The sequence below is a fragment of the Variovorax beijingensis genome, from assembly GCF_003951285.1.
In the GTDB taxonomy this organism is placed as follows: domain Bacteria; phylum Pseudomonadota; class Gammaproteobacteria; order Burkholderiales; family Burkholderiaceae_C; genus Variovorax; species Variovorax beijingensis.
The window spans coordinates 395,640-449,918 of the sequence record NZ_RXFQ01000002.1; the positions used below are offsets into that span (position 1 = coordinate 395,640).

The window sequence follows — 54,279 nt, forward strand, 5'->3', positions numbered from 1 at the left end:
GGGTAGTCTAGTGGGTCTCATGGCTCGCCCCCGGGTGCGCACGCATCGCCTTTCCCCCACCGGGGACAACAACACCCATCAAATGCCCGAGACACCCCCCGCCACCGGTCTCCTGCTCACCGGCGGCGGCGCCCGGGCCGCCTACCAGGTCGGCGTGCTCGAGGCCATTGCCGGGATCCGGCGCGCAGCGGGCCTTGCGGGCCGGCGCAATCCCTTCGAAGTGATCACCGGCACCTCGGCCGGCGCCATCAACGCTGCGGCGCTGGCCTGCGGCGCCGACAACTTCGAAGAAGCCGTCGAGCGCATCGCGCAGGTCTGGCGCGACTTCCACGCCGGGCAGGTCTACCGCGCCGATTTGCTCTCGGTGCTCGGCAGCGGCACGCGCTGGCGCATGCTGCTCGGGCTCGGGCGCTTTGCCGCCAACTGGATGCGCATCAAGCCGCGCTCGCTGCTGGACAACGCGCCGCTGGCCGAGCTGCTGGCGCGCATGGTGCCGCTCGAGCGCCTGCCGCAGCTCATGCAGCAGGGCCACCTGCAGGCGCTGGCCGTGACCGCGTCGAGCTACAGCTCGGGCGAGCACGTCACCTTCTTCGAAGCCGCGGTGCCGATGGAGCCCTGGGTGCGTTCGCAGCGGCTGTCGGTGCGCGACCGCATCAGCCATGCGCACCTGCTGGCCTCGTCGGCCATTCCCTTCGTGTTCCCGGCCACCGCGCTGCCGATGCAGGGGCACACCGAATATTTCGGCGACGGCTCGATGCGCCAGTCGGCACCCATCGCGGCGGCCATCCACCTCGGTGCCCGGCGCATCCTGGTGATCGGCGCGGGCCGCATGCACGAGCCGCGCGACGCCGACGCGCCCAACACCTACAGCGGCTATCCCACCATGGCGCAGATTGCGGGCCATGCGCTGTCGAGCATCTTTCTCGATGCGCTGGCGGTGGACATCGAGCGGCTGCGGCGCATCAACCACACGCTCGGCCTCATTCCCGAGGAAGCACGCGCGTCGAGCACGCTGCGCCCGCTCGACCTGCTGGTGATCGCGCCGTCGGAGCGCCTGGACGTGATTGCGGCACGCCATGTCGATGCGCTGCCCGGCGCGGTGCGCCACCTGCTGGGCGGCTCCAGGGTGGCGGCCGATGTGAAGGGCGGCGCGCTCGCGAGCTACCTGCTGTTCGAGGCGGACTACACGCGCGAGCTGATGGCGCTCGGGCGGGCCGACACGATGCGCCAGCAGGCCGAAGTGCTGCGGTTCTTCGGGTGGGATGCGGCCGCCTGAAGCCGATCAGCGCTCGCCGCCGCGGTCTGCGGACAGCCCCGCCAGCAGCAGATCCAGGCTCGCCCGGAATTCGCCGTCCGCCGTGCTGCCCGCGGCCGCATTGGCAATGTCGATCAGGTGCGCAAAGCGCTCGGCCGGCAAGGCCCGGAACCGCGCGATCGTGAGCTCCGCCGACTCCTCGGCCTGCAGCGCCAGCGGCCCCGCCAGCTCCGATTGCGCAAGCCCCGTGATCAGCCCGGAGACGGCGCGGAACGCAACGAGCAGGGCCGGTCCCGAGCGCCCGCTGCGGGCCAGCGCGCGCAGCAGGGCTTCGGTCACCTCGAACACGGCCGGCGAGCGGCTGCGGCGCGTGAGGATCAACGGGATGGCATGCGGATGCGCCCGTACCGCCTGCCACAGCGCCGTGGCGATGGCCCGGACTTCGTCCTGCCATTGCGCGTAGCCGGCAAGCGGCCAGCGCGCTTCGCCGATCACCGCCTCCACCACCAGCAGGTCGATGTCCTCGCGCTGCGAGACGTAGTTGTAGAGCGTCATGGCGCCGGTGCCGAGCTCGCCGGCCAGTGCGCGCATGGAAAGGCCTGCCAGCCCTTCCCTGTCGACCAGCGCCAATGCGGCGGCCTGGAGCTGCGAATGCGTGAATTTGGCGGGTCGTCCCATGAGGCAGATATTGACGCAGTTTCGAAGCTGCGAGTATAGTTAATTACGTACACTGTACGTTAAAGGAACGGATTCATGAAACTCTCACCCGGGGACACGGCTCCCTCCATTGCCGCAAGCACCATCCACGGCAAGCCCGTCCATGTTCCGGACCCGGTGCCGCGCTATGTGCACCTTCAGTTCCGGCGTTTCGCGGGGTGCCCCGTGTGCAACTTCCACCTGCTCACCATGGGCAGGCGCCAGGCGGAAATTGCCGCGGCGGGCATCCGCCAGGTGGTCTTCTTTCATTCTTCGCGCGAAGAAATGCTCAAGTACCAGGCGCAGCTGCCGTTCGATTGCGTCGCCGACGCGGACAAGAAGCACTTCAAGGCGTTCGGGGTCGAGACCTCCGCATGGGCACTCCTGCACCCCCGCGTCTTCTGGAGCGGGCTGCGGTGGATCCTGGCCGCCAGGCGCTTCTACACCCGGGCGGAGAACGGCATCCTGGGCCTGCCTGCCGACTTTCTGGTCGACACGCACGGGCGCGTCGTGGCCTGCAAGTACGGCGCGCATGCCGACGATCACTGGGAGGTGGACGAATTGCTGCAGCTGGCCAGCAAGGCGCAGCCCGCGCCGGAGAATCCGGGCGACGCGCCGGTCGTGCCGGCCTGACCGGGCGAGTTCAGCCGTTCAGCGCCTGCCGGATCGCCTCTTCCACCGGGCAGCGCACAGGCGACTCGAGACTGAAGGGCTGCGCCGGCAGCAGCGGCGGCTGCGCCATGAAGCGCGGATGCCTGCCGCGGTGCGGCTGCGCCGAATGCACGAGGAACGGGTGGCACAGGTACACGGTGCCCGCGGCGCCCGTCGCCAGCACCTCGGGGCGCCCGGCGGATTCGGCAAAGCCATTGCGCGCCAGCTCTCCCAGCGACAGGCCCTCCTCGCCCGCCGCCGCCAGCACGCGGGCGATGTCGGCATGCGAGCCGGCGCGGATGCGCGTGGGTGCATCGTCCTCGCCCACATCCGAGAAAAGAAAGAGCATCAGCAAGGCACGTCCCTTCGAGCGGACGTTCGCCCGCCACGTCATGAAGTCGGGGTTCTCCAGCCCGAAGCTCGCGTCGATGTGCCAGCCGGCGTCGCCCGGATCCTCGGCCGAGGGAAAGCGCACGGGGAAGGTGCCCATGCTGCGGCACGGCTGCCACCGCCCCGGGCCGACGAGCAGGTCGAAGGCACTGTGCAGAAGCGGCGTGTTCGCGGGCTGGACGAAGGGCTGCTGCGCATACATGCCGAGCCGGACGACTGGCTTTGTCCATGTCGACGGATCGTCCGGATCGCATCCGGTGTCGCGCCAGAGGATCGCGCGGGCCTCGGCCGCGAGTCCGCGCGCAAAGGCGTTGTCGATGCGCAGGAAGCCGTCGCGGATGAAGGCCTGGGCGCGCGCATCGTTCGCCGAAAGATCCGAATGCTCAAGCATGTGCTGCTGTCACCCGCTATCCCGCGTCGGAAATCCCAAGCTCCGAGCACACCCGCCCCACCAGCGCCTTCAGCGATGCAAGCTCGGCCTCGAGCCGCGCCACATTGGCCTTGAGCGCGGCCACCTCGCCGAGCGATGCATCGTGCGATGCATGCGCCCCGTCGGCCGATGCGCCGCCAGGCCCCGCAACTTCTTCCGCCGGCGCGCCGCTCAACAAGTGCGCCCAGCGGCTTTCGCGCGCCCCCGGCAGGCGCGCGAGCTTCACAACCAGCGCGCCGGCCGGGCGCTCGGCGAGCTCGTCGAGAAAGCCTTCGACCGACGAGATGTCGGCGAAGTTGTGCATGCGGTCGCAGGCAATGCGCAGTTCGCCCGCCGTTTGCGGGCCGCGCAGCATCAGCACCGTGAGCAGGATCACCGACTGCGACGGAATGCGCAGCACGCGGTCGATGTTGTGTTCGTAGCGAAACGCCCGGCCGCCGCTGGTTTCGGCCACCAGGCTGTAGCCCTTGAGGCTGTCGATGGCGGCCTGCACCTGGGCCTCGCTCAGTTCGAGCACCGGGTTGCGGCTGGTCTTCTGGTTGCAGCCCGACACCAGCGAATTGAGCGTCAGCGGATAGCTGTCGGGCACGGTGCGCTGCTTCTCGGCCAGCACGCCGAGCACGCGGGTTTCGACGAGCGAAAGAATGGGAAGGGCCTGGGTCATTGCTCAAAGGATCCTGAATGAAAACGATGGCGGCAAGGGCCGGCTGTTCACGGCACCGCCACGCCGAGTATCGGTCCCAGCTCCCTGGTGAAGTCGCTGCGCCGCAAGGCAAGCGAATGCAATGCCGACACGGTGCCGTCGAGGTAGAGCGCGTCGCGGCAATGCAGCACGTCGCGAAAGTAGAGCGCGAACTCGTAGAAGTTCACCGGCTGCTCGCTGATCACGAAGATCGCCGTGTGACCCGACACGCCCACGCCATTGCGGATCTTGCGCGAATCGGAATCCGGAATGAAGGCGGGATGCACCACGCCGCGACGCAGCAGCAGCGGGCCCGACTGGGTCGCCAGCCGAACGCCCTCTTTCGGCAGCGCCGCATATTCGGACGACTCGACCACGCGCGCCCCCGCCTCCGACACCAGGAACACGCCGTTCGGCTTGAGGAAGAAGTTGCCCGTGCCGGCCGCCAGGTTGAGCGGCGAAAGCTCGCGCCCCTCCTGCACCAGCAGGCCGACCGGGGAAAAGTCCGCGTGGTACATGCCGGCGTTCATTGCGAACACGAGCTGCCGGTTGCGCGCGGCGAGCCAGGCTTCCAGGCGGTCGAGGCGTTTGAACGGGGCGCCGCTGTCGTCGCGCAGGAACAGCTCGAGGCGTTCGCTGCGCAGGTCGATCTTCACGACGGTGTAGCGCGGCTCGGCGTTGGCCGCGGCGGCCAGCCCGGCTGCGCCGGCCAGGCACAAGGCCAGCAGGAGCAGCAGCTTTCTCATGAAGCCACGGAAAGCCGCCTCTCGCTTCAGCCGTTCTGGATGCGGGCGACCAGGGCCTTCGTGAACGCCGCCGTGCCGGCGCTGCCGCCCAGGTCGCCGGTGCGCACCTTGTCGATGTTGAGCGTGTCGTCGATGGCCTTGCGCAGGCGCGTCGCCAGCTCGGGCAGCCTGACGTGTTCGAGCATCAGCGCAGCGGCCAGCAGCAGTGCCGTGGGGTTGGCGATGCCCTTGCCGGCGATGTCGGGCGCCGAGCCGTGCACGGCCTCGAAGATCGCCGCATCGGCGCCGATGTTGGCACCGGGCGCCATGCCCAGGCCGCCCACCAGGCCCGCCACCAGGTCGGACAGGATGTCGCCGAACAGGTTGGTCGTCACCAGCATGTCGAACTGCCACGGATTGAGCACCAGCTTCATCGCGCAGGCGTCGACGATGATGGTGTCGAGCTCGAACTTGCCCTTGTACTTTTCTTCGTAGAGCCGCAGGCCGGTCTCCAGGAACAGGCCGGTCAGCACCTTCATGATGTTGGCCTTGTGCACCAGCGTGACCTTCTTGCGGCCGGTGGCCACGGCGGTCTCGAAGGCGTATTCGAGCAGGCGCAGGCACCCCTGGCGCGTGTTGATGCCGGTGGCCATGCCCACGGCGTGCGGGTCGCCGTCGATGCGCACATAGTGCTCGTGGCCGATGTACAGGCCCTCGAGGTTCTCGCGCACGACCATCAGGTCGATCTTGTCGAAGCGGCCACCCGGAATGATGGTGCGCGCGGGGCGCAGGTTGGCGTACAGCTGGAATTCTTCGCGCAGCCGCACGTTCGACGAGCGGTAGCCGCCGCCCGAGGGCGTCTCGAGCGGACCCTTGAGCGCCAGGCGGGTGCGGCGGATGCTGTCGAGCGTGGCCTGCGGCAGCGGATCGCCCGAGGCCTGGACGCCGCCAAGGCCGGCAATCTGGCGGTCCCACTCGAAGGGCGCCTTCAGCGCATCGAGCGCGGCCAGCGTGGCATCGACGATCTCTGGGCCGATGCCATCGCCGGGAATCAGGGTTGCGGGAATGGGGGTGGTCATCGGAAACTCGCTTTCTGTATATCCATCTTGTATATCTCTTCGCCCTATCAGCAGAGAGGACGTTCGCGAAACGCGCGGCATGGAGCATACGTCGCGCCGGAGACACCCCGGCGCCTTGCGGGTCACCGGGTGCGCAAAACCGCCGATGCAGCCGCCCGGATCGACGGCATTCGGCATGCCGCGGTGCTGCCACCTAAAATGCCCGGTTCCCGCAAGTTCGCCACTCCCCGAAAGCGCCCTCCCCGATGTCCGCCCCGCGCAAGCTCTTCGTCACCACTGCCCTGCCGTATGCCAACGGCAAGTTCCATATCGGCCACATGATGGAATACATCCAGGCCGACATCTGGGTGCGGAACCAGCGAATGAATGGCGCCGAGGTCAACTTCGTCTGCGCCGACGATGCGCACGGCGCGGCCATCACCATCGCGGCCGACAAGGCCGGCGTGACGCCGCAGGCCTTCGTGGCCGAGATCGCGGCCGGCCGCAAACCGTATCTCGACGGCTACTACATCTCGTTCGACAACTGGCACTCGACCGACGCGCCCGAGAACCACCAGCTCGCGCAGGACATCTACCGCGACCTGCGCGCCAACGGCCTGATCGAAACCAAGAGCGTCGAGCAGTTCTACGACCCCGAAAAGGGCATGTTCCTGGCCGACCGCTTCATCAAGGGCGAGTGCCCCAACTGCCATTCGAAGGACCAGTACGGCGACAACTGCGAGGTGTGCGGCGCCGTCTATGCGCCCACCGAGCTGATCAACCCCTACTCGGCGCTGTCGGGCGCCAAGCCCGAGCTGCGCAGTTCCGACCACTTCTTCTTCAAGCTCTCGGACCCGCGCTGCGAGGCCTACCTGAAGGAATGGACCGCCGCGCCCGGCCATGTGCAGTCCGAAGTGCAGAACAAGATCCGCGAGTGGCTCTACAAGGACGACGAAGGCAAGGGCGGCCTCGGCGACTGGGACATCAGCCGCGATGCGCCCTACTTCGGCATCGAGATTCCCGATGCGCCGGGCAAGTACTTCTACGTGTGGCTCGACGCGCCCGTGGGCTACCTGGCGTCGCTCAAGAACCTGCTCGACAAACGCTGCATCGAGCTTGGCGGCGATGGCATCTCGTACACCGAGTACATGGCCGATCCCGACCTGGAGCAGGTGCACTTCATCGGCAAGGACATCATCACCTTCCATACCCTCTTCTGGCCCGCGATGCTGCACTTCAGCGGCCGCAAGGCGCCCGATGCGGTGTACGTGCACGGCCACCTCACGGTCAGCGGCGAGAAGATGAGCAAGAGCCGCGGCACCGGCATCGACCCGCTCCGGTACCTGTCGATCGGCCTGGACCCCGAATGGCTGCGCTACTACATCGCGGCCAAGCTCAACGGCCGGAACGAAGACATCGACTTCAACCCCGAGGACTTTGTCGCCCGCGTCAATAGCGACCTCGTGGGCAAGTACATCAACATCGCGAGCCGCGCGGCGGGCTTCATCGGCAAGCGCTTCGGCGGCAAGCTGGGCGAGGTGTCGGCCGACGGCGACGCACTGCTGTTCGCGCTGCGCGATGCGGCGCCCCAACTGCATTCGCTCTACGACGGCCGCGACTACGCCCGCGCGCTGCGCGAGGTGATGGCGCTGGCCGACAAGGTGAACGAGTACGTCGACCAGAACAAGCCCTGGGAACTGGCCAAGAAGGAAGGCCAGGAAGCGCGGCTGCACGACGTGTGCACCGTGTGCATCGAGGCCTTCCGCCTGCTCACGCTGTACCTGAAGCCGGTGCTGCCGGCGCTGGCGGTGAACGTCGAGGCCTTCCTCAGGATCGAGCCGCTCGCCTGGGCCGACGCCGCGCAGAGCCTGCCGGCCGGCCATGCCATCGGCGAATACAAGCACCTGATGCAGCGCGCCGACGCCAAGATGGTCGACAAGCTGTTCGAACCCGCCGAGCCGGCGCCTGCGGCCGCCGTGGAAACGGCGACCGATGCACTGCCGGGCGGCGAAGCCATTGCGCCCACCATCACCATCGACGACTTCGCGAAGATCGACCTGCGCATCGCGAAGATCGTGGCTTGCGAGAAGGTCGAGGGCTCGACCAAGCTGCTGCGCCTGACGCTCGATGCCGGCGAGGACAAGACCCGCAACGTGTTCAGCGGCATCGCCTCGGCCTACCAGCCGGAGCAGCTCGTGGGCAAGCTCACGGTGCTGGTCGCCAACCTGGCGCCGCGCAAGATGAAGTTCGGCACCAGCGAAGGCATGGTGCTGGCCGCGAGCCATGGCGACGAAAAGGCCAACCCCGGCATCCACGTGCTCGAGCCCTGGCCGGGCGCGACGCCGGGCATGCGCGTTCGCTGAAAGAAGGCTGCGGCTGGGTCGCTAGCCGAGCTTGTTGACCAGCACCAGGTCGGCAAACACCTTGCCGCCCACCGAGATGTGGTCGCGCATCGCCTCCGCGGCGTTGTCCGCGTGGCCCTTGAGGATCCACTCCACCACCCGCTCGTGCTCGCGCTGCGAGGCGGCCAGGCGCCCGGGCTTCTCGAACATCCGCCCGCGGTAGGCCGCGATGCGCAGGCGCACGGTCTGCGCCTGCTCGACGATGAACGGATTGCCGCTCGCGCGGTAGATCACGTCGTGCAGCGCGGCATTGGCGAGCTGGTAGCCCTCCGCATCGTCCGCCTGCGCGCACGCGGCGGTGCCTTCGAGCGCGCCCTGCAGTTCGATGCGCAGCGCCGGGCCGATGCGCAGCGCCGCCAGCCGCGCCAGCACCCCTTCGAGTTCGCCGAGCGCTTCCATCATGGCGACGAGTTCGTTCGCGCGCAGCTGGCGCACGTAGATGCCGGTGCGCGGAACGATGTCGACCAGCCCGCGCGCGCTCAGCAGCAGCAGGGCCTCGCGCACCGGCGTGCGCGAGATGTTGAAGCTAGCGGCCAGCGCCTTTTCGTCGATCGGCATGCCGGGCGACAGCGTGCCGTCCAGGATGTCTTTTTCAAGCCGGCCGCGGATCTGGTCCTGCAGGCTGCTGGCGTCGAGGGTTTTCGCGGGTTGCATGGGTGCGTGGATATTAGCTAACCTTGTAGATATATCAATTGATCTCTTTGGTACATCAATGCTTCCCACCCTCCAGATCGACGGCCACGTCGCCTACCTCACGCTGCGCCGTCCGCAGGCCGCCAACAAGCTGACGCCGGAGGACCTGCCGGCCATCGTCGGCCATCTGGAGACGGTGAACGGCTCGCCCGGCGTGCTGGTGCTGGTCGTTCGCTCGGAGGGCAAGTACTTCTGCAGCGGCTACGATATATCAGAGGTCGCCACCAGCAGCCAGACCGAAGGCCGCAGCTTCGGCGAGATGGTCGATGCGCTGGAAAACTGCCGCGCCGTCACCATTGCGGCGGTGCACGGCGGCGTGTTCGGCGGCGCCACCGACCTGGTGCTGGCCTGCGACTTCCGCGTGGGCGTGCGCGCTGCCGAAATGTTCATGCCCGCGGCCCGGCTCGGCCTGCACTACTACCAGAGCGGCATGGAGCGCTATGTCTCGCGGCTCGGGCTGGACACGGCCAAGCGGCTCTTCCTGACGGCCGAGAAGCTCGACGGCAGCGCGATGCGCGACTGCGGATTCCTCACGCAGCTGGTGGACGACGCGGCGGCGCTCGACGCCGAAGTGCTGCGCCTGCGCACCACGCTCGCCGGCATGGCACCGCTCGCGCTCCTGGGCATGAAGAAGCACCTGAACCAGATCGCGCGCGGCACGGCGGACGCCGCCTCGATCCAGCGCGAGGTGCAGCGCACCGTCGCATCCGAAGACTTGGCCGAGGGCGGCCGCGCCTGGCGCGAGAAGCGTCCGCCGGTCTTCAAGGGCCGCTGAGCGCGGCCCTCCCCCGGCGCCCCGACAAGACACAGGAGACAACGCATGAAGAAAGAAATCCGGGCCGTTGCGCTCGCGGCCGCGGCATGGCTCGCCTCGGCCGGCGCCCTCGCGGACAGCTACCCCTCGCGCCCGATCACGCTGGTGGTGGGCTTTCCCGCCGGCGGCGGCGCCGACGCGGTGGCGCGCATCGTGAGCGACAAGCTGGCCAGGATCCTCGGGCAGCCGATCGTCATCGACAACAAGCCCGGCGCGGGCACCACCATCGCGTCGGACCAGGTCGCGCGCGCGGCGCCCGACGGCTACACGCTGCTGCTGGGCAGCGGCAACCTCTACGGCAGCGACAAGCTGCTCTACAAGGCCGTGAAGTACGACGGCGCCAGGAGCTTCGTGCCCATCTCGCGCTGGAGCTCCGCGCCGATGCTGCTCGCGGTCAACAAGGACGTGAGCGCGCAGAACGTGCAGGCGCTCATTGCCCAGGCGCGGCAGAGCCCGGGCAAGCTGGCCTATTCGTCGTCGGGCACCGGCGTGGTGACGCACCTGGCGGGCCTGTCGTTCGAGAAGGCCGCCGGCGTGACCATGCTGCACGTGCCGTACAAGGGCGGCGCCCCGTCGATCCAGGCGGTGGCCGCCGGCGACGTGCAACTGACCTTCGGCACGCCGCCCTCGGTGCTGCCGATGGCGCAGGGCCAGAAGCTGCGCGTGCTGGCCGTCACCTCGGGCCAGCGCTCGCCGCTCTTTCCCGACGTGCCGAGCGTCGCGGAGGCCGGCGTGAAGGGCTACGACTTCACCTTCTGGTTCGGCCTGTTCGCACCGGCCGGCCTGCCGCCCGAGCTGGCGCAGAAGCTGTTCGACGCCAGCGTGGCGGCGCTCACCGATCCCGACGTGAAGGCGCGGCTCGAAAAATCGGGCAACGAGGCGGCGCCCTCGAAGTCGCTGGCCGAGTTCCGCAGCTGGGCGCTGGCCGAGGGCGCGAAATCGAAGGAACTCACCGAGCGCTCCGGCGCGGCCGTCGAATGACCCCGGCCGCATCGCAAGGCTCGCCAGGCGGCCCGCTGCAGGGCTTCACCGTCATCGACCTGACCCGCGTGCTCGCAGGGCCCTACTGCACGCTGCTGCTCGCCGACCTGGGCGCGCGCGTGATCAAGGTGGAGCAGCCCGGCCTGGGCGACGACGCGCGGCAGATCGGCCCCTTCGTCGATGGCGACTCGGCCTACTTCATGTCGGTCAACCGCAACAAGGAATCGATCGCGCTGGACCTGAAGGCGCCGGCCGACCGGGCCGTCTTCGAGCAGCTGCTGGCCACGGCCGACGTGCTGGTCGAGAACTTCCGGCCCGGCACGATGGAGAAGCTGGGCTACGACTGGCCCGCGCTGCATGCGCGCTTTCCGCGGCTGGTGTTCACCTCGGTCTCGGGCTTCGGCCAGACCGGCCCCTACAGCCGGCGCCCCGCCTACGACATGGTGGTGCAGGCGATGGGCGGCATCATGAGCTTGACCGGCCACCCGGGCGCGCCGCCCACGCGCGTGGGCGTGTCGATCGGCGACCTGGGCGCCGGCCTGTACGCTGCCATCGGCACGCAGGCCGCGCTGCTGCAGCGCGGGCGCACGGGCCTGGGCGACCGCGTGGACGTGGCGATGCTCGACTGCCAGGTCGCGCTGCTGGAGAACGCGATCTCGCGCATGGAGGCCGACGGGCGCGCGCCGGGGCCGATCGGCTCGCGGCATCCGTCGATCACGCCGTTCGACGTGTTCCGCGCGGCCGACGGCTGGTTCGTGATCGCGGCGGGCAACGACGCGCTGTTCCAGCGCCTGTGCGCGGCGCTCGAGCTGCCGGCGCTGCCCGAGGATGCGCGCTTTGCCACCAACCCCGAGCGCTGCCGGCACCACGAGGCGCTGAAGCAGTTGCTGGAGCAGCGCCTGTCCGCGGCGCCCTGCGCGCACTGGCAGGCGCTGCTGATGCAGCACAACATTCCCACGGGCGGCTACAACGACGTGGCCGCGGTGGTGAACGACCCGCAGGTGCAGGCGCGCGAGATGCTGGTACAGGTCCGCACGCAGGGCGGCCGGCCGCTCACGGTGGCGGGCAATCCGGTGCATGTGGGCGCACACCGCACGCAGGTCGCCAGGCAGCCGCCGCGGCTGGACCAGGACCGCGAGGCGATCCTGGCAGGGCTGGCACGGCAATGAGCACGCGGTGCAAAATCCGCGCATGCAAAGCCCTCGTCCCCGCTTCCGACCTTTCGTTCTCGCGGCGCTCGGCCTCACCGGCGCCCTGCTGCTGGGCGGCTGCGCCGTGGTCACCGTCGCCAGCACCGCCGTGAGCGTGGGCGCCGGCGCGGTCGGCCTCGCTGCCGATGCCGCCATCGGCACCGCGCGCATCACCGGCAAGGCCGTGGGCGCGGCCGCCGACGCGGTGATTCCCGACAGCGACTGAGCCGGCTGCGCGACCAAGGCGCGGTACACAATGGGCGCCACATGCAGTCACCGCTGAACATCACCCGCTTCCGCCCGCGCCTGCTGGACGCCATGGCGAGCTACAGCCGGGAGCGCTTCTTCAAGGACCTGGGGGCCGGCGCCACGGTGGGCATCGTGGCGCTGCCGCTGGCCATGGCCTTTGCCATCGCCTCCGGGCTCAAGCCCGAGGCCGGCATCTGGACGGCGATCATCGCGGGCTTCCTGATCTCGCTGCTGGGCGGCTCGGCGGTGCAGATCGGCGGACCGGCCGGCGCGTTCATCGTGATCGTCTACGGCATCGTCGAGCGCTACGGCGTGGCCAACCTGCTGATTTCCACCGCCTGCGCCGGCGTGCTGCTGTTCGCGGCGGGGCTGTTCGGGCTCGGACGGCTGGTGCGCTTCGTGCCGCTGTCGATCGTGGTTGGGTTCACCAACGGCATTGCGGTGCTCATCCTGCTGTCGCAGCTCAAGGACCTGCTTGGGCTCACGGTCGCCAAGATGCCGGCGGACGTGTTCTCGCAGCTGCATGCCATGGCGCTGCAGATCGGCACCTTCAATCCCTATGCCTTTGCGCTCGGGCTGGCGTGCCTGGGCGGCCTCGCGATCTGGCCGCTGCTGCTGAGCGACGAATCGAAGGTGGGCCATGCGGTGCAGCGCCTGGCGGGGCGCATGGCGCGCACGCGCGCGGTGCAGGTGGGTGCGCGCATGCCGGGGCCGATCGTCGCGCTGGTCACGCTCACGCTGGTGTCGTGGGGCTTCGAGCTGCCGGTGGAAACCATCGGCACGCGCTTCGGCGGCATTCCCGAGGGCCTGCCGGGCTTTGCGCTGCCCGACTTTTCATGGGAAACGGTCAAGCAGCTGGTCACGCCGACGCTCACCATCGCGCTCTTGGGCGCCATCGAGTCGCTGCTGTGTGCGCGCGTGTCCGACCAGCTCAGCGACCAGCCGCGCCACGATCCGAACCAGGAGCTGATGGCCCAAGGCATCGCCAATGTGGTAACGCCCTTCTTCGGCGGCATGCCGGCCACCGGCACCATCGCGCGCACCGTGACCAACATCCGCTCGGGCGGCAGTTCGCCGATCGCGGGCATCGTGCATGCGCTCACGCTGATGGTGGTGGTGCTGCTGGCCGCGCCGCTCGCGCGCCACGTGCCGCTCGCGGTGCTGGCGGGCATCCTGGTTTTCGTGGGCCTGAACATGGGCGAATGGCGCGAGTTCACGCCGGGGCAGCTGCGGCACTTCAGCCGCCACTACCGGCTGCTGATGCTCGGCACCTTCTTTCTCACGGTGGTGTTCGACCTGACGGTGGCGGTGCAGGTGGGCCTTGTGCTGGCCTGCGCGCTCTTCATCCGGCGCATGAGCGAGCTTTTCAGCGTCGAACTGGTCACGATGCAGCCGCCGGTGCTTACCTACCGGCTCTATGGCGCGCTGTTCTTCGGGGCGGCGGCCAAGCTGGACGAGGCCGTCAATGCGGCCGAAAGCGCGCCGCGCGGCATGACGGTGGTGCTCGACGCCACGCACCTCATCTACCTGGACGCCACGGGCGTCGACGCACTGCGCCAATTGCACCGGGCGGTGCTGGCGCGCGGCGGGCTGCTGCGGGTGGAGTCGCTGCAGCCGCAGCCGCTCGAGGTGATCGTGCGCTCGGGGTTTGCCGACGAGCTGACGCGCGGCCAGCCGCAAGCGGCGGACTAGGAGCCGGAGTTCGCCTCGGTGCTCCGGTCGGGCGAAGAGCCGCTGCGCACCACGCGCTGGTCGTCGTTGAGCGTGGCGGTGAACACCATGGGCGAATTCGGCGGTTGGACCCAGCGCCATTCCCACTCGGTTTCGCGCTTGAGCGCATAGGGCGTGATCTTTGCCGGCTTGCCGAGCATCTTGCGCAGGTCTTCCATCATCATGCCCGGCTGCACCCTGGCGAAGTTCTCGGGCGTCAGCACCTGGCGCAGCGCGCTCATCCTGCCGTCGGCGCCGATGGTGATCATGTAGTTCTTCTGGCCCTGCGGCTGGCGGTTGTACTCGAACACGCGGCCGCCGGGCGCGTCCCAGATGTTCTCGGGCTGGCCGAACCTGGCGCGCACATCGGCTTCGGTGGAGACGCCTTCCTCCAGTTCGCCGATGCGCTGGTTGTCGCAGCCCGCAAGCCCGATCACACCCGCCAGCAGTGCCGCCGCCATGCCGATCCGCCACTGTTTTCGCTGCTTCATTCCATCCCCGGTAAAATTCGCACCACAAAGGTCCAGTCTATGTCCATCTTCCGCCGCCCCCACTACACCTCCGAGATCACCAACTTCATCGAGGAGATGAAAGCCAAGAAGCCGACGCTGGAGTCCGAACAGCGTGCCGGCCGCGCCCTGCTCTGGGACAAGCACCTCGACCGCAGCCTGCTCGAGGAGTACAGCGAAGCCCGCGTACCGCAGCAGCCCTACGTCTACCAGACCCAAGTCAAGTAATGGTGCCCAGCCGGCATCCATCGTTCGCCGCCGTCGCGCGCAGCTATTGAAATGATAGCAAGCACCCGATGAAGGGCAACGAGGACAGCGACACGCTCGTGGCCAGCATGCCCGAAGTGGTCGACCAGGTCGCGCTCGCCAGGCTCTATGGCGAGCCGTTGTTCGCGATGCCGAAGGACCTGTACATCCCGCCGGAGGCGCTGCAGGTCTTTCTCGAGGCCTTCGAGGGCCCGCTCGATTTGCTGCTCTACCTGATCAGGAAGCAGAACTTCAACATCCTCGACATCCCGATGGCGGGGCTCACGCGGCAGTATCTGAGCTACGTCGACGAGATCCGCCAGACCAACCTCGAACTCGCGGCCGAATACCTGCTGATGGCCGCGATGCTGATCGAGATCAAGTCGCGCATGCTGCTGCCGCCGAAGAAGGTGGCGGACGGCGAAGAGGCCGAAGACCCGCGCGCCGAGCTCGTGCGCCGCCTGCTCGAGTACGAGCAGACCAAGCTGCAGGCCGCCGCCATCAGCGCGCTGCCGACCTACGGGCGCGACTTCTGGAAGGGGCAGGTCTACATCGAGCAGTCGCTCAAGCCGCGCTTTCCCGACGTGAACGTGATCGAGCTGCGCGACGCCTGGGCCGACATCATGAAGCGCGCCAAGCTCGTGCAGCACCACAAGATCTCGCGCGAGGAGCTCAACGTGCGAGAGCACATGAGCATCGTGCTGCGCCACCTGCAGGGGCAGCGCTTCGTCGAGTTCGAGAAGCTGTTCGACGTGTCGCGCGGCGCGCCGGTGCTGATCGTCACCTTCATCGCGATGCTCGAGCTGGCAAAGGAAACGCTGATCGACATCACGCAGGCCGAAGCCTTCGCGCCGATCTACGTGCGGCTGGCCTACTCGCCAGCCTGAGCCCTCCCCCTTCAATTTCAAGAATTCCGCCGTGCACGACTTCGACGTCCTCATCGTCGGCAGCGGCCTTGCAGGCCTCTCGGCCGCGCTGCACCTGGCGCCCACGCACCGCGTGGCCGTGCTGACCAAGCGCGCGCTCAACGACGGCTCCAGCGCCTGGGCGCAGGGCGGCATTGCCGCGGTGCTGGCCGCGGGCGACAGCTTCGACGCCCATGTGGAAGACACGCTGGTGGCCGGCGCCGGCCTCTGCGACCCCGAGGCCACGCGCTTCGTCGTCGAGGGCGCGCCGCAGGCCATCGGCTGGCTGCGCGAACTCGGCGTGCCGTTTTCGGAGGAAGGCGGCGGCCTGCACCTGACGCGCGAAGGCGGCCACAGCCAGCGCCGCATCGTGCACGTGACTGACGCCACCGGCGCGGCCGTGCAGCGGACGCTGATCGAGCAGGTGCGCCGCACGCCCAACATCACGCTCTTCGAGCACCACACGCTGATAGACCTCGTCACTGGCACCAAGCTCGGCCTGAAGGACCCCGCCTGCATCGGCCTCTATGCGCTCGACGATGAAACCGACGAGGTGCTGGCCTTCCGCGCGCCGCACACCATCCTGGCCACCGGCGGCGCGGGCAAGGTGTACCTCTACACCACCAATCCCGACACCGCCACCGGCGATGGCATTGCCGCGGCCTGGCGCGCGGGCTGCCGGGTGTCGAACATGGAGTTCATCCAGTTCCACCCGACCTGCCTCTACCACCCGCATGCCAAGTCCTTCCTGATCAGCGAAGCGGTGCGCGGCGAGGGCGGGCTGCTCAAGCTGCCCGAATTGGCGGGAGGAACGCGCTTCATGCCCCGGCACGACGAGCGCGCCGAACTCGCGCCGCGCGACGTGGTGGCGCGCGCCATCGACTTCGAAATGAAGAAGCACGGGCTGGACTGCGTGCATCTCGACATCTCGCACCAGCCGCCGGAGTTTCTCAAGGAACACTTTCCCAACATCCTCGCGCGCTGCGCCGAGCTGGGCATCGACATCACGCGCGAGCCCATCCCCGTGGTGCCGGCTGCGCACTACACCTGCGGCGGCGTGCTGAGCGACCTGGCCGGGCGCACCGACCTGCCCGGCCTCTACGCCATCGGCGAGACCGCCTGCACCGGGCTGCATGGCGCCAACCGCCTTGCGAGCAATTCGCTGGTCGAATGCATGGTGTTCGCGCGCGCCGCGGCCGCTGACATTGCCGCGGCACCGGCGCGCGAACGCGTCGAACTGCCGGCCTGGGACGAAAGCCGGGTGACCGACGCCGACGAGGCCGTGGTCATCTCCCACAACTGGGACGAGCTGCGCCGCTTCATGTGGGACTACGTCGGCATCGTGCGCACCAACAAGCGCCTGGAGCGCGCGAGCCACCGCATCGCGCTGCTGCAGGCCGAGATCCAGGAGTTCTACGCGAACTTCCACGTCACGCGCGACCTGCTCGAACTGCGCAACCTGGTGCAGGTGGCCGAGCTGATCGTGCGCTCCGCGCAGGCCCGCCACGAAAGCCGCGGCCTGCATTTCAGCCGCGACTATCCCTCGCTCGCCGAGCCCACCGCGCCGACGGTGCTGGTGCCGCCGGCCGACTGACCACCCCGTTTTCGTCTTTTCTTCACTCAAGGATGCCCGGCCACCGACGCCCGCAGGGAGAAACCCAACCATGTCGAACACCACCACCCCACAGCCGGAAACCACGCAAGCCTCGCCCTACGGCACGCTGCCGCCCGCTTCGACGCCCGCCTCGCGCAAGCCCCTGAGCCTGCCGCGCCTGGCCGACATGCATGCACGCGGCGAGAAGATCTCGATGCTCACCGCCTACGACGCCACCTTTGCGGCCATGGCCGACGCGGCCGGCATCGACTGCCTCTTGGTCGGCGATTCGCTCGGCATGGTCTGCCAGGGCCTGAACACCACCGTGGGCGTGAGCCTGGACACCATGCGCTACCACACCGACAGCGTCTCGCGCGGCCTGCGCCGCGTGCAGGGCACGGCCTGGCTGATTGCCGACCTGCCCTTCGGCAGCTACCAGGAGTCGCGCGAGCAGGCCTTGCGCAGCGCCACGGTGCTGATGCAGGCCGGCGCCCACATGGTCAAGCTCGAAGGCGGCGGCTGGACCACCGAGACGGTGCGCTTCCTGGTCGAGCGCGGCATTCCGGTGTGCGCGCACCTGGGCCTGACGCCGCAGACCGTGCGTGCGCTGGGCGGCTACCGCGTGCAGGGCAAGGGCGACGCCGGCGCGCTTTTGAAGCAGCAGGCGCATGCGCTGCAGGACGCGGGCGCCACCATGCTGGTGCTGGAGATGGTGCCCGCCGCGCTGGCCGCCGAGCTCACCGCCGAACTGAAGCACTGCGCCACCATCGGCATCGGCGCGGGCAAGGGCACCGCCGGCCAGGTGCTGGTGTTGCACGACATGCTGGGCATCAACCTCGGAAAGATGCCGAAGTTCGTGCGCAACTTCATGGCCGACGCGCCGGGCGTGCTGCCCGCCCTCAAAGCCTACGTGCAGGCCGTCAAGGACGGCAGCTTCCCCGACGACCAACTCCACGCCTGGTAAGGAAGGAACCGAGACCATGTACATCGCACACACCATCGCCGAGCTGCGCGACCATCTGGCCGCCTTCGAGCGCCCCGCCTTCGTCCCCACCATGGGCAACCTGCATGACGGCCACCTCGCGCTGATCAGGCAGGCCAGGCCGCTGGGCGACGTCACCGTGGCGAGCATCTTCGTGAACCGCCTGCAGTTCCTGCCGCACGAGGATTTCGACACCTACCCGCGCACCTGGGACAGCGACTGCGAGAAGCTGCGCACGGCCGGCTGCGACGTGCTCTTTGCGCCCGACGAAAAGGCGCTCTACCCCGAGCCGCAGACCTGCAAGGTGCACCCGGACCCGGCGCTGGCCGACATCCTCGAAGGCCATTTCCGCCCGGGCTTCTTCGTGGGCGTGTGCACGGTGGTGATGAAGCTCTTCCAGTGCGTGCAGCCGCGCGTGGCGGTGTTCGGCAAGAAGGACTACCAGCAGCTGATGATGATCCGCCATATGGTGCGGCAGTTCGCGCTGCCGATCGAGATCGTGGGCAGCGAGACCTTCCGCGCGGAGGACGGGCTCGCGCTGTCGTCGCGCAACGGCTACCTGAGCGAGGCCGAGCGCGCGGAAGCCGTGCAGCTCTCGAAGGCGCTGAAGGCGATGGCCCAAGCCGTGCAAGCCGGCGAACGCGATTTGGCCGCGATCGAAGCGCGGGCAATGCAGGCGCTGGCGCAGCGCGGCTGGCAACCGGACTATCTTGTGCTGCGGCGCCGTTCCGACCTGCAGGCGCCCTCGGCTGGCGAGCCGCTCGTGGCGCTGGCCGCGGCGCGGCTGGGCGGCACGCGGCTGATCGACAACCTCGAAATCGACGCAATGCCCTCATGACCTACAGCGTCAAGGAAATCTTCTACACCCTGCAGGGCGAAGGCGGCCAGGCCGGCATGCCGGCCGTGTTCTGCCGCTTCGCGGGCTGCAACCTCTGGACCGGCCGCGAGGAAGACCGCGCCACGGCCGTCTGCCGTTTCTGCGACACCGATTTCGTCGGCACCGACGGCACGCTGGGCGGCAAGTTCAGGAATGCCGAACTGCTGGCCGACACCATCGCCGCGCAATGGCCGGCCGACGACGCCGAGCACCGGCTGGTGGTGCTGACCGGCGGCGAGCCGCTGCTGCAGGTGGATGCCGCGCTGGTCGATGCGCTGCATGCGCGGCGCTTTCGCATCGCGGTGGAAAGCAACGGCACGGTCGCCGCGCCCGAGGGCATCGACTGGCTCTGCATCAGCCCCAAGGCCGGCGCGCCGTGGGTGCAGCAGCGCGGGCAGGAACTCAAGCTGGTGTGGCCTCAAACCGAGTTCGATCTCGGCACCATGGCGCGCACCGGCGAGTTCACACACCGCTTCCTGCAGCCGATGGACGGGCCCGACCGCATCGCAAATACCGAGCTGTGCATTGCCGAATGCATGCGCCATCCGGCGTGGCGCCTCAGCGTGCAGACCCACAAGATCACCGGCATCCGCTGAGCGCGGAGACTTTTCAGATGCGATTCACCATCAGCCAACGCTTTTTCTTCGACGCCGCGCACACGCTCAAGCGCGAGATCGAAGCCGAAGGCAGCCGCCGTATCCACGGCCATACCTACCATGCCGAAGTCTGGCTCGCGGGCCAGCGCGATCCCGCGACGGGCATGGTCGTCGACCTGGGATTGCTGCGCCGCCGGCTGGAGGATGTGCGCGAGCAGCTCGACCATCACCTTCTCGACGACGTGGCGGGGCTGCATCCGCCGACGCTCGAGAACCTGTGCCTGTTCATTGCGGATGCGCTGCCGGAATTCCGTCCCTCGCTCGCGCGGGTGCGCGTGTGGCGCGAGGCGCTGGGGGACAGCTGTACGCTGGAGTTCTAGGTTTTGCTCCCTCCCCTCCCGGGGGAGGGGCGGGGTGGGGGCACGGCGGCCTTCATTCCCGCGCCGCCTCGAAAGCGGGGGGCAGCCCCCATCCCAGCCTTCCCCCAGCGGGGGAAGGAGCAATACGGGGTCAGGCCGCGCCGATGCCCGCGACCAGGCTCCCCGGCGCCTGCCCGTTCTTGAGCCCCGCCGTGAACGCCAGCATCCGATCGATCGGCACCCTCGCGCGCAGCCCCAGCACCGGGTCGACGTGAATTTCTCCCGCGCCGGTTTCAAGCGCGTTCGCCAGCTCCACCAGCCCGTTCATCGCCATCCACGGGCAATGCGCGCAGCTCTTGCAGGTGGCGCCGTTGCCGGCCGTGGGGGCCTCGATGAAGGTCTTGCCGGGGTTCAGCGTGCGCAGCTTGTGCAGCATGCCGGTGTCGGTGGCAACGATGAATTCGCTCGCATCCATGCGCTGCGCCGCGTTCAGGATGGCCGAGGTGGAGCCCACCGCGTCGGCCAGCGCGATCACGTCGGCCGGCGACTCGGGATGCACCAGCACCTTCGCGGCCGGGTGCGCCTTCTTGAGCAGCTCGAGCTCGAGCGACTTGAACTCGTCGTGCACGATGCAGGCGCCGTTCCAACTGACCATGTCGGCGCCGGTCTGGCGCTGGATGTAGTCGCCCAGGTGGCGGTCAGGGCCCCAGAGGATCTTGCGGCCCTGCGCATGCAGGGCGCTCACCACGTCGAGCGCGCAGCTCGAGGTGACGAGCCAGTCGGCGCGCGCCTTCACGGCCGCGCTGGTGTTGGCGTAGACCACCACGGTGCGGTCGGGGTGCCGGTCGCAGAAGGCGCTGAACTCATCGACCGGGCAGCCCAGGTCGAGCGAGCAGTTGGCGTCCAGGTCGGGCATCAGCACGCGCTTCTCGGGCGAGAGGATCTTGGCGGTCTCGCCCATGAAGCGCACGCCCGACACCACCAGCGTCTGCGCCGCATGGTCGCGGCCGAAGCGCGCCATCTCGAGCGAATCGCTCACGATGCCGCCGGTTTCCTCGGCCAGGTCCTGCAGGTCGGGGTGCACGTAGAAGTGCGACACCATCACGGCATTGCGCTCGCGCAGCAGGCGGCGGATGCGTTCCTTGAGCGCGATGCGTTCGCCGGGCGAAGGTTCGGGCGGCACGCGCGCCCAGGCATGGCGCGTGTCGCAGGCCGCGCCGGCCCCGGCCGCGGGTTGTTCGTAGTCGACGTCGATGACGAAAGAAGGGGCAGCCATGGACGCGCTCAGCCTTCCTGGAAACGCATCGAGAAGTCGATGGCCTTCACGTCCTTGGTGAGCGCGCCGACGGAGATGCGGTCCACGCCGGTGTCGGCCAGCGTGCGCAGGCCCTCGAGCGTCACGCCGCCCGAAATTTCGAGCACGGCCTTGCGGTCCTCGCCGGCCTCCGCGTTGATGCGGACGGCTTCGCGCAGGGTCGGCAGGTCCATGTTGTCGAGCAGCACCATGCGCGCGCCCGCCTCCAGCGCCTCGCGCAGCTGCGCCAGGGTTTCGACCTCGACCTCGACGAAGGCCGCGCGCTGCGCCACCGGAGCCACCGCACGCAGCGCCGCGGCCACGCCACCGGCCGCGGCAATGTGGTTTTCCTTGATGAGCACCGCGTCGTAGAGGCCGATGCGGTGGTTCACGCCGCCGCCCATGCGCACTGCGTATTTCTGCGCAAGACGCAGGCCCGGCAGGGTCTTGCGGGTGTCGACGATGCTCGCGCGCGTACCGCGCACCGCGTCGGCGTAGACGGCCGTCTTGGTAGCGACCGCGCTCAGCAGCTGAAGAAAATTGAGCGCGGTGCGCTCGGCCGTCAGCAATGCACGCGCCGTGCCCTCGATCTCGAGCACGGTCTGGTCGGCCGCGCAACGCTCGCCCTCGCCGCACAGCCAGCGGATGCGGGCCTGCGGATCGAGCTGCCGCACGGTGGCTTCGACCCAGGGCGCGCCGCAGAGCACGGCCGCCTCGCGCGCCAGCACGCGGGCATGGGCGCGGCGGCCGGGGTCGACCAGCGAGGCGGTCAGGTCGCCGTCGGCCACGTCTTCCTGCAGGGCGCGGGCGGCGTCGGCCTGGGCCAGCGCGGCCACGGCCGGCGCCGAAAAATCAAAGCGAAGGCTCATGGCTGTCTTGTCTCTTCAGTCTTGTGGGTGATTCATGGCGTGCGGCAGGGCCTTCGCATGCGACTTGAGGTATGCGTTCCCTAGCCCCTGACGGATTCAGGCACCGGATCGCGGCCGGTCAGCGAGGCCACCGCCTCCTGCGGGCTCAGCCGGCCGTCGAGCAGCGCGACCACGCCTTCGGCAATGGGCATTTCCACGCCCAGGCCCCGTGCGCGCTGCACCACGGTACGTGCGCAATAGACGCCTTCGGCCACATGGCCCAGCGAAGCCACGGCCTGCGCCAGCGTTTGGCCCTGGGCCAGCAGCAGGCCCACCTTGCGGTTGCGCGAGAGGTCGCCGGTGGCCGTCAGCACCAGGTCGCCAAGGCCGGAAAGGCCCATGAAGGTCTCGGCGCGGGCACCGAGCGCCAGCCCGAAGCGCGTCATCTCGGCCAGGCCGCGCGTGATGAGCGCCGCACGTGCATTGAGCCCCAGCGCCAGGCCATCGCACAGCCCGGTGGCAATGGCCAGCACGTTCTTGACGGCGCCGCCGACCTCGACGCCCACGATGTCGTCATTGGCATAGACGCGCAGGGCCGGCCCGTGGAAGGCGTCGACCAGCGCGTCGCGCACCGCGGCATGGGGGCTGGCGGCCACCAGCGCCGTCGGACGCCCTTCGGCGACTTCCTGCGCAAAGCTCGGGCCGCTGAGCACGCCGGCCATCAGTTCAGGCGCGACCTGTCCCCAGATTTCATGGGCCAGCAGGCCATAGGAGGTGGGAGAAGAAGCATCGAGCGCGGGTTCGACGCCCTTGCACAGCCACGCCACCGGCGCGGTCGTGCCGCGCAAGGCCATGAGCTGCCGGCGCAGGGCAGCCATGGGCGTGGCCACCACGACAAGTTCGGCGCCCGCCCGGGCCTGGTGCAGATCGCCGGCGCGCACGGTGAGTGCGGGCGGCAGCGCCAGGCCGGGCAGGTAGCGGACGTTTTCGCGCGCCTTGGAAATCGCCTCTGCCTGGGCCGCATCGCGCGCCCAGAGCGTGACCTCGTGGCGGCCCGCCGCGTTGACAGCCAGCGCCGTGCCCCAGGCACCGGCGCCATGAACGCAGATCTTCATCGGCGTTGCGGCGCTGCGCCGGCTTTACTGCGTGACGATCGGCGAGGGCTGGCCGGCGGCCTGCGCCTGCTGCTGCTCGTACATCGCCTGGAAGTTGATTTCCGCCAGATGCACGGGCGGGAAGCCGCCGCGCTGGATCACGTCGGCCACGTTGCCGCGCAGGTACGGATAGACGATCTGCGGGCAGGCGATGCCCAGGATCGGGCCCATCTGGTCTTCGGGCAGGTTGCGGATCTCGAAGATGCCGGCCTGCTTGGCTTCGACCAGGAACACGGTCTTGTCCTGGATCTTGGTCTGCACGGTGGCCGACACGGTGATCTCGAAGATGCCTTCGGCCACCGGCTGGGCGTCCACGCCGAGCTGGATGTCGACCGTGGGCTGCTCCTGCTCGAGCAGGATGGCGGGCGAATTGGGCTGTTCGAGCGACAGGTCCTTGAGGTAGACGCGCTGGATCTGGAAAACGGGATCTTGGGCTTGCTGGTCGGCCATGGCTGAACTTTCGAGGATCAAAACAATGCCCGCCGGGGAGAGCTTCCCGCAGCGGGCTGCAGATGAATGAGCAGGCGATTATCGCCCCGCGGCCGGACCACTTCCGTGACGCCCGGCTGCTTTGTGTTTCAGGCGGCCTGCAAGAGCGGAACCAGGCCGCCGCGGCCGTCCAGCGCCACCAGGTCGTCGCAGCCGCCCACGTGGGTGTCGCCGATGAATATCTGCGGCACCGTGCGGCGCTGGGTGATTTCCATCATGGTGCTGCGGGCCGCGGGATCGCTGTCGATGCGAATTTCTTCGATCTCCTCGACACCCTTGGACTTAAGGATCTGCTTGGCGCGAACGCAATACGGGCAGAAGGCGGTGGTGTACATCTTGACGGCTTGCATACGCTTTACCTTGGGGAAGCCTCAGGCTTTTTCAACCGGCAGGTTAGCCTCTTTCCAGGCCTTCAGGCCGCCGGAAACCGCTTGGGCCTGCTCGTAGCCGAGTTTCTTGGCCATGGCCACCGCGCGCTGGGCGCGGGCGCCGGTGGCGCACACCAGCAGCAGCGGCACGCCCTTGTTCTTGACCGCGCCGGTCAGTTTTTCCTCGAGCTGGTTCAGGGGCACGTTCTTGGCGCCGATCATGTGGCCGGTGGCGAACTCTTCGGGTTCGCGCACGTCGACCAGCACCGCGCGTTCGCGGTTGATGAGATGCACCGCCCCCTGGGCCGTGAGCGTGCCGCCGCCGGCGCCGCGCACGAGCGGCCAGGCCAGCATGCCACCCGAGCTGAGTGCGATCAGGATCAGCATCCAGTTCGCGGTGACGAATTCGATCAATTTCACGGGGGTTCCTTGGATGGCAAACCCGGGATTTTAGAATGCTGGTTTTCCCAAGCGCTGCCAAAGGCTTCCCACATGCACAAACTGGTACTGATCCGCCATGGCGAATCGACCTGGAATCTCGAAAACCGCTTCACCGGCTGGACCGACGTCGACCTGACCGAAACCGGCATCGAGCAGGCCAAGCAGGCCGGCCGGCTGCTCAAGGCCGAGGGCTACGATTTCGACGTGGCCTACACCAGCGTGCTCAAGCGCGCCACCCGCACGCTCTGGCACACGCTGGACGAGCTCGACCGCACCTGGCTGCCCGTGGTGCATTCGTGGCGCCTGAACGAGCGCCACTACGGCGGCCTGCAGGGCCTCAACAAGGCCGAAACCGCCAAGAAGTACGGCGACGAGCAGGTGCTGGTCTGGCGCCGCAGCTACAGCACCCCGCCGCCGCCGCTGGAAGCCGACGACCCGCGCAGCGAACGCAGCGACGTGCGCTACGCCAAGCTGTCGCCCGAGCAGATCCCGCTGACCGAATGCCTGAAGGACACGGTCGCGCGCGTGCTGCCGTTCTGGAACGAATCGATGGCCCCGGCCATCCGCGCCGGGCGCCGCCTGGTGGTTGCGGCGCACGGCAACTCGATCCGCGCGCTGGTCAAGTACCTCGACGGCATTTCCGACGACGCCATCGTCGGCCTGAACATTCCGAACGGCATCCCGCTGGTCTACGAGCTCGACGACGAACTCAAGCCGCTGCGGCACTACTACCTCGGCGACGCTGCAGCCGCCGAAAAGGCCGCCGCAGCTGTGGCCTCGCAGGGCAAGGGCTGAAGAAAGAAAACCCCTCGGCGGCGCTCCCCCGTGGAACCCCGGCAGGCAATTTGCTTCCAAGCTGTGTATATTGGTTCGACAGCCGACAAGGACAATCACTCATGATGGGTCAGAAACTGAAGATTACCGGCTGGGTTGCCGCCGGCGCCGTTGCCGGCGTCTTGACCACCGTCTCGTTGCAGACGGTTGCACGCGGTTCGCTCGCGCCGCTCCCGCTCGAAGAATTGCAGCAGCTCGCCGCGGTGTTCGGCATGGTCAAGAGCGACTATGTCGAGCCGGTCGACGAGAAAAAGCTCATTTCCGACGCCATCTCGGGGATGGTGGCTGGGCTCGACCCGCATTCCCAGTACTTCGACAAGAAGTCCTTCAAGGAATTCAGGGAAGGCACCACCGGCCGCTTCGTCGGCGTGGGCATCGAGATTTCCCAGGAAGACGGGCTCATCAAGGTGGTGTCGCCGATCGAGGGCTCGCCGGCCTTCCGCGCGGGCCTGAAGCCCAACGACCTGATCACCAAGATCGACGACACGGCCGTGCGCGGCCTGTCTCTCAACGAAGCCGTCAAGCGCATGCGCGGCGAGGCCAACACCAAGGTGCTGCTGACCATCTTCCGCAAGGACGAAAGCCGCACCTTCCCGGTCACGATCACGCGCGAGGAAATCCGTACCCAGTCGGTGCGCGGCAAGGTCATGGAGCCGGGCTACGGCTGGATCCGGCTGTCGCAGTTCCAGGAACGCACGGTCGACGACTTCGTGAAGAAGGTCGAGGACATCTACAAGGAAGATCCCAACCTCAAGGGCCTGGTGCTCGACCTGCGCAACGACCCGGGCGGCCTGCTCGACGCGGCCGTCGCCATCTCGGCCGCCTTCCTGCCCGAGAACGTCACCGTGGTGTCGACCGACGGTCAGCTGGCCGAGAGCAAGTCCGTCTACAAGGCGGCGCCCGAGTTCTACCAGCGCCGCTCCGGCAGCGACCCGCTGCGCAACCTGCCCGCGGCCCTCAAGACCGTGCCGCTGGTGGTGCTGGTGAACGAGGGCTCGGCCTCCGCGAGCGAAATCGTGGCCGGTGCGCTGCAGGACCACAAGCGCGCCACCATCATGGGCAGCCAGACCTTCGGCAAGGGCTCGGTGCAGACGGTGCGCCCGCTCGGACCGGACACGGGCCTGAAGATCACCACGGCGCGCTACTACACGCCGAGCGGTACCTCGATCCAGGCCAAGGGCATCGTGCCCAACGTGCTGATCGACGAAAGCGCCGAGGGCAGCCCCTTCGCCGCCCTGCGCATGCGCGAGGCCGACCTCGAGAAGCATTTGGCCAGCGGCCAGGGCCCTGAAACCAAGGACCCGGAACGCGAGAAGGCCCGCGACGAAGCCCGCAAGCGCCTCGAGGAAGAAGCCAAGAAGCCGCCGCAGGACCGCAAGGTGCCCGAATTCGGCACCGACAAGGACTTCCCGCTGATGCAGGCGCTCAACCGCCTCAAGGGCCAGCCGGTGCTGGTCAGCAAGACGCAGGTCATCGTCGACAACAAGGAAGAGAAGAAGGAAAACTGAAGCCGTTGAGGCGGGCCGAGGCGCGCATGGACGATCACGACCTGCTGCGCTACTCGCGCCACATTCTTCTCGAGGAGTTCGGCATCGACGGGCAGGCGCGCGTCGGTGCCGGTCGTGCGCTGGTGATCGGCGCGGGCGGCCTGGGGTCTCCGGTGGCGCTGTATCTCGCGGCCGCCGGCGTCGGGCACATCGCGCTGGTGGACGACGACGAGGTCGACCTCACCAACCTGCAGCGCCAGGTCGCCCATACGAACGACCGCGTGGGCCGGCTCAAGGTCGAATCGGCCGCCGAGGCCATGCGCGCCATCAATCCCGACATCGCCATCGAGACGCACGCCCTTCGTGCCGACGAGGCGCTGCTTTCACGCCTGGTCGAGGCCTCGGACGTGGTGGTCGACTGCTGCGACAACTTTGCCACCCGCCACGCGGTCAACCGCGCCTGCGTGGCGCATGGCAAGCCGCTGGTGGCGGGCGCCGCCATCCGCTTCGACGGCCAGCTGAGCGTGTACGACACGCGCGATGAAGCCTCGCCCTGCTATGCCTGCATCTTTCCGCCCGACGCGGCCTTCGAGGAAACGCTCTGCGCGGTGCTCGGCGTGTTCGGCCCGGTGGTGGGCACCATCGGCACGCTGCAGGCCAGCGAAGCGCTGAAGCTGCTCGCCGGCATCGGGCCGTCGCTGGCGGGCAAGCTCCTGATGTTCGACGGGCGGCGCACCGCATTCGATACGCTGAAGATTGCACGCGATCCGCATTGCAGCGTGTGCGCGCAGCGCGCGGGCGCCTGAGCGGGCGCCGTTCAGTCAGGGCTTCTTCGCGCCTTTCGCCTTGGCCGCGCCCACAGCTGCCGCGCCCGCACTGGGCTTTTGAGCCTCCGCCAGCACGCCCTTGCAATCCGCATCCTGGCCCGGACCGGTCTCGATGGTCGCGGCCAGCGCCAGCAGCGGATTGAGCGCGCCGAGCACCAGCGCGGCCAGGCCACGCTCGGCCAGCGGACCGGCCTGCACGCCGCCGGTGGGCGCGCCGAAGCTGCCGCCGATGACCAGCGGCGAGCGCAGCGACAGGATGCTCGCGTCCTTCGGCTCGGGCCGGACCACGAAATCGAGCTTTTCGGTCGCCAGGTTGGCCTGGCCAGTGGCGTAGAACACGGTGTCGGCCGTGTCGAGCACCATGCTGCGGCTGGTCATGACGCCCTTGTCGACGTCGAAGGCCATGGCGGCGCAGCGCAGCTCCACGTTCTGGTCGCCACGCAGCAGGAACTTGATGATCTCGGCGCCATCCAGCCCCATGAACTCCAGCAGCAGGTTGCTGAACCGCCCCCGCCCCGTGAGCGCGACCACGTCCCCGGAGGCGCCGCCGAGCCAGCTGGCCACCGAGTTGCCCCGGCCCGACAGGTTGATGCGGCCATCGAGCCTGCTGAAGCTGCTGCGCATGGTTTCGATCTTCGGGACCAGGCGGTTGAGCTGCATGTTGCGCAGGTCGAGCGAGGCGCGAATGTCCGCCGGGTTCTGGGTGGCATCGATGCGGATGGCGCCGGCCAGCTTGCCGCCGCCCACGCCGAGGTCGAGCGGGTCGAGCGCGAGCACGCCGTTGTTCAGCTTGATCTGCACGCTGCCGTGGTCGAGCGGCACGTCGCGCACGTTGCGGATGCGCTCGGCCGCGTACTTCACGTCGGCATTCATGGCGCGCAGGCGGTCGAAGTCGAGCGTCGCAGTGGGCAGCACCTTGGCGCCCGCTGCACGCTTCACCTGCTTGATGGTGGGAGGCGGCGCCACGCCTTCGACCGCCTTGGCCGAGCGCTCGGTGGGAGGCAGGCCGATGAGCGGGCCCAGGTCGTCCATGTCCATGACCTTGGAGCGCAGTTCCCCCGCCAGGTGCGGAACCTGGCCGGCCTTGTCGAAGCGCATGTCGCCGGCGATGTCCGAAAGGCCGAGCCTGCCCTTGAGTCCCGCCACCTCCCACAGCTTGCCGCTCTTGCGCAGGTCGCCGCTCAATGCATAGGGAGAGGTCTCGGGCAGCGCGATGCCCAGCAGCGGAAACAGGGCGCCAAGTGTCTGGCCCTTGAGATCGAACCTGGCCTGGATGCCGTCGAGGTCGGCAAGGTCGGTCACCGTGCCCGAGGCTTTCAGCCGCGTGTGGCCGGCCGCGCCATCGACCTCCAGCGGAAACGGCGGCTGGCCGGCCGCCCTGAGCTGCAGCACGTTGCCGGTGCGGCCCTCGGCGCTCAGCGGCTGGCCCTTGTAGCGGCCCTTGATGCGAAAGCTCAGGGGAAGCCTGCCGCGGCTGGTGTCGTAGCTCACGTCCGCATGCAGGTCCACTCCCAGGTGCTTGGCGAGGAAATCGACCGCGCCGCCGTCCACCTGCATCAGGCCGATGACGGGCACGGTGCCGGGATCCGAGGTGTCCTTGCCGAGCGCCCAGGTGCGGCGGCCGTCCGGCTCCACTTGCAGGCCCAGCGTGGGCGAGGAAAGCGCCAGGCGCGGGATCACGACCTTCTGCGTGATGAGGGGCCAGAGCCGGATGTCGAACTCGGCGCGCTCGGCCTTGACCAGATAGGGGTCGCGGGCCCAGGGCGGATTGGCAAACTCGATGCCGTCGGCCTTGACGGTGGCGCCGCGCAGGCCGATGCCCACATCGAGCCGGCGCGTGATCTCGAACTTGCGCCCGGTCTTCTCGCTGACGTAGCGATTGATGGGTTCGCGCAAGGTGTCCCACGGGAAGAACGCCAGCAGCGCCGCCAGTGCGGCAAGCAGCAGCACGAAAGCCGCAAGCAGCTTGAGCCAGAGCGGCCGGTTGCGAAGGACGTTCGTTGCCATGCCAACTGGATATATCCGATGCAGCGCGTCGCAGGTCGGCAATGGACCGCAGAAACCGTGAGGCATTGCCTACGGAACGGTCTCGCCGGCACCTTCGTCAGAACCCGCCTACAACACCCTTCCTCCGAACCTTGCATGATGCTCGTCGGTGGCGCCTCAAATTTCCGGTGTGCAGGCATTCGCCCGCAGGGCGTCGAAGACACCTGCCAACGTCTGAGGAAGCGCGGTTCGGCATGGAGACAAGATTGCAGACATACATCGTCGAAGACAACCTCACGATCCGTGAAAACCTCATTGGCACCCTGGAAGAACTTACCTGCACGACGGTGGTCGGCTTTGCCGAAACCGAAGCCCATGCGAGGCAGTGGCTGCACGACCACAGCGAAGAGTGGGACCTGGCGGTGGTCGATCTTTTCCTCAAGCAAGGCAGCGGCCTGGGCGTGCTCCAGGCCTGCACATCGCGCAGGGCGAACCAGAAAGTGGTGGTGCTCAGCAACTATGCAACGCCCGACATCCGGCGGCGATGCGCCGAGTTCGGCGTGGATGCGGTGTTCGACAAGTCGAACGAGATCGACGCCCTGGTCGACTTCTGCATCCTGCAGGCGGCGGCTCACCGCCCCACAGGCAGCCCCGGCTGAAGAGGAAGCCGCAACCGGCTGCCTCTCCCCCGACGACGACCGGTCGCTGCCGTCAATCGATCAGCTTGTTCTTCAGTGCGTAGTACGTGAGGTCGCTGTTGGAAGAGAGATTCATCTTCTCCATCAGGCGCGTGCGGTAGGTGCTGACGGTCTTCACCGACAGCGACAGCGTCTTGGCGATGTCGCCCGCGGTCTCGCCCTTGGCGAGCTTCAGGAACACCTGGAATTCTCTTTCCGACAACTGCTCGTGCGGTGCCGCGTCGTCCTTGCGGTCGAGCTGGCGCGCCAGCAATTCCGCGACGGCCGGCGTGATGTAGCGGCGGCCGAGCGAGATGGTGCGAATGGCGTTGACGATCTCGATCGGCTCGCACTCCTTGTTGAGATAGCCGCTCGCACCCTGGCGGATGAGATTCATCGCGTAGTGCTCTTCGGGGTAGCCGCTCAGGATGAGGATGCCCACGTCCGGCGCCTTGGCGCGGATCATGGCGAGCGCGTCGATGCCGCTCTGCCCCGGCATGGAAAGATCCATCACCAGCACGTCGAGTTCCGTGGTTCGCACGAGCTCGATGGCCTCGCGCCCGCTGGCGGCTTCGCCGGCCACGCGCAAGTCCACGTGTTCGGAAAAGAACTGCCTCAGGCCGGATCTGACGATGGCGTGGTCGTCCACAATTCCAATCTTGATCATCTGTTACTTTCTTCGTTGTGTCGCGTCTGTGGAAGCCGCGGCATGCCGGTCCCCTGGTTGTTGTCAATTATTCACGAACTTGTGTTGAAAGCACCTTCGAAAGTTTCATGCATTGGTTAGCCCCTCCAAAAATGGCCGTGAGCCTGCTGCTCGCGGCGCTGGCCGCGCTGGCCCTCGTTGGAATCAACGAGGCCGGCTACCGCCAGTCGAGCCGCGCCCTGGCAGACATCGACGCGGCGCTGAGGGTGCGCAGTACGCTCAACCAGATCCTGCAGAACATGCTCGATGCCGAAACCGGCCAGCGAGGCTACCTCCTGACCGGCGAAGCCAGCTACCGGCAACCCTACGACACGGCGGTCAAGCAGGTCGACGGCCACCTTGCGGCGTTACGCCAACTGTACGCCGAACGCCCGGCCGAGCGCACGCGGCTGGCGGAACTTTCGAAACACGTCCTGCGCAAGATCGCCGAAATGGACATGAGCGTGCGGCTGCGGCAGGACGGCAAGGAGGAGGCCTGGAAGTTCGTCATCACGACGGACGTGGGGCGCGAGGAAATGGATTCCATTCGCAAGACGGCTGGCGAATTGGCGGACATCAGCAGCGAAACCCTGCACCAAAGCCAGATCCAGGTGATGAAGTCGCTGCGGCTGGCGCGCATCGGTACCGCCATCGTGGCGCTTGCCGCGTTCATTGCCTTCTTCCTGTACCTGCGGCAGGCGCATGCGCTGCGCACCATCGGTGAGCGCCAGCAGGAAACGCTGCAGCGCGAGCGAAACGCGCTCGAAGACGAAGTGCGCGAACGCACCGCATCGCTGGCCGAACTGGCCACTCACCTGCAGGACGTGCGCGAAACCGAGCGCGGCTATCTCGCGCGGGAACTGCACGACGAGCTCGGCTCGCTGCTGACCGCCGCCAAGCTGGACGTGGCCCGCCTCAAGTCGCGGCTGCTGGAAGCGCCCGACGCAACCCAGCGGCTGCAGCACCTGACCGAGCTGCTCAACAGCGGCATCGCGCTCAAGCGGCGCATCATCGAGGACCTGCGGCCGTCGTCGCTGTCGAACCTCGGGCTGGTCGCGTCGCTCGAGATCCTCGGGCGCGAGTTCGCCGAGCGCTCGGGCATCCAGGTCCAGATGGCGCTCGAGGCGGTGGCCATGGACGAGTCGCGCCAGCTCACGATCTACCGGATGGTGCAGGAGAGCCTGACCAACATCGGCAAATACGCCGAGGCCAGCGAAGCGACGATCGTCCTGAAGAACTACGAAAACCACGCGGTCGTGGAAGTGGCCGACAACGGAAAGGGCTTCGACCCCCAGCGCATCCGTCCGTCGACGCACGGCCTGGCCGGCATGCGTCACCGGGTCGAGGCGGCCCGCGGCAAGCTCACGATCTCGTCGACCCCGGGCCGGGGAACCCGCGTGAGCGCCATGCTGCCCATCGCGAAGCCGCTCTGAGCGCATGCCGCACCCCTGCGGTATTCCTGCGGATCGGCGCGCAAGGAACTCGGCCATCTCCTACGCTCCCCGCGCCCAGTCGCTGACAGCCCCTCGCAGGGGGGTCCACTTAAGGTTGTCCACCTGCCGTTCATTTCCTCTTGAGCGAGCAATTTCCAAACAACGAACGAGCGAAGCCTCGAAGGAGTCCACATGTTGTATTACGCAGTGGTGTTTCTGGTCATTGCGCTGATCGCCGCCGTGTTCGGCTTCGGCGGCATCGCAGCCAGCGCGGTAGGGATCGCGAAGATCCTTTTCGTGATCTTCGCCGTGCTTGCCATCGCCAGTTTCCTGGCCGGCTTGCTACGACGCAAGTAGCGTAGGTACGATCCACAGGCTCCCGCAATTCATCTCTCCGGAAAGGAAAATTCATGAACACGACCAAGACTCCCTCGCAAATTGCCGACGAGGCCCGCCAGACCGCCAACGATGCGGTGGAAACGACCCGGGCCTATGCACAGAACGCGGTGAATGCGGCCGGCGAGAAGGTCCGCGAATTGCGCCGCGACGCGGAACCCGCGGTCGAACAGCTGGCCGCACGCGTGCAGCAGGCAGTGCAGCGCGGCCTCGATGCCGCCTCCACCACCAGCGCGCGCGCACAGCGCCGGCTGGAACAGGCGGCCGACGTCACCGGACGCTATATCTCCGACCAGCCCGTGCGCTCGGTGCTGATTGCAGCCGCAGCCGGCGCCGCGATCACCGCCCTCATCGTGCTGGCCAGCCGCAACCGCCGGGACGACTATTGATCTGATCCGCTGAAGGCACGCACGCAGTTCCACCCGTTCCGCGCACCATGCTTCATCCGATTTTTTCCACGGTGCTCGGGCATCCGGAACTCATCGCCGACCACGCCGCCAACTACGCGGCACTGGTAAGACAGGAGGCCTCGGAAGCGGGGCGCGGGATCGTTGCCCGCATCGTGGCGGGCGTGCTGGCGGTTGGCAGCGCCCTGCTGGCCCTGGGACTCATCGGTGTGGCCGTGCTCATGGGCGTGCTCCACGGCAGCTTCCACTGGGTGCTGGTGGCGGTGCCCGGCGTTGCGCTGGTGATCGCCGCGATCTGCGCCTGGATGGCCGCCCGGCCGTTCCCCGGCTATGGATTCGACGATCTGCGCGCCCAGGTCGAGGCCGACCTCAGGGCATTGCACGAAGCAGGAGATCGCCATGAGCGCAGATGAGCGCAGTTTCCTGACGCCGCAGGAGCGGCTGGCCATCTCGCGCCGTGCGCTCGTCAGGCAGCTGAACGGCGAGGACGAGCCGGAGGACGGCTACCGCGGCAGGCGCCGCGCAGCGCGGGAACATCCGGCAGGGATGCACGCCGCCGGCGAGCCCATGGACCGTGAGCCCTCGGCGCGCGGCCGCAATCAATGGACATCGATGGCGCGCAGCATGACCGAGCGCTGGTGGCGCCGCCATCCGGCCCATGCGGTGGGCCAGCTCGCGCGCCCCGTGCTCGAGCACTATGCCCGCAAGGAACCCGCCAAGCTCATGGCGCTGGCGGCGGCCACAGGGGCGGTGATCGTGCTGACCAAGCCGTGGCGCCTGCTCTCCTTCACGGCGGTGCTGGCGGCTGTGCTCAAGACATCCGACGTGGCTGACGTCGTCAACACGTTGATGCAGAAAAACACCAGCCCACGAAAGGATTCTCCATGAATGCCAATGCTTCCACCACCACGGGCGCGGCACGACATCAGCGCCTGGTGCTCGACGAACAGGCCATCGGCGCTGCGGCCAAGAGCCTCGACGAAGGTGCGGTCACGCCGAGCTACGGCCCCTGGCGCGACGATGTCCTCAAGCTGCTGAACGACGCGCTGGCCACCGAGCTGGTCTGCGTGCTGCGCTACAAGCGCCACTACTTCACCGCCAACGGCGTGTCGTCGCCGAAGATCGCCGAAGAATTCCTGGTGCACGCCAACGCAGAGTCGGGCCATGCCGACCGCATTGCGGAGCGCATCGTGCAACTGGGCGGAGAGCCGGACTTCGATCCAACGCACCTGCTCGATCGCAGCCACGCGAGCTACGACGAGTCCACCGAACTGCAGGCCATGGTGCGCGCCAATCTCGTGGCCGAGCGCATCGCCGTGGAAACCTATCGGCAGATGATCGCGCTGATCGGCGACAAGGACCCGACCACCCGGCGCATGCTGGAAGACATTCTTTCCGACGAGGAAGAGCACGCGGACGAGCTCAAGGACTGGCTCGGCCACTGAGTGCCGATCTCTGGGGGCCGAAAGCAGCCCTCTCTCCCAGCAAAAAGCCCGGACGAACCGGGCTTTTTGCTGGGCAAGGGAAACGGTCAGCTTCTGACCTCGAGCTGGTTGTTCACCGAGGTCACGCCCTGCACGCCCTTGGCGATTTCCTCGGCGCGCGCCTTGGCTGCCGCCGTGGGTGCGGGGCCCTTCAGGCTCACGACGCCGCCCTTGGTGTCGACGTCGATCTTGATCGCACTCAGGTCCGGGTCCTTGGCAAGGCCCGCGGACACCGACGCGGTGATCGCGGCGTCGTCCACCGTGGCGCTCACGGCCGCGCCGGCGTTCTTTGCGGCATCCTTCACCTCCGCAGCGGTGCCGGAGGCGTCGACCTTCGCCTTCGCATCCTTGAGGGCCTCCGCGGTCTTGGCGGCGGCCGTGTCAGCTGCCTTCTCGGTCTTTTCGATGGCGCTGTCCAGCTTCTCGCCCGCCGTGCGGTTGCCCGCGTTGTCGCACGCGGCGAGGGTCAGCGCGGCGCCGGCCAGCAGCACGGCGAGCCATGCGCGCGAAGACGGCATCGTGATGGTTGTTTGACGAATATTGTTCATTTGAAATCCTCCAGTCGCTCGCAGGGAGCAGGGAAAGGCGTGGTCCGAAGGGGCCACGGCTCACTCTAGCTTTCGGACCGCGCAGGCCGGGATGGCCAGCGGCGCGAAACCCTGTAGGACGGAAGGGTCAAGCCGTGACGATCCAGCCTTCGAGCGGATCGAGCTGCTCCGGCAAGCCGTAGCCCGGACCGGGCGTGGAAGCGCGCTGCGCGCCCCAGGCGGCCTGCACGAGGCAAAGCACCGCATCGATGTGGTCGCCGCGGGCGTCGCCCAGCAGCTCGGCGCGCTGGGCGCCACTGAACGCCAGCCGCAGGCCGAGCCGCGTGGTGCCGGCTTCGAGCGCCGCCAGCAAGTCGGTGCGCGCGGCCAGCCGCTCGGGCGTCTGCTTCGCGGATTCGTCGCTCTTGTAGCTGCGGCGGCCGATCAGCTCGCGCGCGAGCAGCCCCGGATAGGCCTCCAGCGCAACGCGGTTGCCGTTGCTGCCGATGTGCAGCCCCGGCAGGCTCGCGCCCGCGTCCAGCAGCGGCGGCACGCCCGCATGGAGCATGAAAGCCACGGGCGGATTGACCCATTTCATCGACGTGCTCGAACCCGCGGGCCCGTCGGTCGTCCGGTGCGCGAACTTGCCGCCGGCCGGGCGGGCAGCGCAGAAGGCCGCGAAGGTGGCGCGGATCTCGGCGCGGCCAAGGCCCGCATAGTGGCTCATGAGCGCATTCCACTCTCGCGGCCATTGCAGATGCTCCACCAGCTCGCGCGGCAGTCCGAACGGAAAATCGAAGCCGCCGATCCATGCGGGTTCGCTGCGCAGCCACCCGGCCCAGGCATCGAGCGCCGTGAAGCGCTGCAGGCCCGCCAGCACCAGTTCGCCCGCATCGCCGCTGGTGCTGCCGCTGGTGCTGCCGCTGGCCACGACGATCGGCTTGCGCACCGTGGGTGCACAAGAGAAATCGCAGCCGAACAGCAGCGCCAGGCTCATCGTCACCCCAGCGCGAGCGCGACCACGCCGGCCGCAATGAAGCCGGCGCCCAGCAGCCGCAACAGGCGGTCGCCCTCGCGCAGCAGGTGGCCGCCGATCAGCGCCGCGAACAGCATCGAGACCTCGCGCGCCGGCGCAACATGCGAAATGGGCGCCTGCTGCACCGCATAGAGCACAAGCACGTAGGAGACCGGGCTGATCGCCGCCACCAGCAGTGCGTACTTCCACTGCGCGCGCCACATCCGCGCGGTGGCGGCGCGGTCGTGCAGCGCCGCGGGCAGCAGCAGGCCCACGCGCACGAAATTGCTGAAGTAGTCGAGCAGGATCGGCGACATCGCCAGGAACTTCACGGCATAGCTGTCGGCCACCGTGTAGGCCGCGATGAAGGCGCCGGTCAGCACGCCGTAGCGGATGCCCTTGTGTACCCGCGCGCGCTGGGCAGGATCATGCGTCTTGCGCCAGAGGCCCGGGCCGCCCGCCACCAGGAACACGCCGAGCACCACGCCCGCGATGCCCGCCACACCCACCAGGCTGATGCGCTCGCCAAGGAACAGGATCGCGACCAGCGACGACAGCAGCGGGCCCGAGCCGCGCGCGAGCGGATAGACCACGGTGAGATCCGACTTGCGGTAGCCGCGCAGCAAGATGACGTAGTAGAAGACGTGCAGTACGCCGCTCAGCGCGACGAAGCCCCACTCCCGCAAGCCCCAGCCCGGCACCACGCGCCAGCCCAGCGCAATGCCCACGGGCGCCCAGACGATGGCCATGAACACGCCGCTCTGGAATGCGAAGCGTGCGTCGCCATTCGCCTTCTTGGCGGCGATGTTCCAGCTGGCATGAACGATCCCCGCAAGCAGGATCAGCGCAAAGGCGGAAAGCGGCACCCCGGAAGAACGGGGCTCAATGGCGCCCGACGATGGCGGCTGTGGCCATCAGCTCTTCGAGCAGCGCGAGCGAGACCTTGCCCGACACCGCGTAGGGATTGAGCTCGGGCTTTTCCGAGTACTTGAGCAGCGTCGAGGCATTGAGCTTGGAGAGGTTGACCTGCCCCATGGTCCAGCCGCCGAAGCGGCGCTCGGAGATTTCCTCGTAGTGCAGCAGCACCACGTCCTTGTGGCGCGCATCGCGCTGGATGTGGCCGTAGAGCTCGCTGATGGCCGTGCGCCCGCCCTCGATGGCCTGCAGGAAGGTGCCCGCGCCATAGCAAAGAATCCCGGTGATGCCGCAGGCCGTGTTGTGCGTGCGCGATTGCGCAAGGATGGCTTCGACGGCCTCGGGGCTGGTATCGACCGCGCGGCTGGCGTAGAGAAGTCGGACCAGCATGTTCAGCTCCTTCGGGGCAGCAGGGAAAGGAATTCGCGGCGCAGGCTCGGGTCCTTCAGGAACACGCCGCGCATGACGGAATTGATCATCTTGCTGTCCATTTCCTTCACGCCGCGCCAGGCCATGCAGAAATGCTCGGCTTCCATCACGAGCGCGAGGCCGTCGGGCTGCGTCTTTTCCTGGATCAGGTCGGCCAGCTGCACCACCGCCTCTTCCTGGATCTGCGGGCGGCCCATGACCCATTCGGCCAGGCGCGCGTACTTCGACAGGCCGATGACGTTGGTGTGCTCGTTGGGCATGATGCCGATCCACAGCTTGCCGATGATCGGGCAGAAGTGGTGCGAGCAGGCGCTGCGCACGGTGATCGGGCCGACGATCATCAGCTCGTTGAGGTGCTCGGCGTTCGGGAATTCGGTGAGCGAAGGCGGCGCCACGTAACGGCCCTTGAACACTTCGTTCAGGTACATCTTGGCCACGCGGCGCGCGGTGTTGCCGGTGTTGTGATCGTTCTCGAGGTCGATCACCAAGCTCTCGAGCACGCCCTTCATCTTGACCTCGACCTCGTCGAGCAAGGACTCGAGCTCGCCGGGTTCGATGAACTCGGCGATGTTGTCGTTGGCATTGAAGCGCCTGCGCGCGGCGGTCAGCCGCTCGCGGATCTTCACCGAGACAGGCGTGCCCTCGTCGTCGTTGTTGCCATCAGGGCGCGGTTCCACGTCGGTTTTCCTCAGCATCCGCGCATGGTATCAGCGAACGCATTCCGGCCGGGGCCGGCAGGGAACACCGCGCACGCGCCATTCATGCCAGCGCGAAATCGGCCACCAGCGGCAGGTGGTCGGACATGCGCGCCCAGATCGGGCCGCGCGGCACCGAACAGGCCACGGGTTCGAGCTGGCGCCCGTAGACGAAATCGAGCTGCGCCACCGGCAGGCGCGAAGGGTAAGTGAGGGTTCGCGGCCCGCGCAGGTCGCTGGTGTCGCGCAGGCCCATGGCGTTCATGGCGTAGCGCATGCGTGCGCCCCAGTCGTTGAAGTCGCCGGCAACGACCACCGCCTCGCCGGCCGGCACCTCGCGCTCGATGAACTCGCGCAGCCGCGCAACCTGCCGCACGCGGCTGCCCTTGATGAGCCCCAGGTGCACCACGATGGCATGCACCGGCCGGCCCTCCACCTCGATGACGACATGCAGCAGGCCGCGCTGCTCGAAGCGGTGGTCGGAAATGTCCTGGTGGCCGGTGTGGATCACCGGCCAGCGGGTCAGGAGCGCATTGCCGTGCTCGCCGTGGCGCGTGATGGCGTTGGTCTCGTAGACGGCGGTATAGCCCTCGGGCGCGAGGAAATCCGCCTGCGGAAGCTCGGGCCAGCGCTCGAAGCGGAGCGCGGCCTGCCGGTTCATCTTGCGCACTTCCTGCAGGCAGACGATATCGGCATCGAGCTGCTCGATGGCATGCCCCAGGTTGTGGATCTCCAGGCGCCGGGCCAGCCCGATGCCCTGCACACCCTTGTGGATGTTGTAGGTAGCCACCCGAAGGTTGTATGCCGGCAGGTTCATCGCGCAAATTCTGGCAGCAACAGAATGGCTTCGGCGTTCGACGGGGAAAAGCACGCATCGGCCGCCTCGCGGTAGGGCAGCCACTTCCAGTGGGTGTGCTCGCGCGGCGCCAGCGCGGGCACCACGCGCTCGGGCACGCACAGGCCGAACAGATGCTCGGTGTTGTGCGTCACGCCAGGCGCATAGCGCGAGCGCCAGCGCGGATAGATCTCGTAGACGTTGCGCAACTGCCAGTCGACCAGTTGCGACGCGAGCGGGCTGCCCTCCCCGCACTGGATGCCGGTTTCCTCGGCCACCTCGCGCGCCGCGGTGAGCAGCAGCGGTTCGTCGGCCAGGTCCTTGCTGCCGGTGACGGACTGCCAGAAGTCTTCGGCATCGGCGCGGCGGATCAGCAGCACCTCGAGCGCCGGCGTATGGATGACGACCAGCACCGACTCCGGAATCTTCCAGGGCCGGGCGCTGGCGGTCATGGGCGCATCAGGCAGGTTGCTGCTGGACGTTGCGCAGCCGGATGTGCAGCTCGCGCAACTGCTTCTCGTCGACCGGGCTCGGTGCCTGCGTGAGCAGGTCCTGCGCGCGCTGGGTCTTGGGGAAGGCGATCACGTCGCGGATCGACTCGGCGCCGGTCATGAGCATGACCAGGCGGTCCAGGCCGATGGCGATGCCGCCGTGCGGCGGGGCGCCGTACTGCAGCGCGTCGAGCAGGAAGCCGAACTTGAGCTGCGCGTCCTCGGCACTGATCTTGAGCGCGCGGAACACCTTGCTCTGCACTTCCTCGCGGTGGATACGCACCGAGCCGCCGCCCATCTCGATGCCGTTGAGCACCATGTCGTAGGCCTTGGCAATGCACTTCTCGGGCGCGGTGTCCATGAGGTCTTCATGGCCGTCCTTCGGTGCGGTGAACGGATGGTGCACGGCGCTCCAGCGCTGGCCTTCCTCGTCGAACTCGAACATCGGAAAGTCGACCACCCACAGCGGCGCCCAGCGGTCGTCGAACAGGCCGGCCTTCTTGCCGAAGGTGCTGTGGCCGATCTTCACGCGCAGCGCGCCGATGGCGTCGTTGACGACCTTTTCCTTGTCGGCACCGAAGAACAGGATGTCGCCGTTGCGCGCACCCGTGCGGGCGATGATCTCGGCCAGCGCCGCATCGTCGAGGTTCTTGACGATCGGGCTCTGCAGACCTTCGCGGCCGGCCGCGGCATCGTTGACCTTGATGTAGGCCAGGCCCTTGGCGCCGTAGATCTTGACGAACTCCTGGTAGGCGTCGATCTCGCCCCGCGAGAGCCCGCCTTCGGCGCCGCCGCCCGGCACGCGCAGTGCGACCACGCGGCCGCCCTTCATGGTGGCGGCGTTCGAGAACACCTTGAACTCGACGCGCTTCATGAGCTCGGTGAGCTCGGTGAACTCGAGCTTCACGCGCAGGTCGGGCTTGTCCGAGCCGTACTTGAACATCGCGTCGCCGTACGTCATGGTCGGGAACACCGGCAGGTCGATGCCCGCAGCGTTGCGGAACACGTTGCGGATCATGCCCTCGAACATTTCGCGGATCTCTTCCTCGGCGAGGAACGAGGTCTCGATGTCGATCTGCGTGAATTCGGGCTGGCGGTCGGCGCGCAGATCTTCGTCGCGGAAGCACTTCACGATCTGGTAATAGCGGTCGTAGCCGGCCACCATCAGCAGTTGCTTGAAGAGCTGGGGCGACTGCGGCAGCGCGAAGAAGCTGCCGTCGTGCACGCGGCTGGGCACGAGGTAGTCGCGCGCGCCTTCGGGCGTGGACTTGCCGAGCATCGGGGTTTCGATGTCGATGAAGCCGTTGGCGTCGAGGAACTTGCGCGTTTCCATCGTCACCTTGTAGCGCAGCATCATGTTGCGCTGCATGGCCGGGCGGCGCAGATCGAGCACGCGGTGCGTGAGGCGCGTGGTTTCCGACAGGTTGTCGTCGTCCAGCAGGAACGGCGGCGTGACTGACGGATTCAGCACCTTGAGCTCATGGCACAGCACTTCGATCTTGCCGCTCTTGAGCTGGTCGTTGGTGGTGCCTTCGGGGCGGGCGCGCACCAGGCCGGTGACCTGCACGCAGAACTCGTTGCGCAGGTTCTCGGCCACGGCGAAGGTGGCGGCGCGATCGGGGTCGCACACCACCTGCACGTAGCCTTCCCGGTCGCGCACGTCGATGAAGATCACGCCGCCATGGTCGCGGCGGCGGTTGACCCAGCCGCACAGGGTGACGGTTTGGCCCATCAGGGCTTCGGTCACAAGACCGCAATAGTGAGTACGCATGGCCATATCTTGGATTCCGGCGCCGCGAAGGCGCGTTTTACTTGTTCGCGATGGACGAGGGGCCGCCGGGGACGACCACCCCCATCGAGACGATGTACTTGAGCGCTTCGTCCACGCTCATCTTGAGTTCGATGCAGTCGCTGCGCCTGAGCATCACGAAATAACCGCCCGTGGGATTGGGCGTGGTCGGCACGTAGACGCTGAGGTAGTCGCCACCGCCCAGGTGCTCGACCACGTCGCTGCCGGGCATGCCGGTCACGAAGGCGATGGTCCAGACTCCCTCGCGGGGCCACTGCACCAGCACCGCCGTGCGGAAGGCGTTGCCATTCTCGGAGAACAGCGTGTCGGACACCTGCTTGACGCTGGAATAGATCGAGCGCACGACCGGAATGCGCCGCACCACGGCGTCGCCCCATCCGAGCAGGCGCTTGCCCACGAAATTGCTCGCAATGGCACCCACGCCCAGCAGGATGGCCAGCGTGAGCAGCACGCCGAGCCCGCGCACGTTGTTGTCGTGCAGCCATGCCTGCCAGACTGCCGGCAGCACCCAGAGCGTCTGGTCCAGCGTGTCGATGATCCACTTCAGCACCGCCAGGGTGATGAACAGCGGAACGATCACCAGCAAGCCGGAGAACAGCCATTTGCGCAGGGCGAGCATGGGGCGTTCTCAGTCGCTCTTTACGGCAGCCGCCGGCGCGGGGCTGGGGGCTGGGGCCGGTGCAGGCGCTGGGCTGGAAGCTTCCGCGGTGCTGGCGGCCGGCACGGCGGCGGTGTCGCCGTTCTTGGCCGCGGCAGCCGCGGTTGCAGGCTCGGCCTTCTTGCCGCCGCCGTCGCGGAAATCGGTCACGTACCAGCCGGAACCCTTGAGCTGGAAACCGGCAGCGGTGACTTGCTTCTCGAATGCACTTGCGCCGCACGCCGGACACACCGTGAGCGGTGCATCGGACATTTTCTGCAGGGCGTCCTTGGCGAAGCCGCAGGCGCTGCACTTGTAGGCGTAGATAGGCATGGAATTGAGTGAAAAAGCGGCGCAAAAATGAAGCAGAGGCCGCTCGCAAAGCCCTCGATTATAAGGGCGCCCCCGCGCCGCCGGGGGGCGCTCCTAGACAGCCAGCATCCGGTGCGGTGTGCGGGTGTCGGCCACCCACTGCGGCGCCAGCGACCCGGCCACCATGCCGGCAAAGGAGGCCAGCACGCCGGCCAGTTGGGCCGGGAATTCGCCGCCCCAGGGCATGGCCAGGAACAGCAGCCAGGTGCCGATGCCCAGCACAATGGAGGCAAGGGCGCCCTGCGTGGTGGCGCGGCGCCAGTAGAGCCCGCACACCAGCGGCACGAAGGCGCCGACCAGCGGCACCTGGTAGGCGCCCGACACCAGTTCGTAGATGGGGGTGCCCTGCATGCGGATGGCATAGGCCAGCACGGCCGCACTGAAGACCAGCACCGTGATGCGCATGGTCATGAGGTTCTGACGGTCGGTGCCCGCGGGCCGGAACTGGCGCCAGATGTTCTCGGTGAACGTGACGCTCGGGGCCAGCAGCGTGGCCGAGGCGGTCGACTTGATGGCCGACAGCAGCGCGCCGAAGAAGAACACCTGCATCACGAAGGGCATCTTCTCGAGCACCAGCGTTGGCAGCACTTTCTGCGGATCTTCCTTCAGCAGCGCGGCGGTCTGCTCCGGCATGATCAGCAGCGCGCTCGCCACCAGGAACATCGGTACGAAGGCGAACAGGATGTACGCCACGCCGCCGATCACCGGGCCGCGGCTCGCGGCCTTGACGCTGTTGGCGGACATCACGCGCTGGAACACGTCCTGCTGCGGAATGGAGCCCAGCATCATCGTGATGGCGGCCGCGAAGAAGAACACCATGTCGTGCCAGTTGGGCTCCGGCCAGAACCTGAAGAGGTCCTTGCTGAGCGCAAAGGCCACCACCTTGTCGGCGCCGCCGGCCATGTTGCCGGCGAACGTGGCGATGACGGCCAGCCCCGCGACCAGGATGATCATCTGGATGAAGTCGGTCACGGCCACCGACCACATGCCGCCGAACAGGGTGTAGGCCAGGATCGACACCACCCCGATCACCATGCCCGCCGGAATGGAGATGGCGCCGGCCGAGAGCACGTTGAACACCAGCCCCAGCGCCGTGACCTGCGCCGACACCCAGCCCAGGTAGCTCAGCATGATGATGAGCGAGCAGGCCACCTCGACGCCGCGGCCGTAGCGCTCGCGGTAGTAGTCGCTGATGGTCAGGAGCGTCATGCGGTAGAGCTTGCCCGCGAAGAACAGGCCCACCAGGATCAGGCAGGTGCCCGCGCCGAACGGGTCTTCGATCACGCCGTTCAGCCCGCTTTCGATGAACTTGGCCGGGATGCCGAGCACCGTTTCGGAGCCGAACCAGGTCGCGAAGGTGGTCGTCACGATCATGAAGAGCGGCAGGTGCCGCCCGGCGATGGCGAAATCGGTGGTGTTCTTCACCCGCTTGGCGGCGTAAAGGCCGATCGCGATGGTGACCAGCAGATAAACGACAACCAGCGTCAGCAGCACGGGGACACTCCTCTAGAACAATTTCACGCGCACCAGCAATTGCATGGCAAGCAACCCCAATACAAATCCTATGCCACCGTAGATGATGGTCTGCAGCAGACGGTTGGTGCGCTTCTGGGCGGCCAGCAGCTCGAGCAGCTCGCGGCGGTGGTCGGCGGGCCGATTTTCCAGGAAATCGTGCAGCAGGCGCGGCAATTCCGGCAGCAGTTTTGCGTAGCGCGGCGCTTCGGCCTTGAGCTGCTGGAACAGCTTCTTCGGGCCGATCTGGTCGACCATCCACTTCTCGAGGAAGGGCTTGGCGGTGTGCCAGAGGTCGAGTTCCGGATCGAGCTGGCGGCCCAGCCCCTCGATGTTGAGCAGGGTCTTCTGCAGCAGCACCAGTTGCGGCTGGATCTCGACGTGGAAGCGGCGCGAGGTCTGGAACAGGCGCATCAGCACCATGCCGAGCGAGATTTCCTTCAGCGGCCGGTCGAAGTACGGCTCGCAGACGGTGCGGATCGCGCCTTCGAGCTCGTCGATGCGCGTGCCTTCGGGCACCCAGCCGCTCTCCAGGTGCAGCTCGGCCACGCGCTTGTAGTCGCGCCGGAAGAAGGCCACGAAGTTCTGCGCCAGGTATTCCTTGTCCGACTCGGTCAGCGTGCCGATGATGCCGAAGTCCAGCGAGATGTAGCGCCCGAAGGTCTCCGGCGCGAGGCTCACCTGGATGTTGCCCGGGTGCATGTCGGCGTGGAAGAAGCCGTCGCGGAACACCTGGGTGAAGAAGATCGTGACGCCGTCGCGCGCCAGCTTGGGAATGTCGACGCCCGCCGCGCGCAGGCGGTCGAGCTGGGCAATGGGCACGCCGTTCATGCGCTCCATCACGATCACCTCGGGGTGGCAGAAGTCCCAGAACATCTCGGGGATCAGCACCAGGTCGAGCGATGCCATGTTGCGGCGCAACTGGGCCGCGTTGGCCGCTTCGCGCACCAGGTCGAGCTCGTCGTGCAGATACTTGTCGAACTCGCCGACCACTTCGCGCGGCTTCAGGCGCTTGCCGTCGGGCGAGAGCTTCTCGACCCAGCCGGCCATCATGGCCATGAGCGCCAGGTCTTTCTCGATCACGCCGCGCATGCTGGGGCGCAGCACCTTGACCGCGACCTCGCGCACCTCGCCTTCGTCGGTGCGGATGGTCGCAAAGTGGACCTGGGCGATCGACGCGCTGGCGATCGGCGTCTCGTCGAACTGCACGAACACGTCGCCCACCGGGCGGCGGAATGCGCGCTCGATGGTGGCGATGGCCACCGCCGAGGGGAACGGCGGCACGCGGTCCTGCAGGAAGGCGAGCTCGTCGGCAATGTCGGACGGCAGCAGGTCGCGCCGGGTCGACAGCACCTGGCCGAACTTGACGAAGATCGGTCCCAGGCGTTCGAGCGCCTCGCGCAGGCGCTGGCCGCGGGGTGCGTCGAGATTGCGGCCGATCGAGACGATGCGTGCCACCACGCGCAGCCAGGGTTTCTGGAAGCTCGTGAGCACGAGCTCGTCCAGGCCGTAGCGCAGCGCGACCCAGACGATGAAGATTCCGCGGTAGAAGCGCCTCATTCGGCCGTGCTCGCCGAGCCGGTCGACGGGCCGCCGGCCTGCGGGGGCTTGCGACCGCCGACGAACTGGCGCAGCGCGTCCACGACCCGGCGCGCGCCATTGGCAATGGTGTGCGCCGGCACGTCGCCCACAAGGCGGGCGAGGTCGTCCTCGACGTCCCAGCGCACATGGTCCACCAGCCAGTTGACCTCGGCGGCAAGCTGCACGTCGCCGATGATCTGTACCGAGGGCTTGCCGCCGCGCAGCGTGGCGCGCGCCAGTTCGAAGGGGGATTCGTCCGTGACGGTGAGCGTGAGCTCGGGCACCGAGCCGGCGGGCGCGAGGTCGAGCAGGCCGGCCGGCGTGGCCACCATCTCCATCGTCACGAAGCGCCACTGGAAGCGCACCACCCGCCCCTGCTGCCTGAGCAGCCGTTGCTGGGCCTCGGGTTCCTGCTGCAGCACATGGTTCAGGAACAGCACCGCGCGGTGCTGGATCTCGTGCACCGCCCAGGCGGGCGGCTGCAGACGCTCGCCGATGCGATTGAACAGGTCGTCGAGAAAAGAAAATGGGGACGATGGTGTAGCCATGTCCCCATTATCCCGTCACTGTAGCGCCCGGCGACTCATGGACTGCATGCCCTTTTCCAGAAACACCGCAGAACCGGCTTTGCCGGGCTGCTGGTGTTGCCCCCGGTAGGGGGTAGGAGAAGCGACACGAAGTGCGCGGAGCCTGGGGGCGAACTATTGCAGGGCTTGCACGCCCGCCACCAGCCAGCCGCTGGTCCCGCTGGTGGGCTTGGTCATGTTCCAGACTTCGCGGAACGGGCCCGGGCCGGCCGAAGCGTCTTCGCGGATCATGCCGGAGAACTCCACGCTCGCGAGGTAGGCATCGGCCAGTTCCTCGATGCCGAGCAGCTTGGCGTCGAGCATGACGACTTCGGTCTTGTTCGAGGCGCCGCCGGTGTGGCTAGCACGGTCCGCCAGCTGGCTGCGGATTTCCTCGACCATGTCGTCGGTCATCATGGAGCGCAGCATGGTGACGTCGGCACGGTCCCATGCGTCCTGCAGCGTCACGAAGTTGCGCTTGGCGGCGCTCAGGAAGCCGTCCACGTCGAAGCCGGCCGGAATGCCCCACGACTGCGAGCCCGAGAGCGCCGAGCCGATCAGGCTGCCGCCGGCCGCCGCGCCTGCCGCGGAAAGGCTGCTGCCATGCCCGGGGGTGGCGTCGAAGGCGGCCGTGTTGCGCTCCCAGGGCCGCGCCGAAGCGTCGTTGCCGACATTGGCGGGGCTGTACTGCGCGGGCGCGCTGGCGTTCGCCGGGTTGCCGGCGCCTTCGAAGGCGAAGCCGCCCGGGCGGCTGGCGCCCGACGACGCGGCCGAGCGCGCCTTGAACATGCGCCAGACGAACAGCCCGGCCATCACGAGCAGGCCGATCAGGAGGATGTTCGCAAAGCCGGCGCCAAGGCCCAGCGAATTCGCGAGCCACGCCAGGCCCAGGCCGGCGGCGAGGCCGCCGAGCATCGCGCCCCAGGGGCGCTTGGGCGCCGCGGCGGCAGGTGCCGGCGTTCCGGGCCTCGGCGCTGCGTTGGTCGCGCTTTGCTGCGCGGGTGCGGTGGGCGCTGCGGATTCGCGCTGCGTCACATTGGACGACTGGCGGCCGACCGACTTGCCGCCGCCGATGCGAGCTGCGTCTGCCTGAACACTGACCAGGGCCAGCACGCAAGCCAGGAACAAAGAACTCAAACTTTTCATGTCGTCTCCTCTTTAGAGCGAAGAATTCGCGTCATCAACATTTGATTCCAACATGAAGGGCGACCACGCCACCCGTCATGTTGTGATAGTCCACATGCCCGAAACCGCCCTCTTTCATGAGGGTCTTGAGTTCGTCCTGCGCGGGATGCATGCGGATGGATTCGGCCAGGTAGCGGTAGCTGGCGTCGTCGCCGGCCACCAGCTTGCCCAGGCGCGGCAGGACGTTGAACGAATACCAGTCGTAGGCCTTGGCGAGCGGCTTGGCGACTTTCGAGAACTCGAGCACCAGCAGCTTGCCCCGCGGCTTGAGCACGCGGTTCATTTCCTTCAGCGCAACATCCTTGTGCGTCATGTTGCGCAGGCCGAAGGCCACGGTCACGACGTCGAAGTGGTTGTCGGGGAACGGCAGCTTCTCTGCGTCGCACACCAGCGTGGGCAGCGCCACGCCCGCATCGAGCAGGCGGTCGCGCCCGGTGCGCAGCATGGCTTCGTTGATGTCGGTGTGCACCACCTGGCCGCTGGCGCCCACCTTCTTCGAGAAGGCCAGCGCGAGGTCGCCGGTGCCGCCCGCGATGTCGAGCACGCGCGAGCCCTCGCCCACGTTGGCCACCATCACGGTGTAGGCCTTCCAGGCACGATGCAACCCCATCGACATCAGGTCGTTCATGAGGTCGTAACGCGTCGCGACGGAATCGAAGACGCCGCGCACACGTTGCGCTTTCTCGCTTTCGTCGACTTTTTCGAAGCCGAAGTGGGTGGTGCTCATTGGTCTGATATTAGGCCGGAAGCACACACCTCAAGAAGGCGACCCTGCGAAGACGGCGGACATTTGTTGCTTTTTCTTGAAATAGCGGGCCGCGGCAGGTCGCGCCGTGCCTGCGTGCGAGGCTATCTTTTCAGTAGCAGGGCCGGCGAGTCAGTGGCTGCTGCAGGCGGAGCCGCCCTTGTCGATCATCGGCGCATCGCGATCGACGCCCGCGGCGGCAAGCCGGCGCTCGTATTCGGCCCAGAGCGCGGCCTGGTTCGCGCCGAGTTCGTACAGCAGGTTCCACGAGAAGATGCCGGTGTCGTGGCCGTCGCTGAAGACCGGCTGCACGGCGTAGTTGCCCACCGCCTTCAGGTCGACCAGCTCGACCTCGCGCTTGCCGGTCTGCAGCACCTCCTGCCCCGGCCCGTGGCCCTGCACCTCGGCCGACGGCGAATAGATGCGCATCAGCTCGAACGGAATGCGGAAGGTCGCGCCATCCGAGAAGCCGACCTCGAGCACGCGCGACTGGCCGTGCACGGTGATCGATTGCGGCGTCGGTGCGCCGGCTTGCAAACCTGCCATCAGAAGCTCCTAGTGCCCAATCGGGCCATCATCTCATTCTCGAGCGCTGGCAGGCGCGCAGCCACATCGGCCTGCTGGGCCGCATCGGCTTCGCGCTGCACCGGCGCCCAGACGGAGCCCGGAAAATGCGTGTCGCCCGCAAAGCGCGCGATCACGTGCCAATGCAGGTGCGGCACCATGTTGCCGAGCGCCGCAAGGTTGATCTTGGCCGGTGCCAGATGCTCGCGCAGGCACTGCTCGACCACCGTCACCGCCTCCATGCACAGCACGCGGTCGGCCGCATCGAGATCGGAAAACTCCGCCGCATGCTCGCGCCAGATCACGCGGTAGAAGGCCGGGAAGCCGGCCTCCTCGGCATGGATGACGCGAAGCTTCGCGCCCTCGAACACGATGCGGCCGCCGGGGCCTTCGCAGAAGGGACAGCCCTGCACCTTCATACGAGCACCCGCTCGATCCCACCCTGGTTGGCCGCCGCGACGTATTCAGGCATCCAGTCCTTGCCGAGGATCTTGTTGGCCATCTCGACCACGATGTAGTCGGCCTCGAGAAGGCCGTTGTTCAGGTCGTTGCCGTAGCGCGAGAGGCCCTGCAGGCAGCTCGGGCAGCTGGTCAGGATCTTGACGTTGTCCTTTTCGCCGACCTGGCCGTTCGCGCGCAAGGCGGCCTCGCCCTTCTTGAGCTCTTCCTCCTTGCGAAAGCGGATCTGCGTCGAGATGTCGGGCCGCGACACGCCCAGCGTACCCGATTCGCCGCAGCAGCGGTCGTTCTTGAGCACGTTGTCGCCGACCAGCGCCTTCACGGTCTTCATCGGGTCCTGCAGCTTCATCGGGCTGTGGCAGGGGTCGTGGTAGAGATAGCCGCCGCCACTTGCATCGGCCAGCGTAATGCCCTTCTCGAGCAGGTACTCGTGGATGTCGATGATGCGGCAGCCCGGGAAGATCTTGTCGAACTGGTAGCCCTGCAGCTGGTCGTAGCAGGTGCCGCAGCTCACCACCACCGTCTTGATGTCGAGGTAGTTGAGCGTGTTGGCCACGCGGTGGAACAGCACGCGGTTGTCCGTGATCATCTTCTCGGCCTTGTCGAACTGGCCGCTGCCGCGCTGCGGATAGCCGCAGCAGAGATAACCCGGCGGCAGCACCGTCTGCACCCCCGCATGCCAGAGCATGGCCTGGGTGGCGAGACCCACCTGCGAGAAGAGGCGCTCCGAACCACAGCCCGGGAAATAGAACACCGCCTCGGTTTCCGAGGTGGTGGCCTTCGGGTCGCGGATGATCGGCACGTAGTCGGCATCCTCGATGTCGAGCAGCGCGCGCGCGGTCTGCTTCGGCAGGTTGCCCGGCATCTTCTTGTTGATGAAGTGGATCACCTGCTCCTTGACCGGCGCCGGGCCGAGCGTGGCGGGCGGCGCGGCCGTCTGCTTCCTGGCAAGCCCGCGCAGCAGGTCGTTGGCCAGTCGCTGCGCCTTGAAGCCGATGCCCACCATGCCCGCGCGCACGGCCTTGATGGTCTGCGGATTGGTCGCGTTGAGGAAGAACATCGCGGCCGCGTTGCCGGGACGGAAGCTCTTCTGCCCCATCTTGCGCAGCAGGTTGCGCATGTTCATCGACACGTCGCCGAAGTCGATCTTCACCGGGCACGGCGTGAGGCACTTGTGGCACACCGTGCAGTGATCGGCCACGTCCTCGAACTCTTCCCAGTGCTTGATGCTAATGCCGCGCCGGGTCTGCTCTTCATACAGGAAGGCCTCCACCAGCAACGAGGTTGCGAGGATCTTGTTGCGCGGGCTGTACAGCAGGTTGGCGCGCGGCACGTGGGTGGCGCACACCGGCTTGCACTTGCCGCAGCGCAGGCAGTCCTTCACGCTGTCGGCAATGGCGCCGATGTCGCTCTGCTGCATGATCAGCGACTCGTGGCCCATGAGGCCGAAGCTCGGCGTGTAGGCGTTGGTCAGGTCGGCGTGCGGCAGCGCGGTTTCGCCGGCGGGCGCGCGCAGCAGCTTGCCCTTGTTGAAGCGGCCTTCGGGGTCGACGCGGCGCTTGTAATCCATGAAGGGCGCAAGCTCTTCGTCGCTCAGGAACTCGAGCTTGGTGATGCCGATGCCGTGCTCGCCCGAGATCACGCCGTCGAGGCTGCGCGCCAGCGCCATGATGCGCACCACCGCGGCGTGCGCGGTCTGCAGCATCTCGTAGTTGTCGCTGTTGACCGGAATGTTGGTGTGCACGTTGCCGTCGCCCGCGTGCATGTGCAGCGCCACCCAGACGCGGCCCTTGAGCACCTGCTTGTGGATGGCCGTGCACTCGGCCAGGATCGGCATGAACTCGGCGCCACTGAAGATTTCCTGCAGCGGCTGGCGCAGCTGGGTCTTCCAGCTGGCGCGCAGCGTGTGGTCCTGCAGCTGCGGGAACAGCGTGTCGACGTCGCGCAGCCATTCGGCCCAGAGCGCGCGCACGCCCTGCACCAGCGCCACGGCCTGCGCCACGCGGTCTTCGAGCAGCTCGGCGGCCGGGATCTCGTGCGCGTCGTCGGTCTTGCCGAGCGGAAGGTTGCCGCGCAGCAGGAAGGCTTCGAGGGCGTCGGTGAGCGCGAGCTTGTTCTGCAGCGAGAGCTCGATGTTGATGCGCTCGATGCCGTCGCTGTACTCGGCCATGCGCGGCAGCGGAATCACCACGTCTTCATTGATCTTGAAGGCGTTGGTGTGCTTGCTGATGGCGGCGGTGCGCTTGCGGTCGAGCCAGAATTTCTTGCGCGCCTCGGGGCTGATGGCGACGAAGCCTTCGCCACTGCGCGAATTGGCGATGCGCACCACTTCCGAGGTCACCCGCGCCACCGCGTCGGCGTCGTCGCCCGCGATGTCGCCGAACAGCACCATCTTGGGCAGGCCGCCGTGCTTTTTCGACTTGGTGGCGTAGCCCACGGCCTTCAGGTAGCGGTCGTCCAGGTGCTCCAGGCCCGCGAGCAGCACGCCGGAGCGCTTCTGCTCGGCGAACATGAAGTCCTTGATCTCGACGATGCTGGGCACCGCGTCCTTGGCGTTGCCGAAGAATTCGAGGCACACCGTGCGCGTGTGCGCCGGCATGCGGTGCACCACCCAGCGGCAGCTGGTGATGAGGCCGTCGCAGCCTTCTTTCTGGATGCCGGGCAGGCCCGAGAGGAACTTGTCGGTCACGTCCTTGCCCAGGCCCTCCTTGCGGAAGGTGCGGCCGGGAATGTCGAGGCGCTCGGTGCGCAATTTCGTCTTGCCGTCGGTGGCGTAGTACTGCAGCTCGAACTCGGCGCTCTCGGCGTCGTGGATCTTGCCGAGGTTGTGGCCGATGCGCGTGACTTCGAGCCATTCGGCCTGCGGCGTGACCATGCGCCACGAGGCGAGGTTGTCGAGCGCCGTGCCCCAGAGCACGGCCTTCTTGCCGCCCGCGTTCATGGCCACGTTGCCGCCCACGCACGAGGCCTCGGCGGAGGTCGGGTCGACCGCGAACACGTAGCCGGCGCGCTCGGCGGCGTCGGCCACGCGCTGGGTGACGACGCCGGCCTCGGTCCAGATGGTGGGCACGGGGTTGTCGAGGCCGGGCAGCGAGACCCGTTCGACCTCGGTCATGGCCTCGAGCTTCTCGGTATTGATGACCACGCTCTTCCACGTGAGCGGAATGGCGCCGCCGGTGTAGCCGGTGCCGCCGCCGCGCGGGATGATGGTCAGGCCCAGCTCGATGCAGCCCTTGACGAGCAGGGCCATCTCGGCCTCGGTATCGGGACAGAGCACCACGAAGGGATATTCCACGCGCCAGTCGGTGGCGTCGGTGACGTGCGAGACGCGCGAGAGGCCGTCGAACTTGATGTTGTCCTTGGCCGTGAGGCGGCCCAGCACGCGCGTGGCCTTGCGGCGCAGGGCCGCCACGTCGCGAAAGGCGGCGTCGAAGGCCGCAACGGCCTGGCCGACGAGGCCCGTGAGTTCGCCTACGAGCTGGTCGCGCGGCAGGTCGCTGTCGGGGGTGCGGCGCTTCTGGACTTCGGCCAGGCGGTGCCGGAGGGCATCGACCAGCTGGCCGCGGCGGCGCGGGTTGTCGAGCAGGTCGTCGACGAGGTAGGGGTTGCGCTGCACCACCCAGATGTCGCCGAGCACTTCGTACAGCATGCGCGCCGACCGGCCGGTGCGGCGCTCGGCGCGCAGGGTCTGGAGCAGTTCCCAGCCGCGCGCGCCCAACAGGCGGATCACGATCTCGCGATCGGAAAAGCTGGTGTAGTTATAGGGGATCTCGCGCAGTCGTACAGGCTCTGCGGCCTGCGACAACAGCGTGGTCAACGCGGTCGGAGCATTCATCGGGGGTGGCACCTCGGCCAGGCGCTGCGCGCCCATCTAGCCGGGGGTGGGATTTTAGGGCAGCGCCCGGGGTCTTGCCTTGGGCCGGCGCTGTTCCCCTATTGGAGAGCTCCCGAAAGCTCAGAACAGCACGCGGCTGCGGATCGTGCCGTTCACCTTCGCCAGCTTTTCCAGCGCCAGGTCGGAATAGGCCGCGTCGATGTCCATCACCACGTAGCCGATCTTCTCGTTGGTCTGCAGGAACTGCGAGGAGATGTTGATGTTGTTGTCCGAGAAGATCTTGTTGATCTCCGACAGCACGCCCGGCACGTTGCGGTGGATGTGCAGCAGCCGGTGCTTGCCGGGGTGGGCCGGCAGCGCCACCTCGGGAAAGTTGACCGACGAGGTCGAGGTGCCGTTGTCGCTGTACTTCACCAGCTTTTCCGCCACCTCCAGGCCGATGTTGGCCTGCGCCTCCATCGTCGAGCCGCCGATGTGGGGCGTGAGGATCACGTTGTCCAGCCCGCGCAGCGGCGACTGGAACTCGTCCTTGTTGGTGCGCGGCTCGACCGGGAACACGTCGATCGCGGCACCCAGCAGCTTCTTCTGCTTCAGGGCCCCGGCCAGCGGCTCGATCTCGACGACCGTGCCGCGCGAGGCGTTGATCAGGATGGCGCCGGGCTTCATGGCGGCGATTTCGGCCGCGCCGATCATCCATTGCGTGGCCTGCGTCTCGGGCACGTGCAGGGTCACGATGTCGCTCTGGGCCAGCAACTGGTGCAGTTCGCGCACCTGGTGCGCATTGCCCAGGGGCAGCTTGGTCACCACGTCGTAGAAGGCCACCTTCATGCCGAGTGCCTCGGCCAGCACCGACAGCTGGGCGCCGATGGAGCCGTAGCCCACGATGCCGAGCGTCTTGCCGCGGATCTCGAACGCGTTCTCGGCCGACTTGAGCCAGCCGCCGCGGTGCGCCACCGCGCTCTTCTCGGGCACGCCGCGCAAGAGCAGGATGGCTTCGGCCAGCACCAGTTCGGCCACCGAACGGGTGTTGGAGTACGGCGCGTTGAAGACCGCCACGCCGTGCTCGCGCGCGGCCTCCAGGTCGACCTGGTTGGTGCCGATGCAGAAGCACCCCGCCGCCACCAGCTTCTGGGCCGCCGCGAAGACCTCGGCCGTCAGCTGGGTGCGCGAGCGGATGCCCAGGAAGTGGACGTCTGCGATCTTGGCCTTGAGCTCCGCGTCGGGGAGCGCACCGGGCAGCGACTCGATGTTGGTGTAGCCCGCAGCGCGCAGGACCTCCACCGCCGAAGGATGGATGCCCTC

The 54,279-nt window shown here is 67.6% G+C and carries 59 protein-coding genes (1 of these 59 cut by a window edge); 25 read left to right on the forward strand and 34 right to left on the reverse strand.

Translation table 11 applies throughout. The features are described 5' to 3' along the window. Positions 1-82: 82 nt before the first annotated feature. A complete protein-coding gene (locus tag EJO66_RS04895; protein ID WP_125964718.1) occupies positions 83-1,276 on the forward strand; it encodes a patatin-like phospholipase family protein in 1,194 nt (397 codons plus the stop codon). 6 nt (positions 1,277-1,282) lie between these two features. On the opposite strand, the gene EJO66_RS04900 is transcribed toward EJO66_RS04895, so the two are convergent. Continuing rightward, positions 1,283-1,933, reverse strand: a complete 651-nt coding sequence (locus EJO66_RS04900) for a TetR/AcrR family transcriptional regulator (RefSeq protein ID WP_124956587.1) — start codon at positions 1,931-1,933, stop codon at positions 1,283-1,285. 75 nt (positions 1,934-2,008) lie between these two features. Here EJO66_RS04900 and EJO66_RS04905 point away from each other — a divergent pair, with 75 nt between their 5' ends. After that, positions 2,009-2,584: a redoxin domain-containing protein gene (locus EJO66_RS04905; protein WP_124956589.1), complete on the forward strand. Its 576-nt coding sequence runs from the start codon at positions 2,009-2,011 to the stop codon at positions 2,582-2,584. 10 nt (positions 2,585-2,594) lie between these two features. Here the strand turns inward: EJO66_RS04905 and EJO66_RS04910 are convergent, their stop codons facing one another. The 4 genes from EJO66_RS04910 to EJO66_RS04925 are packed head-to-tail and all read right to left on the reverse strand — an operon-like array spanning position 2,595 to position 5,908. Beyond that, the gene (locus EJO66_RS04910; protein WP_124956591.1) at positions 2,595-3,383 is read right to left on the reverse strand and encodes a phytanoyl-CoA dioxygenase family protein; all 789 of its coding nucleotides are present in this window, start codon (positions 3,381-3,383) and stop codon (positions 2,595-2,597) included. Positions 3,384-3,399: 16 nt separating this feature from the next. Then, positions 3,400-4,086 carry a YceH family protein gene (locus EJO66_RS04915; RefSeq protein WP_124956593.1) on the reverse strand — a complete coding sequence of 229 codons (687 nt, stop codon included), beginning with the start codon at positions 4,084-4,086 and terminating at the stop codon, positions 3,400-3,402. Positions 4,087-4,133: 47 nt separating this feature from the next. Then, entirely contained in the window at positions 4,134-4,850 is a 717-nt protein-coding gene (locus EJO66_RS04920; protein WP_124956595.1) for a phosphodiester glycosidase family protein, read from the reverse strand. Between the two features lie 26 nt (positions 4,851-4,876). Continuing rightward, a complete protein-coding gene (locus EJO66_RS04925; RefSeq protein WP_124956597.1) occupies positions 4,877-5,908 on the reverse strand; it encodes an isocitrate/isopropylmalate dehydrogenase family protein in 1,032 nt (343 codons plus the stop codon). Between the two features lie 245 nt (positions 5,909-6,153). On the opposite strand from EJO66_RS04925, the gene metG reads away from it, so the two are divergent. Continuing rightward, positions 6,154-8,250 carry a methionine--tRNA ligase gene (metG, locus tag EJO66_RS04930; RefSeq protein WP_124956599.1) on the forward strand — a complete coding sequence of 699 codons (2,097 nt, stop codon included), beginning with the start codon at positions 6,154-6,156 and terminating at the stop codon, positions 8,248-8,250. 21 nt (positions 8,251-8,271) lie between these two features. Here the strand turns inward: metG and EJO66_RS04935 are convergent, their stop codons facing one another. Further along, a complete protein-coding gene (locus tag EJO66_RS04935; RefSeq protein WP_124956601.1) occupies positions 8,272-8,943 on the reverse strand; it encodes a GntR family transcriptional regulator in 672 nt (223 codons plus the stop codon). 58 nt (positions 8,944-9,001) lie between these two features. Between EJO66_RS04935 and EJO66_RS04940 the strand changes: the two genes are divergently transcribed. Genes EJO66_RS04940 through EJO66_RS04960 form a run of 5 tightly spaced genes read left to right on the forward strand, consistent with a single transcriptional unit; the run spans position 9,002 to position 13,908 of the window. Beyond that, positions 9,002-9,757 (forward strand): enoyl-CoA hydratase/isomerase family protein, encoded by a 756-nt coding sequence (locus EJO66_RS04940; RefSeq protein ID WP_124956603.1) that lies wholly within the window; start codon positions 9,002-9,004, stop codon positions 9,755-9,757. Positions 9,758-9,802: 45 nt separating this feature from the next. Further along, positions 9,803-10,777, forward strand: a complete 975-nt coding sequence (locus EJO66_RS04945) for a Bug family tripartite tricarboxylate transporter substrate binding protein (protein ID WP_124956605.1) — start codon at positions 9,803-9,805, stop codon at positions 10,775-10,777. Further along, positions 10,774-11,946: a CaiB/BaiF CoA transferase family protein gene (locus EJO66_RS04950; RefSeq protein WP_124956607.1), complete on the forward strand. Its 1,173-nt coding sequence runs from the start codon at positions 10,774-10,776 to the stop codon at positions 11,944-11,946. Before EJO66_RS04945 ends, EJO66_RS04950 begins: the two co-directional genes overlap by 4 nt. A gap of 22 nt (positions 11,947-11,968) precedes the next feature. After that, entirely contained in the window at positions 11,969-12,193 is a 225-nt protein-coding gene (locus EJO66_RS04955; RefSeq protein ID WP_124956609.1) for a hypothetical protein, read from the forward strand. Between the two features lie 41 nt (positions 12,194-12,234). Next, positions 12,235-13,908 carry a SulP family inorganic anion transporter gene (locus tag EJO66_RS04960; RefSeq protein WP_124956611.1) on the forward strand — a complete coding sequence of 558 codons (1,674 nt, stop codon included), beginning with the start codon at positions 12,235-12,237 and terminating at the stop codon, positions 13,906-13,908. Here the strand turns inward: EJO66_RS04960 and EJO66_RS04965 are convergent. Next, positions 13,905-14,387, reverse strand: a complete 483-nt coding sequence (locus EJO66_RS04965; protein WP_124956794.1) for an outer membrane protein assembly factor BamE — start codon at positions 14,385-14,387, stop codon at positions 13,905-13,907. The two genes, EJO66_RS04960 and EJO66_RS04965, sit on opposite strands and share 4 nt — an antisense overlap. A 69-nt stretch (positions 14,388-14,456) precedes the next feature. On the opposite strand from EJO66_RS04965, the gene EJO66_RS04970 reads away from it, so the two are divergent. The 7 genes from EJO66_RS04970 to EJO66_RS05000 all read left to right on the forward strand — a co-directional run bounded on the left by EJO66_RS04970 (position 14,457) and on the right by EJO66_RS05000 (position 20,015). Further along, positions 14,457-14,663, forward strand: coding sequence for a DUF3460 family protein (locus EJO66_RS04970; protein WP_021008770.1), 207 nt, complete (start codon positions 14,457-14,459; stop codon positions 14,661-14,663). Positions 14,664-14,731: 68 nt separating this feature from the next. Beyond that, complete coding sequence (locus tag EJO66_RS04975) at positions 14,732-15,568, forward strand: segregation and condensation protein A (RefSeq protein ID WP_124956613.1); 837 nt, start codon at positions 14,732-14,734, stop codon at positions 15,566-15,568. Positions 15,569-15,599: 31 nt separating this feature from the next. Continuing rightward, entirely contained in the window at positions 15,600-17,180 is a 1,581-nt protein-coding gene (gene nadB, locus EJO66_RS04980; RefSeq protein WP_124956615.1) for an L-aspartate oxidase, read from the forward strand. 70 nt (positions 17,181-17,250) lie between these two features. Continuing rightward, positions 17,251-18,144, forward strand: a complete 894-nt coding sequence (gene panB, locus EJO66_RS04985; RefSeq protein ID WP_125964719.1) for a 3-methyl-2-oxobutanoate hydroxymethyltransferase — start codon at positions 17,251-17,253, stop codon at positions 18,142-18,144. 16 nt (positions 18,145-18,160) lie between these two features. Beyond that, the gene (gene panC / locus EJO66_RS04990) at positions 18,161-19,000 is read left to right on the forward strand and encodes a pantoate--beta-alanine ligase (protein ID WP_124956618.1); all 840 of its coding nucleotides are present in this window, start codon (positions 18,161-18,163) and stop codon (positions 18,998-19,000) included. Then, positions 18,997-19,635, forward strand: coding sequence for a 7-carboxy-7-deazaguanine synthase (gene queE, locus EJO66_RS04995; RefSeq protein WP_124956620.1), 639 nt, complete (start codon positions 18,997-18,999; stop codon positions 19,633-19,635). Before panC ends, queE begins: the two co-directional genes overlap by 4 nt. Positions 19,636-19,652: 17 nt before the next feature. After that, positions 19,653-20,015: a 6-carboxytetrahydropterin synthase gene (locus EJO66_RS05000; protein WP_124956622.1), complete on the forward strand. Its 363-nt coding sequence runs from the start codon at positions 19,653-19,655 to the stop codon at positions 20,013-20,015. A gap of 130 nt (positions 20,016-20,145) precedes the next feature. Here the strand turns inward: EJO66_RS05000 and nadA are convergent, their stop codons facing one another. The 6 genes from nadA to EJO66_RS05030 all read right to left on the reverse strand — a co-directional run bounded on the left by nadA (position 20,146) and on the right by EJO66_RS05030 (position 24,534). Further along, positions 20,146-21,270: a quinolinate synthase NadA gene (gene nadA, locus EJO66_RS05005; protein WP_125964720.1), complete on the reverse strand. Its 1,125-nt coding sequence runs from the start codon at positions 21,268-21,270 to the stop codon at positions 20,146-20,148. A gap of 8 nt (positions 21,271-21,278) precedes the next feature. Then, entirely contained in the window at positions 21,279-22,157 is an 879-nt protein-coding gene (nadC, locus tag EJO66_RS05010) for a carboxylating nicotinate-nucleotide diphosphorylase (RefSeq protein ID WP_125964721.1), read from the reverse strand. Between the two features lie 80 nt (positions 22,158-22,237). Then, a complete protein-coding gene (locus EJO66_RS05015) occupies positions 22,238-23,251 on the reverse strand; it encodes an NAD(P)H-dependent glycerol-3-phosphate dehydrogenase (protein ID WP_124956628.1) in 1,014 nt (337 codons plus the stop codon). Between the two features lie 24 nt (positions 23,252-23,275). Next, positions 23,276-23,740 (reverse strand): protein-export chaperone SecB, encoded by a 465-nt coding sequence (gene secB, locus EJO66_RS05020; protein ID WP_015866874.1) that lies wholly within the window; start codon positions 23,738-23,740, stop codon positions 23,276-23,278. Between the two features lie 128 nt (positions 23,741-23,868). Beyond that, positions 23,869-24,129, reverse strand: coding sequence for a glutaredoxin 3 (gene grxC, locus EJO66_RS05025; protein WP_124956630.1), 261 nt, complete (start codon positions 24,127-24,129; stop codon positions 23,869-23,871). A gap of 21 nt (positions 24,130-24,150) precedes the next feature. Beyond that, positions 24,151-24,534, reverse strand: a complete 384-nt coding sequence (locus EJO66_RS05030; protein ID WP_370880715.1) for a rhodanese-like domain-containing protein — start codon at positions 24,532-24,534, stop codon at positions 24,151-24,153. 105 nt (positions 24,535-24,639) lie between these two features. Here EJO66_RS05030 and gpmA point away from each other — a divergent pair, with 105 nt between their 5' ends. From gpmA to EJO66_RS05045, 3 genes are all read left to right on the forward strand, one after another. Continuing rightward, positions 24,640-25,383, forward strand: coding sequence for a 2,3-diphosphoglycerate-dependent phosphoglycerate mutase (gpmA, locus tag EJO66_RS05035; protein WP_124956632.1), 744 nt, complete (start codon positions 24,640-24,642; stop codon positions 25,381-25,383). Between the two features lie 104 nt (positions 25,384-25,487). Continuing rightward, a complete protein-coding gene (locus EJO66_RS05040) occupies positions 25,488-26,930 on the forward strand; it encodes a S41 family peptidase (RefSeq protein WP_124956796.1) in 1,443 nt (480 codons plus the stop codon). Between the two features lie 26 nt (positions 26,931-26,956). Continuing rightward, complete coding sequence (locus tag EJO66_RS05045; RefSeq protein ID WP_124956634.1) at positions 26,957-27,715, forward strand: HesA/MoeB/ThiF family protein; 759 nt, start codon at positions 26,957-26,959, stop codon at positions 27,713-27,715. Positions 27,716-27,730: 15 nt separating this feature from the next. On the opposite strand, the gene EJO66_RS05050 is transcribed toward EJO66_RS05045, so the two are convergent. Beyond that, complete coding sequence (locus EJO66_RS05050) at positions 27,731-29,743, reverse strand: AsmA family protein (protein ID WP_124956636.1); 2,013 nt, start codon at positions 29,741-29,743, stop codon at positions 27,731-27,733. Between the two features lie 233 nt (positions 29,744-29,976). Between EJO66_RS05050 and EJO66_RS05055 the strand changes: the two genes are divergently transcribed. Then, entirely contained in the window at positions 29,977-30,381 is a 405-nt protein-coding gene (locus tag EJO66_RS05055) for a response regulator (protein ID WP_124956638.1), read from the forward strand. Positions 30,382-30,433: 52 nt separating this feature from the next. Here EJO66_RS05055 and EJO66_RS05060 read toward each other — a convergent pair whose 3' ends face one another. Next, the gene (locus EJO66_RS05060) at positions 30,434-31,066 is read right to left on the reverse strand and encodes a response regulator (protein ID WP_021008787.1); all 633 of its coding nucleotides are present in this window, start codon (positions 31,064-31,066) and stop codon (positions 30,434-30,436) included. Between the two features lie 131 nt (positions 31,067-31,197). Here EJO66_RS05060 and EJO66_RS05065 point away from each other — a divergent pair, with 131 nt between their 5' ends. From EJO66_RS05065 to EJO66_RS05090, 6 genes are all read left to right on the forward strand, one after another. After that, positions 31,198-32,517 carry a CHASE3 domain-containing protein gene (locus EJO66_RS05065; RefSeq protein WP_124956640.1) on the forward strand — a complete coding sequence of 440 codons (1,320 nt, stop codon included), beginning with the start codon at positions 31,198-31,200 and terminating at the stop codon, positions 32,515-32,517. A gap of 192 nt (positions 32,518-32,709) precedes the next feature. Continuing rightward, entirely contained in the window at positions 32,710-32,874 is a 165-nt protein-coding gene (locus EJO66_RS05070) for a DUF1328 domain-containing protein (protein WP_015866884.1), read from the forward strand. Positions 32,875-32,927: 53 nt separating this feature from the next. Further along, positions 32,928-33,302 (forward strand): hypothetical protein, encoded by a 375-nt coding sequence (locus tag EJO66_RS05075; protein ID WP_124956642.1) that lies wholly within the window; start codon positions 32,928-32,930, stop codon positions 33,300-33,302. A gap of 47 nt (positions 33,303-33,349) precedes the next feature. After that, positions 33,350-33,733, forward strand: a complete 384-nt coding sequence (locus tag EJO66_RS05080; RefSeq protein ID WP_124956644.1) for a TMEM134/230 family protein — start codon at positions 33,350-33,352, stop codon at positions 33,731-33,733. Continuing rightward, positions 33,720-34,208: a hypothetical protein gene (locus EJO66_RS05085; protein WP_124956646.1), complete on the forward strand. Its 489-nt coding sequence runs from the start codon at positions 33,720-33,722 to the stop codon at positions 34,206-34,208. Before EJO66_RS05080 ends, EJO66_RS05085 begins: the two co-directional genes overlap by 14 nt. Further along, entirely contained in the window at positions 34,205-34,765 is a 561-nt protein-coding gene (locus tag EJO66_RS05090) for a ferritin-like domain-containing protein (protein ID WP_124956648.1), read from the forward strand. Before EJO66_RS05085 ends, EJO66_RS05090 begins: the two co-directional genes overlap by 4 nt. 86 nt (positions 34,766-34,851) lie before the next feature. On the opposite strand, the gene EJO66_RS05095 is transcribed toward EJO66_RS05090, so the two are convergent. From EJO66_RS05095 to serA, 19 genes are all read right to left on the reverse strand, one after another. After that, positions 34,852-35,352 (reverse strand): BON domain-containing protein, encoded by a 501-nt coding sequence (locus EJO66_RS05095; RefSeq protein ID WP_124956650.1) that lies wholly within the window; start codon positions 35,350-35,352, stop codon positions 34,852-34,854. A 127-nt stretch (positions 35,353-35,479) separates the two neighbouring features. Continuing rightward, positions 35,480-36,328 carry a DUF429 domain-containing protein gene (locus EJO66_RS05100; protein WP_124956652.1) on the reverse strand — a complete coding sequence of 283 codons (849 nt, stop codon included), beginning with the start codon at positions 36,326-36,328 and terminating at the stop codon, positions 35,480-35,482. A 2-nt stretch (positions 36,329-36,330) separates the two neighbouring features. After that, a complete protein-coding gene (locus tag EJO66_RS05105) occupies positions 36,331-37,212 on the reverse strand; it encodes a DMT family transporter (RefSeq protein ID WP_124956654.1) in 882 nt (293 codons plus the stop codon). A gap of 16 nt (positions 37,213-37,228) precedes the next feature. After that, positions 37,229-37,651, reverse strand: coding sequence for a BLUF domain-containing protein (locus EJO66_RS05110; RefSeq protein ID WP_021008796.1), 423 nt, complete (start codon positions 37,649-37,651; stop codon positions 37,229-37,231). 2 nt (positions 37,652-37,653) lie between these two features. Then, on the reverse strand, positions 37,654-38,385 hold the full coding sequence (gene folE, locus EJO66_RS05115; RefSeq protein ID WP_015866893.1) for a GTP cyclohydrolase I: 732 nt from the start codon (positions 38,383-38,385) through the stop codon (positions 37,654-37,656). A gap of 64 nt (positions 38,386-38,449) precedes the next feature. Next, positions 38,450-39,202: an endonuclease/exonuclease/phosphatase family protein gene (locus tag EJO66_RS05120; RefSeq protein WP_124956656.1), complete on the reverse strand. Its 753-nt coding sequence runs from the start codon at positions 39,200-39,202 to the stop codon at positions 38,450-38,452. Beyond that, positions 39,199-39,672 carry a dihydroneopterin triphosphate diphosphatase gene (gene nudB, locus EJO66_RS05125; RefSeq protein WP_124956658.1) on the reverse strand — a complete coding sequence of 158 codons (474 nt, stop codon included), beginning with the start codon at positions 39,670-39,672 and terminating at the stop codon, positions 39,199-39,201. Before nudB ends, EJO66_RS05120 begins: the two co-directional genes overlap by 4 nt. Before the next feature lie 7 nt (positions 39,673-39,679). Then, entirely contained in the window at positions 39,680-41,488 is a 1,809-nt protein-coding gene (gene aspS, locus EJO66_RS05130) for an aspartate--tRNA ligase (protein WP_124956660.1), read from the reverse strand. A gap of 31 nt (positions 41,489-41,519) precedes the next feature. After that, a complete protein-coding gene (locus EJO66_RS05135; RefSeq protein WP_124956662.1) occupies positions 41,520-42,140 on the reverse strand; it encodes a DUF502 domain-containing protein in 621 nt (206 codons plus the stop codon). Between the two features lie 9 nt (positions 42,141-42,149). Beyond that, positions 42,150-42,491 carry an FmdB family zinc ribbon protein gene (locus EJO66_RS05140; protein ID WP_124956664.1) on the reverse strand — a complete coding sequence of 114 codons (342 nt, stop codon included), beginning with the start codon at positions 42,489-42,491 and terminating at the stop codon, positions 42,150-42,152. A 93-nt stretch (positions 42,492-42,584) separates the two neighbouring features. Beyond that, positions 42,585-44,024 (reverse strand): high affinity choline transporter 1, encoded by a 1,440-nt coding sequence (locus tag EJO66_RS05145; RefSeq protein ID WP_124956666.1) that lies wholly within the window; start codon positions 44,022-44,024, stop codon positions 42,585-42,587. A gap of 12 nt (positions 44,025-44,036) precedes the next feature. Continuing rightward, entirely contained in the window at positions 44,037-45,602 is a 1,566-nt protein-coding gene (ubiB, locus tag EJO66_RS05150) for a ubiquinone biosynthesis regulatory protein kinase UbiB (protein ID WP_124956668.1), read from the reverse strand. Further along, positions 45,599-46,171: a ubiquinone biosynthesis accessory factor UbiJ gene (locus tag EJO66_RS05155; RefSeq protein ID WP_124956670.1), complete on the reverse strand. Its 573-nt coding sequence runs from the start codon at positions 46,169-46,171 to the stop codon at positions 45,599-45,601. Before EJO66_RS05155 ends, ubiB begins: the two co-directional genes overlap by 4 nt. Positions 46,172-46,324: 153 nt before the next feature. Further along, a complete protein-coding gene (locus tag EJO66_RS05160) occupies positions 46,325-47,335 on the reverse strand; it encodes a Tim44 domain-containing protein (RefSeq protein WP_124956672.1) in 1,011 nt (336 codons plus the stop codon). Positions 47,336-47,369: 34 nt separating this feature from the next. Further along, positions 47,370-48,101 (reverse strand): bifunctional demethylmenaquinone methyltransferase/2-methoxy-6-polyprenyl-1,4-benzoquinol methylase UbiE, encoded by a 732-nt coding sequence (gene ubiE, locus EJO66_RS05165; RefSeq protein WP_124956674.1) that lies wholly within the window; start codon positions 48,099-48,101, stop codon positions 47,370-47,372. Positions 48,102-48,251: 150 nt separating this feature from the next. After that, positions 48,252-48,665 carry a gamma-butyrobetaine hydroxylase family protein gene (locus tag EJO66_RS05175; RefSeq protein ID WP_124956676.1) on the reverse strand — a complete coding sequence of 138 codons (414 nt, stop codon included), beginning with the start codon at positions 48,663-48,665 and terminating at the stop codon, positions 48,252-48,254. Beyond that, on the reverse strand, positions 48,665-49,102 hold the full coding sequence (locus tag EJO66_RS05180) for an HIT family protein (protein ID WP_124956678.1): 438 nt from the start codon (positions 49,100-49,102) through the stop codon (positions 48,665-48,667). The genes EJO66_RS05175 and EJO66_RS05180 overlap by 1 nt, the downstream gene beginning before the upstream one ends. Further along, entirely contained in the window at positions 49,099-52,977 is a 3,879-nt protein-coding gene (locus EJO66_RS05185; RefSeq protein WP_125964722.1) for a DUF3683 domain-containing protein, read from the reverse strand. The genes EJO66_RS05180 and EJO66_RS05185 overlap by 4 nt, the downstream gene beginning before the upstream one ends. Positions 52,978-53,097: 120 nt before the next feature. After that, positions 53,098-54,279, reverse strand: partial view of a phosphoglycerate dehydrogenase gene (gene serA / locus EJO66_RS05190; protein WP_124956682.1) — the 3' portion only. It continues 51 nt past the right edge of the window; only the last 1,182 of its 1,233 coding nucleotides appear in the window; its start codon lies off the right edge, out of view — the gene reads right to left on this strand; the stop codon is at positions 53,098-53,100.

Bases quoted from the DNA above. Each gene is read 5' to 3' on its own strand.
- EJO66_RS04895 (WP_125964718.1), top strand. From the start codon at position 83: ATGCCCGAGACACCCCCCGCCACCGGTCTCCTGCTCACCGGCGGCGGC.
- EJO66_RS04900 (WP_124956587.1), bottom strand. From the start codon at position 1,933: ATGGGACGACCCGCCAAATTCACGCATTCGCAGCTCCAGGCCGCCGCA.
- EJO66_RS04905 (WP_124956589.1), top strand. From the start codon at position 2,009: ATGAAACTCTCACCCGGGGACACGGCTCCCTCCATTGCCGCAAGCACC.
- EJO66_RS04910 (WP_124956591.1), bottom strand. From the start codon at position 3,383: ATGCTTGAGCATTCGGATCTTTCGGCGAACGATGCGCGCGCCCAGGCC.
- EJO66_RS04915 (WP_124956593.1), bottom strand. From the start codon at position 4,086: ATGACCCAGGCCCTTCCCATTCTTTCGCTCGTCGAAACCCGCGTGCTC.
- EJO66_RS04920 (WP_124956595.1), bottom strand. From the start codon at position 4,850: ATGAGAAAGCTGCTGCTCCTGCTGGCCTTGTGCCTGGCCGGCGCAGCC.
- EJO66_RS04925 (WP_124956597.1), bottom strand. From the start codon at position 5,908: ATGACCACCCCCATTCCCGCAACCCTGATTCCCGGCGATGGCATCGGC.
- metG (WP_124956599.1), top strand. From the start codon at position 6,154: ATGTCCGCCCCGCGCAAGCTCTTCGTCACCACTGCCCTGCCGTATGCC.
- EJO66_RS04935 (WP_124956601.1), bottom strand. From the start codon at position 8,943: ATGCAACCCGCGAAAACCCTCGACGCCAGCAGCCTGCAGGACCAGATC.
- EJO66_RS04940 (WP_124956603.1), top strand. From the start codon at position 9,002: ATGCTTCCCACCCTCCAGATCGACGGCCACGTCGCCTACCTCACGCTG.
- EJO66_RS04945 (WP_124956605.1), top strand. From the start codon at position 9,803: ATGAAGAAAGAAATCCGGGCCGTTGCGCTCGCGGCCGCGGCATGGCTC.
- EJO66_RS04950 (WP_124956607.1), top strand. From the start codon at position 10,774: ATGACCCCGGCCGCATCGCAAGGCTCGCCAGGCGGCCCGCTGCAGGGC.
- EJO66_RS04955 (WP_124956609.1), top strand. From the start codon at position 11,969: ATGCAAAGCCCTCGTCCCCGCTTCCGACCTTTCGTTCTCGCGGCGCTC.
- EJO66_RS04960 (WP_124956611.1), top strand. From the start codon at position 12,235: ATGCAGTCACCGCTGAACATCACCCGCTTCCGCCCGCGCCTGCTGGAC.
- EJO66_RS04965 (WP_124956794.1), bottom strand. From the start codon at position 14,387: ATGGCGGCGGCACTGCTGGCGGGTGTGATCGGGCTTGCGGGCTGCGAC.
- EJO66_RS04970 (WP_021008770.1), top strand. From the start codon at position 14,457: ATGTCCATCTTCCGCCGCCCCCACTACACCTCCGAGATCACCAACTTC.
- EJO66_RS04975 (WP_124956613.1), top strand. From the start codon at position 14,732: ATGAAGGGCAACGAGGACAGCGACACGCTCGTGGCCAGCATGCCCGAA.
- panB (WP_125964719.1), top strand. From the start codon at position 17,251: ATGTCGAACACCACCACCCCACAGCCGGAAACCACGCAAGCCTCGCCC.
- panC (WP_124956618.1), top strand. From the start codon at position 18,161: ATGTACATCGCACACACCATCGCCGAGCTGCGCGACCATCTGGCCGCC.
- queE (WP_124956620.1), top strand. From the start codon at position 18,997: ATGACCTACAGCGTCAAGGAAATCTTCTACACCCTGCAGGGCGAAGGC.
- EJO66_RS05000 (WP_124956622.1), top strand. From the start codon at position 19,653: ATGCGATTCACCATCAGCCAACGCTTTTTCTTCGACGCCGCGCACACG.
- nadA (WP_125964720.1), bottom strand. From the start codon at position 21,270: ATGGCTGCCCCTTCTTTCGTCATCGACGTCGACTACGAACAACCCGCG.
- nadC (WP_125964721.1), bottom strand. From the start codon at position 22,157: ATGAGCCTTCGCTTTGATTTTTCGGCGCCGGCCGTGGCCGCGCTGGCC.
- EJO66_RS05015 (WP_124956628.1), bottom strand. From the start codon at position 23,251: ATGAAGATCTGCGTTCATGGCGCCGGTGCCTGGGGCACGGCGCTGGCT.
- secB (WP_015866874.1), bottom strand. From the start codon at position 23,740: ATGGCCGACCAGCAAGCCCAAGATCCCGTTTTCCAGATCCAGCGCGTC.
- grxC (WP_124956630.1), bottom strand. From the start codon at position 24,129: ATGCAAGCCGTCAAGATGTACACCACCGCCTTCTGCCCGTATTGCGTT.
- EJO66_RS05030 (WP_370880715.1), bottom strand. From the start codon at position 24,534: ATGCTGATCCTGATCGCACTCAGCTCGGGTGGCATGCTGGCCTGGCCG.
- gpmA (WP_124956632.1), top strand. From the start codon at position 24,640: ATGCACAAACTGGTACTGATCCGCCATGGCGAATCGACCTGGAATCTC.
- EJO66_RS05040 (WP_124956796.1), top strand. From the start codon at position 25,488: ATGGGTCAGAAACTGAAGATTACCGGCTGGGTTGCCGCCGGCGCCGTT.
- EJO66_RS05045 (WP_124956634.1), top strand. From the start codon at position 26,957: ATGGACGATCACGACCTGCTGCGCTACTCGCGCCACATTCTTCTCGAG.
- EJO66_RS05050 (WP_124956636.1), bottom strand. From the start codon at position 29,743: ATGGCAACGAACGTCCTTCGCAACCGGCCGCTCTGGCTCAAGCTGCTT.
- EJO66_RS05055 (WP_124956638.1), top strand. From the start codon at position 29,977: ATGGAGACAAGATTGCAGACATACATCGTCGAAGACAACCTCACGATC.
- EJO66_RS05060 (WP_021008787.1), bottom strand. From the start codon at position 31,066: ATGATCAAGATTGGAATTGTGGACGACCACGCCATCGTCAGATCCGGC.
- EJO66_RS05065 (WP_124956640.1), top strand. From the start codon at position 31,198: ATGGCCGTGAGCCTGCTGCTCGCGGCGCTGGCCGCGCTGGCCCTCGTT.
- EJO66_RS05070 (WP_015866884.1), top strand. From the start codon at position 32,710: ATGTTGTATTACGCAGTGGTGTTTCTGGTCATTGCGCTGATCGCCGCC.
- EJO66_RS05075 (WP_124956642.1), top strand. From the start codon at position 32,928: ATGAACACGACCAAGACTCCCTCGCAAATTGCCGACGAGGCCCGCCAG.
- EJO66_RS05080 (WP_124956644.1), top strand. From the start codon at position 33,350: ATGCTTCATCCGATTTTTTCCACGGTGCTCGGGCATCCGGAACTCATC.
- EJO66_RS05085 (WP_124956646.1), top strand. From the start codon at position 33,720: ATGAGCGCAGATGAGCGCAGTTTCCTGACGCCGCAGGAGCGGCTGGCC.
- EJO66_RS05090 (WP_124956648.1), top strand. From the start codon at position 34,205: ATGAATGCCAATGCTTCCACCACCACGGGCGCGGCACGACATCAGCGC.
- EJO66_RS05095 (WP_124956650.1), bottom strand. From the start codon at position 35,352: ATGAACAATATTCGTCAAACAACCATCACGATGCCGTCTTCGCGCGCA.
- EJO66_RS05100 (WP_124956652.1), bottom strand. From the start codon at position 36,328: ATGAGCCTGGCGCTGCTGTTCGGCTGCGATTTCTCTTGTGCACCCACG.
- EJO66_RS05110 (WP_021008796.1), bottom strand. From the start codon at position 37,651: ATGCTGGTCCGACTTCTCTACGCCAGCCGCGCGGTCGATACCAGCCCC.
- folE (WP_015866893.1), bottom strand. From the start codon at position 38,385: ATGCTGAGGAAAACCGACGTGGAACCGCGCCCTGATGGCAACAACGAC.
- EJO66_RS05120 (WP_124956656.1), bottom strand. From the start codon at position 39,202: ATGAACCTGCCGGCATACAACCTTCGGGTGGCTACCTACAACATCCAC.
- nudB (WP_124956658.1), bottom strand. From the start codon at position 39,672: ATGACCGCCAGCGCCCGGCCCTGGAAGATTCCGGAGTCGGTGCTGGTC.
- aspS (WP_124956660.1), bottom strand. From the start codon at position 41,488: ATGGCCATGCGTACTCACTATTGCGGTCTTGTGACCGAAGCCCTGATG.
- EJO66_RS05135 (WP_124956662.1), bottom strand. From the start codon at position 42,140: ATGCTCGCCCTGCGCAAATGGCTGTTCTCCGGCTTGCTGGTGATCGTT.
- EJO66_RS05140 (WP_124956664.1), bottom strand. From the start codon at position 42,491: ATGCCTATCTACGCCTACAAGTGCAGCGCCTGCGGCTTCGCCAAGGAC.
- ubiB (WP_124956668.1), bottom strand. From the start codon at position 45,602: ATGAGGCGCTTCTACCGCGGAATCTTCATCGTCTGGGTCGCGCTGCGC.
- EJO66_RS05155 (WP_124956670.1), bottom strand. From the start codon at position 46,171: ATGGCTACACCATCGTCCCCATTTTCTTTTCTCGACGACCTGTTCAAT.
- EJO66_RS05160 (WP_124956672.1), bottom strand. From the start codon at position 47,335: ATGAAAAGTTTGAGTTCTTTGTTCCTGGCTTGCGTGCTGGCCCTGGTC.
- ubiE (WP_124956674.1), bottom strand. From the start codon at position 48,101: ATGAGCACCACCCACTTCGGCTTCGAAAAAGTCGACGAAAGCGAGAAA.
- EJO66_RS05175 (WP_124956676.1), bottom strand. From the start codon at position 48,665: ATGGCAGGTTTGCAAGCCGGCGCACCGACGCCGCAATCGATCACCGTG.
- EJO66_RS05180 (WP_124956678.1), bottom strand. From the start codon at position 49,102: ATGAAGGTGCAGGGCTGTCCCTTCTGCGAAGGCCCCGGCGGCCGCATC.
- EJO66_RS05185 (WP_125964722.1), bottom strand. From the start codon at position 52,977: ATGAATGCTCCGACCGCGTTGACCACGCTGTTGTCGCAGGCCGCAGAG.